We start from the raw sequence: 57671 nt of genomic DNA, 5'->3' as shown, positions 1-57671 counted from the left end.
TTAGATGGAAAAGAAATACCAATGGCTAGTATACCTTCTTCTAGCTCCTACGTCAATCCTTTTCATCATTTGTTCCGTAATCAACATTAATTAAATATAATCCACTTGCTGGAGCAGTCATTCTCGCTTGTGTCCGATCTTTAGCGGCTAAAACACGCTCTACATCATCAATTGGGCGCTGTCCAGCACCAATTTCTAATAAAAAGGCTACCATGATTCGAACTTGATTATATAAGAAACCATTACCAGTAAAGTCAAACACAACTTCATTTCTTAACTCATCACGAATAATTGTAATATTTTCAATCGTTCGAACATTGCTCTTAGCTTGACTTCCTGACGCAACAAAGCTGGTAAAATCATGGGTTCCAATTAAGCCCTTTGCAGCTTGACGCATTTTATCTAAATCGACCGGTTGCTTAAAATGGGCCGTATAATTACGCTTAAAGGGATTAACAAACTCCCCTTGATCCACGCGATAACGATAGGTTTTACGGTGGACACTGTACCGAGCATGAAAATCATTATTAACTAGTTCTGTCTTCTTAATTAGAATATCTAACGGCAAAATGCTATTTAATGCTTTACGCATCGATTCATTACTTAAGTGGTATGGAATATCAAAGTGTGCAACTTGATTGACTGCGTGAACTCCAGCATCAGTTCGTCCAGATCCAATCACTGAAATTGCCGGGTTAGGATGCTTAGCAATCTTATTCACTGCATTCTTTAATGTTTGCTCCACAGTCCGCTTATTCGGTTGAATTTGAAAACCAGAAAAATTAGTCCCATCGTAAGCAAAAGTTATTTTATAACGATACATTATTTACTTCCTTATCAAAAAAATATACGTATACTAAACAGTCCGATTACAACAATAATCAATCCAAGCCCAGCCCAGGCATCACGTGAGTGCCATGTTAGTTGCCGATAATGAGTTCGCACAGCATTAGGATCATATCCACGCGCTTCCATGGCTGTTGCTAGTTCTTCTGCCCGCTTAAATGAGTTAACAAAAAGCGGAATAAGAATTGGAACAAGATGCTTAATACGAGTCAAAATATTACCATCATTAAAATTCATACCCCGTGCTCGCTGTGCCTTCATAATCTTACTAGTCTCATCCATAATAGTTGGAACAAAGCGCAACGCTATTGAGAGCATTAAAGTAATCTGATTCACTGGGACTTTAATTATTTTGAGAGGCTTCATAATCCACGCTAAAGCATCGGCAATTTGAAACGTAGGGGTTGTTGCAGTAAGAACCGTTGATGCCGTAATAATAACAATAAAACGATAAAAGATAATTAACGAATTAATTAATCCATCATAAGTAATTGCCATAATCCCCCAGTGCCAATATGTTTTTCCACCACTACTAAATAAAATCTGAAATGCAACTGTAATCAAGATTATTAAAAAAAGTGGCTTTATCCCTTGCCAATACTGTTTAACGGCAACATTACTTAATTTAATAGCTAGCAAAAGAGCTAAAAAAAGCCATAATCCTGTTAACCAACTATTAACAAAAAAGATCAGAATGACAAAAGCAATGCACATTATCAGTTTGATTCGAGGATCAAGGCGGTGAAGAATTGATTTTACTGGTACATAACTTCCAAAAACAATTTTATTAGTCATCGTTTTCTCCCCATTACTTTAACAATTTCATCTGCTAATTCCTCTAACGACAATGGTTCTGTATTTGTTAATTTTGCTCCTTTATTATTAAGGAATTGAGCAATTTCCACAGATACCGGTAATGTTAACGATAGGTTTATTAAATCATCTGGGTGACTAAACAGCTGTTGCGGAGTTGTGTCAGCAATAATTGTCCCTTTATTCATTGCAATTACACGATTAGCATAACTAGCTACTTGCTCCATTTGGTGGGTCACCATTATGATAGTCGTTCCATTATCGTTAAGCTTTTTTATGAGTGTAAGTAACTCATTTGTTGCTTGGGTATCTAATCCAGCAGTTGGTTCATCAAGGATTAAAATACTTGGTTTCATTGCCAATACACCGGCAATAGCTACTCTCCTCATTTGACCACCGGAAAGAGCAAACGGTGACCGTGACTTCAACTCTAAAGGTAGACCAACCATCATTAACGCCCGATCTATTGCCACTTGTATTTTTTCTTCAGACCAGCCTAAATTATGCGGACCAAAAGCAATATCTTCAGCAACAGTTTCTGCAAAAAGCTGTTGCTCTGGAAATTGAAAAACAAAACCAACATGATGATGTATTTTGCTTAATTGACTTGCCTTAGCAGTAGCGTCAATAGTCATTCCTGCGATATTAAGCTGTCCACTATCTGGCTGAATTAAGCCATCAATTAAAGATACTAGTGTAGATTTCCCGCTACCGGTTTGACCAACAATTGCAACAAAATCCTGCTCTTGAATTGTGAGTGAAACCCCAGCTAGGGCCTCCGTCGTTGTATTTGGATATGTATAGTGAAGATTTGTTACTGTAACTGCTGACTTAACCAATTTTTTAACTCCTCTAAATTTAAATATCTGTTAGGAAGATTAATTCCTCGTGTAGCCAATAATAATTGTAATCGTTGACTAACTGGAATGCCTACACCGATTTCAGTTAATAATTTTTCATTTTTAAGAACATCAGCCGCTGCCCCCTGCTTTACGATCTGGGCATCGTTTATCACAATAATATTATCTGCTAATTCAATTTCATCGAGGTCATGAGTGATAGAGATAATTGAAATACCTTGTTCATCTCTTAACCTTTTAAGGAGGGTAAGAATTTCTTTGCGTGCTAACGGATCCAACATACTAGTTGCTTCATCAAGGATTATTATCTTCGGCATCAAAGCTAAAATCCCCGCAAGCGCAACACGTTGCTTTTGACCACCTGAAAGATTGATTGGCTCTACGTCTTTATATTTAAGCATTCCCACCATTTCTAAAGCATCGTTTATTTTTTTCTCCATTTTTTCTGGCAGAACTTGTCGATTTTCTAAGCCAAACGCTACATCATCAGCTACTGTTGCCCCCACAAATTGATTTTCTGGGTTTTGAAATACAAAGCCAATTTGTTGATGAATTATTCCCAATGTTGCTTCAGATACACGAATTCCATCAATTTCAATAGACCCTGCAGTAGGAATAAGTAACCCATCAATTAGACGAGCAAGGGTACTTTTACCACTACCATTATGACCAATAATTGCAGTCCAAGATGCTGGCTCAACATTAAAACTAATATTTTTTAAAACAGGTGCCTTACTATCCGGATATTTGAATGTAATATTTCGTACCTTAATCCCAGCCACAGTAGTTCCTCGCTTTTTAGATAATCAGTTAAGTATATTTTAGCAAAGTCAGTAAAATTATCTATAAAAAAATAATTTAAAATAAAAAATCACTTACCATTGAAGTGCGCGAGGGTTTCCCGCATTCAAGCTAGACTAGGGGATAACCCCACCATCATAACACTCTATACTATCAATGATAGTGATTCTTTATTACGTATTTAAAATTAGTATAAACAAATTAATTAGTCTACTAATTCAAGAATAACCATTGGTGCACCATCACCACGACGAGGCATGGTCTTTAAGATGCGTGTGTAACCACCGTTACGATCTGCATACTTTGGAGCAAGTTCTTCAAAAAGGTTTTGAAGAGCTGATTGTACACGAATGTTGTCGCCATCTTCTTTAACATCAGCAACAACATTGCGAATAAATGCAGCTGCTTTACGACGAGATGCTAAATCACCATGCTTAGCAAGTGTGATCATCTTATCAGCAGTCTTACGAACTTCCTTGGCACGTGCCTCAGTAGTCGTAATGCGACCATTAACGATTAAATCTGTTGTTAAATCACGTAATAAAGCCTTACGTTGTGAACTTGTACGTCCTAATTTACGGTAACTCATAAAGTGGTTCCCTCCTTTGCGTTTGGTATATTAATTAATCATCTTGGCGGAATGAAACACCAAGATCATTTAACTTAAGTTTAATTTCTTCTAACGACTTTTGTCCTAAGTTCCGAACTTTCATCATGTCAGACACTGTTCTATCAGTTAATTCTTTAACAGTATTGATGCCTGCTCTCTTCAAACAGTTGTAAGAACGAACAGAAAGATCCAGCTCTTCAATTGTCATTTCGAGCATTTTTTCTTTATGTGTTTCTTCCTTTTCAACCATTACTTGAGCATTTTGAGCTGTTTCAGTCAAATCAACAAACATAGCTAAGTGTTCAGTCAAAATCTTTGCACCTAGACTAACTGCTTCAGTTGGTGTCAATGAACCATCAGTCCAAACATCCAACGTTAACTTATCATAGTCGTTACGTTGACCAACCCGTGCATTTTCAACAGTGTAATTTACACGTTCGATTGGGGTATAGATGGAATCAATTGGCAAAACACCAATCGCAAGATCATCCATCCGGGCCTTATTATCGTTAGCAGAAAGGTAACCGCGACCCTTATCAGCAGTTAACTTGATGTGTAATTCTGCGCCATCAGCAACAGTTGCAATATGCAGATCAGGATTTAAAATTGTAACTTCATTATCACCCTGGATATCACTTGCAGTTACTTCAGCAGGTCCCTTAACATCTAATTCAAGATCCTTTTGATCCTCAGAATCAATCTTTAAGGAAACTTTTTTTAGATTCAAGATAATCTGCGTAACATCCTCAGTTACACCTTCAACAGTGCTAAATTCATGTAAAACACCATCAATTTGCATACTCGTAATTGCTGCACCTGGTAATGATGCAATTAATACACGTCTTAACGAGTTACCGAGAGTGGTTCCATAACCGCGCTCAAGTGGTTCTACGACAAATTTGCCATAGTTATCTGTCTCTTCAACTTTGTGAATATTTGGCTTTTCAAATTCGATCATTCTATCCTTGTACCCCTTTCAAAACGTGGTTCGTATTTGAGACGAAAAGGCAATTGATGGAAATAATTGTCTCCAGCAATGTCAATTAAACACGACGACGCTTTGGAGGACGAGAACCATTGTGAGGAACAGGTGTTACATCACGAATAGCAGTAACTTCCAACCCAGTTGCTTGAAGTGCACGAATAGCAGCTTCACGACCTGAACCTGGACCCTTAACTTCTACTTCAACAGTCTTCATACCGTGTTCCATAGCTTGCTTAGCAGCAGCTTCTGAAGCCATTTGTGCGGCAAATGGAGTAGACTTCCGACTACCTTTAAAGCCTAATACACCGGCTGATGACCATGCTACAGCATTACCTTGAACATCGGTAATCATAATTAAAGTGTTATTAAATGTTGAGTGAATGTGCGCAACACCAGTTTCAACATTCTTTTTTGCACGACGCTTACGCGTACCTTTTTTGGTTGCCATATCTAGTACTAACCTCCTTTTTTATTAAAGTAAAATTACTTCTTCTTGTTAGCGATCGCAACGGCTTTACCCTTCCGTGTACGAGCATTGTTCTTGGTATGTTGACCACGAACAGGTAAACCACGACGATGACGCATACCACGGTATGAACCAATTTCTTGAAGTCGCTTAATATTCATTGAAACTTCACGACGCAAGTCACCTTCTACTTGGATCTGGTCAACTTGTGCACGAATCTTTTCTTCTTGATCAGGAGTTAAATCGCGTACACGAATATCTTCTGATACACCAGCGTTTTCAAGAATCTTCTTAGCGGTAGAATCACCAATACCGAAAATATATGTTAAGCCGATTACGATTCGCTTGTCACGAGGTAAATCGACACCTGCAATACGAGCCATGGGCTACACCTCCATTTCTTTAAATAATAAATTACTTACCTTGACGTTGCTTATGCTTTGGGTTAGCAGAGCAAATAACCATTACGCGACCATTACGCTTAACAATCTTGCAGTGCTCACACATCTTTTTAACAGATGGTCTTACTTTCATTATATAAATCCTCCTAGAGAGTAATTGATCAATAACTACTTGAACCGGAAAGTAATACGACCTTTTGTAAGATCATATGGAGACATTTCAACCTTTACACGGTCACCTGGTAAAATCTTGATATAATGCATCCGTATTTTTCCAGAAACGTGGGCTAAAATCTCTGCACCATTTTCCAATTCAACTTTAAACATTGCATTAGGTAAAGTTTCAGTAACCTTACCTTCAACTTCTATCACATCGGCTTTTGCCACGAAATAGTACCTCCTTACCTAATCTAGATATTACGTAAAAATGGTGGAAAGTACAATACTTCCCACTATTCAGATAGATAAACCTTGCATAGTTTAGCATAACTTTATAAACTTCGCAAGATATAACTATTATCTAGTTAAGGTTAGTTAATACTTTCTTGATATCATCGTAAACTTTATCGATATCTTGTTCACCATTAATTTCGTGCAAAACACCTTGCTTTTGGTAATAGTCTACCAGTGGTGTGTTCAACTTAATATTAACATCTAGACGATTTTTAACCGTTTCAGGCTTATCATCATCACGTTGATAAAATTCATGGTGACCACAAACGTCACATGTACCTTCAACCTTAGGAGCATTGTATATCTTATGATAAGTAGCTCCACAATTGCGGCAAATAAAACGTCCACTTAAACGTTCTACCAATACGTCCGGCTCGACGTGAATATTGATCACAGCATCAAGATGCCGACCACTCTCTGCTAGCATCTTATCCAATGCATCAGCTTGGTTTAGATTACGAGGGAAACCATCGAGCATAAAGCCATCTTTAGTATCATCTTGAGCTAACCGTTCTTTCACGATACCATTGGTAACTTCATCTGGAACAAGTTCACCTTTATCAATATACTTCTTTGCTTCAATTCCCATTGGAGTTTTATTCTTCATAGCAGCTCGGAAAATATCTCCAGTAGAAATATGTGGAATTGAAAAGTCTTCTACGATTTTTTGAGCCTGTGTACCTTTACCGGCACCAGGAAGACCCATTAATACAAGGTTCATACTCATTAGTTATTTCCTCCTTTTGGTTCACGAATAAATCCAATATATTCACGCTTCATTGTTAGTCCATTTAATTGTCGAACAACATCTAAAGCAATTTGTACGATAATCAGCAAACTTGTACCACCTAAACCAATTGATTGACTTAGGTTCCATACATTACTTGCAATTAACGGAATTAGAGAAATTAACCCTAAGAATAGTGAACCAACTGTACTTAACCGCATTAACAATGAAGAAATATAATCTTGTGTACCTTTTCCGGGACGAACACCAGAAATATAACTTCCTTGCTTCTGTAGGTTTTCAGCAAGTTTCTCTGGGTTAACCTGAACAAAGGCATAGAAAAAGGTAAATACAACAATCAAAAATACATACAGTGCGATCCCAGGACCAGATTGCATGTTAAAAATGGTCGTCATGATTTGATACCAACTATCCCCACCATGATTTTGCTGGAAAGCCATCAAAATTGTTTGAGGCGTTGATATAAACGAACCGGCAAAAATAACGGGAATAACACCCGATACGTTAATCTTTAGGGGAAGATAACTGCTTGAAGGAGAAGTAGTAGTTCTTCTTGTATATTGAATTGGCAAACGACGCTCAGCTTGTTGTACCCATGTAACAAAAGCTACAATAATTAAAATAGCAACAATAACTAAAGCTACAAAGCCAATACCAATCCACAAAGCTGAACCAGATTCACCTGCAATTTGATCATCCCATAACTGGCGAATACCACCAGGCATCTGTGCAACAATACCAGCAAAAATTAACATAGAAACACCATTACCTAAACCACGTTCGGTAATCATGTCCCCCATCCAGGTAGCAAACATTGTACCTGCAGTTAAAATCAGTCCGATTGTTAGATATGTCTGAACACCTGGGTGATTAACTAAACGAATAGTACTTAATGCATTAAACCCGGCGGTAATACCAATCGACTGGATAAAGCCAAGTACAATCGTTAACCATCGGGTTGCTTGATTAAGTTTTCGCCGTCCGACTTCCCCTTGTTTACTCCATTCAACAAAACGCGGAACAATATCCATCTGTAATAGTTGAACAACAATTTGAGCAGTAATATATGGAGAAACACCCATTGCAAACAATGAATAGTTCTCCAGTCCACCACCACTAAAGGTATTGAGGATCGATGCTAAACCGGTTGAGGAGATTTCCTGCAAAGCAGCAGCGTTAACTCCAGGAACGGTAATCGCTGCCCCAATCCGATAGACAATCAATACAAACAATGTAAAGAAAATCTTTTTACGGATATCTTTTACTTTGAATGCATTTTTGACGGCTGTGAACAAACTACATCACCTCAGTTTTACCACCGGCAGCTTCAATTGCAGAAACCGCAGAAGCAGAAAACTTATTAGCCTTAACAGTTAACTTCTTTTCAAGTTTACCGCTACCAAGAACCTTAATGCCATTCTTCATGTTCTTGACTAAACCACTCTCTACTAACAATTGTGGTGTAACTTCAGTACCATCATCAAACTTGTTTAATGCGGTTAAGTTAACAATTGCGTATTCTTTACGGTTGATGTTAGTAAATCCGCGCTTTGGGATTTGCCGGTAAAGTGGCATTTGGCCCCCTTCAAATCCTAAACGGGTCTTTCCATGAGCCTTTTGTCCCTTAGTACCACGTCCTGATGTAAATCCATGACCAGATGAAAGGCCACGACCCTTACGAAGACGCTTTGAACGAGAACCAGCAGCTGGCTTCAATTCGTTTAACTTCATTTGGTAGGCACCTCCTTATTATTTAGTTTTAATTACTTAACTTCTTCAACAGAAACCAAGTGAGCGATCTTGAAAATTTGACCGCGTGTTGCCGCGTTATCTGGTAAGATAACTGAGCTGTTAATCTTACCTAAGCCCAAAGCCTTAACAGTACGGCGTTGAGTAGGTTGTCGGTGGGCAACACTGTGAATTAGGGTAACTTTTACTTGAGCCATAATTTAGTGCCCTCCTTATTCTGCTAAGTGGTCTACTGATACACCACGTAACTTTGCAACTTCTTCAGCGTTCTTTAATTGCTTCAAACCTTCAAATGTTGCACGTACAACATTTACTGGGGTATTAGAACCGAGACGTTTTGAAGTAACATCAGCAACACCGGCAAGGTCCATAACGTTACGAACCGCACCACCGGCTGCAACTCCAGAACCTTCAACAGCTGGCTTTAACATGATCTTTCCACCGCCGTATACACCAATAACTTCGTGTGGAATAGTAGTTCCTACGATTGGAACAGTAATCAAGTTCTTTTCAGCAGCTGCTTGCGCTTTACGAATAGCTTCAGGAACTTCTTGAGCCTTACCAGTACCGAAACCAACATGACCCTTGCGGTCTCCAACAATTACTAAAGCAGCAAAACGCATACGACGTCCACCCTTTACAACCTTAGTAATCCGGTTGATGGCTACAACTTGATCGTCCAAATCCAACTTTGCTGGATCAATGAATTCTGATGATGCCATTGCAGGTTATTCCTCCTTTTTTAGAATTTAAGTCCATTTTCACGAGCAGCTTCAGCTAAAGCTTGAACACGTCCATGGTAAAGGTATCCACCACGGTCAAAAACAACATTAGTAATGTTCTTTTCATTAGCGCGCTTAGCAATTAAAGCACCAACGCCACTAGCTTGTTCAGTCTTAGTCTTTCCACTTACTTCACTATCATTTGTGGAGGCACTTGCGAGCGTCACACCCTTTACGTCATCAATTAATTGAGCGTAAATGTTTTTGTTTGAACGGTAAACACTTAAGCGTGGGCGCTCCGCAGTACCAGAAATCTTACCGCGAACGCGCAAATGACGACGTTGACGGATTTTATTCTTGTCTGGTTTTGAAATCACAACAGTCACCTCTTATTATGTTATTTATTTTAGTTAAAAGATAGATAAATAATTTACGAAAATTACTTACCAGTCTTACCTTCCTTACGGATAATGTGTTCGTTTTCGTAACGAATACCCTTACCTTTGTATGGTTCTGGTGAACGAACGGCACGAACTTCTGCAGCAAAATTACCAAGGTGTTCCTTGTTAATTGAGCTTAATTCGATAGTAGTGTTATCTGGAACGTTAATATCCACATCTTCGGGCTTGTCCATTTCAACTGGGTTTGAGTAACCAACAGTTAAAATTAACTTATTTCCCTTGAACTGTGCACGGTAACCAACACCGACAAGTTTTAGAACCTTCTTGTAGCCATTAACAACACCTTCAACCATGTTATTAACGTTAGCACGTGTAGTTCCATGTAACATCTTTAATTTGTTAGTATCAGCATCACGATCAAACTTAACAACATTACCATCAACAGTCATTTTGATTAATGGTGAAATCTCACGAGATAAAGTACCTTTAGGACCTTTAACAGTAACAACATTACCATCTTGAGAAATTTCTACACCACTTGGTAAATCAATTTCTTTGTAACCAATACGACTCATGCTTGCACCTCCTATCTAATTAAAAAATTTTACCAAACGTAGGCGATAACTTCGCCACCAATTTTCTTGGCGCGAGCAACCTTGTCAGTTACAACACCTTCAGATGTTGAAATAATGGCAATACCTAATCCATTAAGAACCTTTGGTACAGCATCAGACTTAACGTATGTACGTAATCCAGGCTTGGAGATACGCTTCAAACCAGAAATAACACGTTGACCATCCTTACCGTACTTCAAGAACACACGGATGATGCCTTGCTTGTTATCGTCAACATATTCAACATCGCGAATGAAACCTTCGTTCTTTAAGATTTCAGCGATGTCCTTCTTCATCTTTGATGCAGGTGCTTCAACTGATTCGTGTTGAGCCATATTAGCATTACGAATACGAGTTAAGAAATCTGCAATTGGATCGCTCATAGACATCGATGTTTTCCTCCTTTTGTCGGTTTTTGTTTACCAGCTAGCCTTCTTCAAACCAGGAATTTGTCCTTTGTGGGCAAGTTCTCGTAAGCAAATCCGGCATAGGTGGAATTTACGGTAAACTGAGTGCGGACGTCCACAACGTGCACAACGCGTGTATTCACGACTTGAGAACTTAGCGGGACGGTTGCACTTAGCAATCATTGATTTTTTAGCCAATTTGTGGAACCTCCTTTATTTAGCAAACGGCATACCGAGTTTTGCAAGTAATTCATGTGATTCTTCATCAGTTTGTGCAGTTGTTACAATAACAACATCTAAACCACGAACCCGGTTTACTTTATCATAATCAATTTCAGGGAAAATTAATTGTTCATGGATACCAAGAGTGTAGTTCCCACGACCATCAAATGCCTTGTTACTTACACCATGGAAGTCACGAACACGTGGTAATGCCACGTTAACTAATTTGTCTAAGAAATCATACATACGTTCACCACGTAAGGTTACCTTAGCACCAATTGACATACCTTCACGAAGACGGAAACCGGCAATTGATTTCTTAGCCTTAGTAATTAAAGGCTTTTGACCAGAAATCAAACCGAGTTCTTCAACGGCTTCATCAAGATGCTTAGAGTTGGTAGTAGCATCACCAACACCCATGTTCAAAACGATCTTGTCAATCTTTGGTGCTTGCATAACTGAAGAGTAGTTAAACTTTTCAATCAATGCTGGACGAATTTCATTTTCGTATTTAGCTTTCAAACGGTTTTCCATTAGAAATTATTCCTCCTTTCCTTAAAATTTAATCAAGTGTTTTACCTGACTTCTTAGCAACACGAACCTTCTTACCATCAACGAACTTGTAACCTACACGAGTTGGTTCATTAGTTGAAGGATCAATCAGCATTACATTTGAAGCATCAATAGCTGCTTCAGTGTCAATAACGCCACCGTTAGGATTTGAGTTGCTTGGCTTTTGGTGTTTCTTAACCATATTTACGCCTTCAACGATAACACGATTCTTAGCAGCAAGAACAGTTTTTACTGTACCTTCCTTACCTTTATCTTTACCGGCGATAATGCGAACTTTGTCCCCAGTTTTAATAAACATGTTGATTGTGCACCTCCTTATTTTCGGTTAAATCTTACAGAACTTCTGGAGCTAATGAAACGATCTTCATGAAGTCGTCTCCACGAAGCTCACGAGCGATTGGGCCAAAAATACGGGTACCCTTAGGGCTCTTGTCGTTGTTAATTAAAACAGCGGCGTTTTCATCAAACTTAATGTATGAACCATCCTTACGGTGAATACCATGCTTAGTCCGTACAACTACGGCCTTAACAACGTCACCTTTTTTGACAACGCCACCTGGTGTTGCCTGTTTTACAGTAGCAACAATGATGTCACCAATATTACCTGTCTTAACTCGGGAACCACCTAAAATCTTGATAACTAAGATTTCACGTGCACCGGAGTTATCAGCGACCTTCAACCGACTTTCTTGTTGAATCACGGTTAATGTCCTCCTTCCATCTACAAATAAGAATTAGAATACGAATATTTTTAGAGTTAACTGCTAATTAAAGGGTAGCAGCTTTTTCGACAATCTTTACAAGACGGAAACGCTTCTTAGCTGATAATGGCCGAGTTTCCATAATTTGTACAGTGTCGCCGGTCTTAGCTTCGTTGTTTTCATCGTGTGCGTAATACTTCTTTGAGTACTTAACACGCTTACCATAGATAGGTGCACTCTTGTAAGTATCAATTACAACAGTGATTGTTTTATCCATTTTGTCAGAAACAACGCGGCCTTGGTAAACCTTACGTGCATTACGTTCTTCACTCATGCGCTAATCCTCCTTTTCGTATTCTTATTTATTTAATTGTTGTTGACGAAGAACTGTCTTAACCCGTGCAATGTCCTTGCGTACTTGCTTAAGACTTGCAGTATTTTCCAACTGGCCGGTTGCTAATTGGAAACGTAAGTTAAACAATTGTTCCTTCAGTTCCTTTTCACGGTCAAGTAGCTTATCAGTGGTTAATCCATTCAGTTCTTGTACGTAATCTTTACTTTTCATTAGATTGTCCACCTACTTCCTCACGTTGTACGATCTTAGTGCGAACTGGCAACTTGTGACCGGCAAGACGTAAAGCTTCACGAGCGACTTCTTCAGAAACGCCCCCCACTTCAAACATTACCTTGCCACGCTTAACTGGAGCAACCCATCCTTCAGGAGCACCTTTACCGTTACCCATCCGGACCCCAACACCTTTACTAGTGTATGAGAGTTGTGGGAAGATCTTAATCCAAACTTTCCCACCACGCTTCATGTAACGCGTCATAGCGATACGAGCAGCTTCAATTTGACGGTTGCTAATCCAATGTGAATCAAGAGCTTGTAAACCAAATTCACCAAAATTAACTGTTTTACCACCCTTGGCTTCACCGCGCATGTGACCACGCTGAACCTTACGGTGCTTTACACGTTTTGGTACTAACATGTGTTACTTCCCTCCTTGTTCATCATCGTTTGAGTTCTTCTTAGTAGGAAGGACTTCACCACGGTAAATCCAAGTCTTAACACCTAGAACACCATATGTAGTGTTAGCTTCATCCCAAGAATAATCAATATCAGCACGGAGTGTATGCAATGGAACAGTTCCATCAGAGTATGATTCAACCCGTGACATATCTGCACCATTTAAACGACCAGCAACTTGAGTCTTGATACCCTTAGCACCGGCACGCATAGCACGTTGCATAGCTCCACGCATAGCACGACGGAAGGCAATACGAGCTTCCAATTGACGTGCAATACTTTCACCAACAAGGTGAGCATCTAAATCTGGCTTCTTAATTTCAACGATGTTAATGTGAACACGCTTGCCAGTTAATTTATTAAGTTCTTTACGAAGTGCTTCAACTTCTGAACCACCTTTACCAATTACCATTCCTGGCTTGGCAGTATGAATTGATACGTTTACGCGGTTAGCGGCACGTTCAATTTCAACGGTTGATACAGAGGCATCAGCAAGTCGCTTTTCAATATACTTACGGATCCGAAGGTCTTCGTTAAGGTAATCAGCAAAGTCCTTGTCAGCGTACCACTTTGCAGTCCAATCACGAATGACCCCAACACGAAAACCATTAGGATTGATCTTTTGACCCACTATTCATTCCTCCTATCGTTCTGTAACAACCACTGTAATATGACTAGTCCGCTTATTAATTGGAGAAGCAGAACCTTTTGCACGTGGACGGAACCGCTTAAGGGTTGGTCCTTCATTAGCAAAGGCTTCACTTACAACCAATGAAGCACGATCTAAGTCGAAATTGTTTTCAGCGTTTGCAACAGCAGATTTTAATACTTTTTCAACATCTGAAGCGGCACCACGAGGGGTGAACTTCAAGATAGCAAATGCTTCGGCAACACTCTTACCACGAATAGCGTCTAATACAAGACGAACCTTACGAGCAGAAACCCGTACCATCTTAGCGGTAGCCTTAGCGGACGTGATGTTTTCAGCCATGTTTTATTTCACCCTCCTTACTTACCTGTCTTCTTGTCATCTGCAGCGTGACCATGGAAAGTCCGAGTAGGAACGAATTCACCTAACTTATGACCAACCATATCTTCTTGTACGTAGACTGGGACATGCTTCCGACCATCGTATACTGCAAATGTGTAACCAATAAAGCTTGGAAAAATGGTAGAACGACGTGACCAAGTCTTGATGACAGTCTTCTTTTCGGAACCTTCTTGCTCCTTAACCTTCTTCAGTAATGAAGCATCAGCGAAAGGTCCTTTCTTCAAACTACGACCCATTTAGTGTACCTCCTCTCGGGTATTAAGAACGTATAAAATATTAACGAGTATGTGGACCACGCTTCCGACCACGAACAATGAACTTGTTTGAACGAGCCTTGTGTGAACGGGTCTTCTTACCAACAGTCTTCTTACCCCATGGAGAAAGAGGAGATGGTAAACCAACAGGTTGCTTACCTTCACCACCACCATGTGGGTGATCGTTAGGGTTCATAACAGAACCACGAACATGAGGACGTTGACCAGCGTAACGTGTACGACCAGCCTTACCTTTGATAATTAAAGCGTGTTCGTCATTACCAACAGTACCGATAGTAGCACGGCAAGTTGCAAGCACCATACGAACTTCACCGGAAGAAAGACGAACTAATACGTACTTTTCTTCTTTACCAAGTAGTTGAGCTGAAGCACCAGCAGAACGAGCAAGTTGACCACCCTTACCTGGCTTCAATTCAATATTGTGAATAACAGTACCAACTGGAATGTTCTTTAATGGAAGAGCATTACCAACTTTAATATCAGCATCTGGACCAGATTGAACTGTCATACCAACTTTTAATCCCTTAGGAGCGATGATGTATGACTTAGTACCATCAGCATAAACTAGCAAAGCAATATTTGCAGTACGGTTTGGATCGTATTCAATTGCTTTTACAGTTGCTGGAACGTCGTCTTTAATCCGCTTAAAGTCAATGATACGGTATTGACGCTTAGTACCACCACCACGGTGACGAACAGTAATATGACCATAACTGTTACGACCAGCGGTGTGCTTTAACGGAGCTAATAATGACTTTTCAGGCGCAGTCTTCGTAATTTCTGCGAAGTCATAACCGTTCATATTACGGCGTCCGTTAGTGGTTGCTTTGTATTTACGAATTCCCACTGTTTTTTCCTCCTTTTTTTAATGATTAGTTTTCGCTGTTATCGTTGAACAGCTTAATTTCATTTGAGTCAGCAGATAAGGTAACAATAGCCTTACGACGACGTTTAGTATAACCAACGTAGCGACCTTGACGCTTTTGCTTACCCTTTACGTTCATGATGTTTACCTTTACAACCTTAACGTCGAAGATTTCTTCAACTGCATTTTTAACTTGTGTCTTGGTTGCTCGTAAATCAACATCAAACGTGTAACGCTTATCGTCCATACCGGCCATTGAAGCTTCGGTAACTACTGGACGTAAAATAATGTCACGTGCTTCCATTATGCGAGCACCTCCTCTACTTGAGAAAGAGCTGACTTAGTGATGATGATCTTTTGGTTGTCTACAACGTTTAAGATATTAACACCTGCAGGAGTAACAACTGTAGTATTAGCTAAGTTGCGTGCTGATAAAGCTGCATTCTTGTCGTCTTCAGTAACAACAACTAATGTCTTTTCAGCAACTTTTAAGTTACTCAATACATCAGCAAATTCCTTTGTCTTTGGTGCATCAAAGTTTAATGCATCAACTACTACAAAACTGTTATCAAGAACCTTTTGAGAAAGAGCTGACTTGATGGCAAGTTGACGAACCTTACGTGGAAGGCTGTACTTGTAGGAACGTGGAGTAGGTCCAAAAACAATACCACCACCACGGAATTGTGGTGAACGAATGGAACCTTGACGAGCACGACCAGTACCCTTTTGACGCCATGGCTTCTTTCCACCACCGCTAACAGCAGAACGGTTCTTAACGGCATGAGTACCTTGACGCAAAGAAGCACGTTGACGCAAAATTGCATCAAAGACAGCATTTTCGTTTGGTTCAATACCGAATACTGCTTCGTTTAAATCAACAGTACCATTTTGGCTACCATCTTGTTTGTACAAATTAACGCTAGTCATTATTTAACTTCCTCCTTTCTTATTATTTGTTGTGTTGCTTGCTAAGGCTCTTCTTTGTGTTTGCCTTAACAGAGTTCTTAATAGTTACGTAAGACTTGTTAGCACCTGGAACATTACCCTTAATGAGTAAAACGTTGTTGTCAAGGTCAACCTTAACAACTTGTAGGTGTTGCATAGTAACCGTCTTACCACCCATACGACCGGGAAGCTTCATACCCTTGAATACCCGGTTAATAATTGCACCTAATGAACCTGGACGACGGTGGTAACGAGAACCGTGCGCCATAGGTCCACGGGATTGGTTATCCTTGTGGATGTTACCTTGGTAACCATGACCCTTGGTAGTACCCGTAACGTCGACAGTTTCTCCTTCTGAGAAGACATCAGCCTTGATTTCGTCTCCAACTTTAACGTCCCCTAATTCAGCGTCGCGGATTTCACCGATGAAGCGCTTAGGGGTCGTGTTTGCTTTTGCTGCATGACCTTGTTCAGGCTTGTTGCTCAAGACTTCCCGCTTGTCATCGAAACCAAGTTGCACAGCATTGTAACCATCATTTTCAACAGTCTTAATTTGCATAACAACGTTTGGTGTTACATCAATAACAGTAACTGGAACTAATTCACCATTGTCAGTGAAAACTTGAGTCATTCCAACCTTTTTACCTAAGATTCCTTTGGTCATGAGTACACCTCCAATTTTATGTTTTATGTATATTCTATATTAATCGTTATTAAAGCTTAATTTCGATATCAACACCACTTGGTAAATCAAGTTTCATTAATGAATCAACAGTCTTTGGTGTTGGATCAACAATATCGATCAAACGCTTGTGTGTGCGCATTTCGAATTGCTCCCGTGACTTCTTAAATTTGTGTGGTGAACGGATAACAGTGTAAATAGTCCGTTCAGTTGGTAACGGGATAGGACCTGAAATTTGAGCACCTGTACGCTTAGCAGTTTCAACAATCTTGTCAGCAGATTGATCTAAAATACGGTGTTCATAAGCCTTTAACCGAATACGAATCTTTTGTTTTGCCATTATGTTCCCTCCTTCGTCAGATTTAAAATTTGACTAGCTCCGCGGAAATTACCGCCACATCCTGTGGCAAAGCGGCCGGGTGTGTCGCAACCTTCCGCATCAACGCTTCGCAGCTTGAATACTTAAGGGGTAAGGCAAATAATACCGCCAAAGCTCAAGCACCTATCCATAATACTAAAGAAACGGTTATAGTTCAAGGGAATTATTAAAATAATTTCGATTGAAATATTTTTGTAAACTTTCATCTTAGTTATTGAGAATATATTTACCATATTTTCACTACAAAATAGATAGATTCTATCTCTAGCTATAGTCTATTTTCCGTCATTTCATATCAATTAAACTACATTTGCTAAAATTCCTACTAATGTAACTCTACTTTTATAAATTGGTAACTCTTAATTAATCGTAGAAAGACGCCGTATACCGATATAAAAAACAAATCATAAAAGCTACAGAGTCAATCTGAACACCAAAGATTTTATGATCGTGAGAAGTCACAAATAAATCCTATTACGTTTCTCATCTTCTTTAGACTCTTCATTAAACAGCCTTTTACGAAAAAAAGGACTGTAGCTATTAAGCCACAATCCTTTTTGATGGATTTGAGATCTTGGTATCAATAATTAATTATTGCCACCATTTTTCTTGATAATATCTTCTTGAACTGACTTAGGAACAGCTGAGTAGTGATCAAAAGTCATAGTGAAGGTACCACGACCCTGCGTTGCAGAACGTAATGCAGTAGCATAACCAAACATTTCTGATAGTGGAACAAATGAGTGGATAAGTTGAGCATTTCCACGTTCTTCCATACCATCAATGGTACCACGACGAGCAGTTACTTGACCCATAACATCACCCATGTTGTCTTGTGGAACAACAATGTCAACCTTCATAATAGGTTCAAGGATAACAGGATCAGCCTTCTTAGCAGCGTTCTTAAGGGCTAATGACGCAGCAACTTTGAAGGCAGCTTCACTAGAATCGACTTCGTGGTAACTACCATCATAAAGCTTAGCATGCATATCAACAAGTGGGTATCCGGCAAGAACACCATTTTGCATAGCTTCTTTCAAACCTTGTTCAACAGCAGGAATGAATTCACGAGGAACAACACCACCAACGATGGCATCTTCAAATTCGAATCCTTCCCCTTCTTTAAGCGGCGTAAATTCGATCCATACATCACCGTATTGACCCTTACCACCAGATTGACGAACGAACTTACCTTGAGCACTTGCAGTCTTAGTAAATGCTTCACGGTATGAAACTTGTGGCTTACCAACAGTAACTTCGGCATGGAATTCCCGACGAAGACGTTCAACAATGATATCCAAGTGAAGTTCACCCATTCCGGCAATTAATGTTTCACCAGTTTCAGGGTTAGTTTCTGCCTTGAATGTTGGGTCTTCTTCAGCAAGCTTTTGAAGTCCCTTGTCCATCTTATCTTGGTCAGCCTTAGACTTAGGTTCAACAGAAACTTGAATAACTGGTTCTGGGAAGTCCATTGATTCAAGTTGAAGTGGGTGATCAGGATCAGTTAATGAATCACCAGTAGTAGTGTTCTTCAAACCAATAGCAGCAGCAATATCACCGGAGAATACTTCTGGAATTTCTTGTTGTTGGTTTGAGTGCATTTGAAGCAAACGACCAATACGTTCACGCTTGTCCTTAGTTGCGTTAAGAACGTATGAACCTGATTGAAGTGAACCAGTGTAAACACGTAAGAAAGTTAAACGACCAACGAATGGGTCAGTAGCAATCTTAAATGCCAAAGCAGCAAATGGCTTGTCATCACCAGCAGTCAATTCAATTTCGTTGCCATCTGCATCATGCGCAACAAAAGGCTTAACATCAAGTGGTGATGGAAGGTAATCAATAACAGCATCAAGCATCATTTGGATACCCTTATCCTTGTAAGCTGAACCAGCTAATACAGGGAAGATTTGTTCTTCTAGGGTACCCTTACGAATAGCAGCTTTAATTTCGTCAACAGAAATTTCTTCACCTTCAAGGTATTTTTCCATGATGCTATCATCAATATCTGCTAACGTTTCAATCATTTCATCATGACGCTTTTGAGCTTCTTCCTTCATATCATCAGGAATGTCAACAGTGTCCCAATTAGTACCTAACTTATCTTCATCGTAAACATAAGCAACCATCTTAACCAAGTCAATTAAACCAATGAAGTCATCTTCAGCACCAATTGGCATTTGAATAGGAAGTGGTGTTACATTCAAACGATCTTTAATAGTCTGAACTGAGTAATCAAAGTTTGCACCAATCTTATCCATCTTGTTAGCAAAAACAATTCGTGGAACATTAAATTGGTCAGCTTGACGCCAAACAGTTTCAGTTTGAGGTTCAACACCAGCTTGAGCATCAAGCACAGTTACGGCACCATCAAGCACACGTAATGCACGTTCAACTTCGACAGTAAAGTCCACGTGTCCTGGTGTATCAATAATGTTGATCCGATTATCCTTCCAAACAGCTGTAGTGGCTGCAGAAGTGATAGTGATACCACGTTCCTTTTCTTCATCCATCCAGTCCATTTGTGAAGCACCATCATGGGTTTCACCAATCTTGTGAATCTTACCAGTGTAGTAAAGAATCCGCTCAGTTGCAGTCGTCTTACCAGCATCAATGTGAGCCATGATACCGATGTTACGAGTTTTAGCAAGTGGGTATTCACGTTTATTAGCCATCTTAAAAGAGTATCTCCTTCCAAAATATGGTTATGTTTATTTTAGCATTATTTTCAAAAAGGGGTGACGTCTAAATATAAATTACGTCACCCCTTCACTGAAACTAGTTAAATAACCAGTATCAATTGACAGTGATTATTACCAGCGGTAGTGCGCGAATGCACGGTTGGCTTCGGCCATACGGTGCGTATCTTCACGCTTCTTAACTGAAGCCCCAGTGTTGTTTGAAGCATCAATGATTTCACGTGCAAGCCGTTCAACCATTGTGTGTTCTCCACGCAAACGTGCGTATTGAACAATCCAACGAAGACCTAATGTAGTACGACGGTCTGGACGAACTTCAATTGGAACTTGGTAGTTAGAACCACCAACACGACGTGCCTTAACTTCTAAGACAGGCATAACGTTTTCCATTGCTTGTTGGAATACTTCTACTGGATCATTACCAGTTTCATTCTTAATTTCATCAAAAGCTGCGTATAAAATCTTAGTAGCAGTTCCGCGCTTACCATCAATCATCAAGTGGTCGATTAAGCTAGTAACCAACTTTGAGTTGTACATTGGATCTGGTAAAATTTCACGCTTTTGTACATGTCCTTTACGTGGCATTACTTAACTCCTCCTTAAATTACTTCTTATCCTTAGGCTTCTTAGCACCGTACTTAGAACGTGATTGCATACGGCCTTCAACACCAGCAGTATCTAGAGTACCACGGATGATGTGGTAACGAACCCCAGGTAAATCCTTAACACGACCACCACGAATCAAAACAACTGAGTGTTCTTGAAGGTTGTGACCAATACCAGGAATGTAAGCAGTAACTTCGATTAAGTTTGAAAGACGTACACGGGCGTACTTACGCAAAGCTGAGTTAGGCTTCTTAGGAGTCATAGTACCCACACGAGTAGCAACCCCACGCTTTTGTGGTGATGGCGTCTTAATTTCTTCTTTCTTGAAAGTGTTGTAAACATATCCAAGGGCCGGTGACTTTGACTTACCCTTGTGGCTCTTACGGCCTTTACGTACCAATTGGTTAATGGTTGGCATAATTTTTCCCCTTCCTTATTTTAAGTCCACACATCCAGGCGGTTCTTTTTTGATTATAAAAAAATCACCGGATGTAATATTTAATTATGTGCCTTCGTTGATGCATCTGCCCAACGACAGACACTCCGTTGCTAAAAAAGCACCTTAAATAGACTATCACGCTCTCACGTGAATGTCAACGACTCCAAAATGATTTCTTTTTAAATTCATTAAGTGTATTTTCAAAAAAAATACGTATTTATATAATTAGGAGGTATTATCATGTTGCTTTTTATTCCATTTATATTTGGCGCCTGCTTAGGTTCGTTTATCGTTTCTTGTAGTCAACGTTTAGTAGTCCAGCATTCACTAATTACACCTTATAGGTCCCATTGTGATAACTGTTCTCTTATTTTACCCTGGTGGCAACTCATCCCTATTATTAGTTTTGTTTTTCTCCAAGGTCGCTGTTCTTTTTGTAATCATAAAATTACCGCATATATGCCAATGATTGAATTTATCTCTGGAACAGCTTTTGTTATTTTAATTAATTATAATTTTTTACATGATCTGATAATTTCTCTCTTTATTATTAGTCTTCTCTTTTTATCATCAACTGATTATTTTGCTAATGTCATTTATTCTTTTGCACTATTAGGTATTCTCCCCATAGCTTTTTTGTCGATTCCTCAGAATTATTTTCACAATTTTATAGCTGCTTGCATTATCGCAACCTCTTTATTACTATTCTCTGCCTTAACTAAAATGCTTGGTAATGGTGACATTGAGTATCTATTTTTTATTTGCATTATTTGGGGCTGGCAGCAAACACTTCTAATTATCCAAATAAGTTCAATAATCATGCTTTTATTCTTTCTATATACACATAAGAAAAAATTACCATTTATTCCTGCCTTAGCACTATGTACACTGCTAAGTGTTTTTTGGCAAGGATGCTAAAAAATCTTCCCACACAAAACTAAATGTCTGTGAGAAGATTTTTAACTCTACTTATTATTTTTTATCAATTGGTTTTATCTTAATTACGAAAAGATTCTGACCAAATTGGGCCAAATTTTCAATGTTTTGCAATAACAGTAATAACCAGGAAAACGCTAACCCAAATTCAAACAACTCAAATGCCGTTAATGAAAGGTAATCGGTCAGTTTAAAAACAATATATTCTGCTCCCATTACTACACCGATAACATAGGAAACCGTCAAAAATTGCTTAGTCACTTCTGGCAAAACCCATCTAACTACTATGATTAATATAAGCATAATATAAACAAGCCACATGGAAATTCGGTCATGCAATATATGAAATTGTGGATTATTAGGAAAGATACCGATAGATGCAATACAAATAGCTAACATAATTAATAGCCAACGTAAAACTTGAATCTTATAACCACGGTATCTCTTCTGAATACTAACAAATAAATAATCAACTAAAGCAATCATTAATAACCCTGTAAAAATCAAAGTAATGTTAAACTGAAAACTTGTTGAGTTTTTGGCTGTTCCAAGGAAACTAAAATTATACCGCCACCAATCACGAGAAGAATTCGTTAACATTGAAAACAGCATTCCACTAATAATCATAATAGTTAGTAAATTAGTTATTACGCCTGACGATAAGGTTAGCGCTAAATTAATCATAATGTAATTTAATGCCGCTAATATTACAAAAATAAAACATGTTGCCGTATAGATATCAAAGCGTGCCCCCTTAAACATTTGCTCAAAAAGCCAAAATATTGCTGAAAAAGAAAAAGCAATAATAAGCCCGCAAGCAATTGTAATCGTTGGCAAACTTCGCCAATAAAAGTCTTTACTTGGCCCTTTACCCAGAATTTTAGTAACAATAAATGTCACTAAAAAAGAAAGCACACCACTGCACCCCCCTAATATTAATGCTCCATTAGCAATAGAGTAATCATCCCCAGTTATTGGGATGGTGGTAATGCTCTTTAAATTAACAAATATTAAAAATGCCGCTGATAAAATAACTGCCGGTATAACGTACCAAAAAATATTAATTTTCGGTAACTGATCTCGCACTTTTATGGGTCTTATATTTATTTGTTTATGGTTCACACTAAGAGATAATTCTTCATTTGTGGAAAAGTCAGTCTTTTCAAATGCTGAATCTGGAAGCTCTATTTCATATTTCTTTGCCAAGTAATCACCTCATCTAAATAAAAAAGGCAATGGTACCAATCGGTCAACCATCGCCTTTTTTTAATTTAGTTTTGCTTATCTTCTTCTTTTAATTTTGCCTCAATGTCTTTAATTGAGTAAGCAGCAACACTAACTTCTTTTGGCTTGATATTCCGATAAGCACTCATACCAGTACCTGCAGGAATAATCTTACCAATAATAACATTTTCTTTCAATCCAACTAATGGATCATTCTTACCACGAATAGCTGCATCAGTTAATACCCGTGTAGTTTCTTGGAATGAAGCTGCTGATAAGAAACTATTAGTTTCAAGTGCAGCCTTAGTAATACCAAGAATAACTGGGCGTGCCGTTGCCGGAATGTTTCCAGCAATTAATGTATCCTTATTAGCATCACGGAATTGACTAATATCCATTAACTGACCAGGTAATAAGTCTGTATCACCAGGGTCCATTACCCGAACTTTACGCATCATTTGCCGGATCATAATTTCAACATGCTTATCCAGCAAATCAATACCCTGCATACGGTAAACACCTTGAACTTGAGCTAGGAGGTACGTTTCTGTTGAAAGCACATCACGAACTTGAATTAATTCTTTAGGATCAATTGACCCTTCATTCAATGGTGCACCTCGGTGAATAAAGTCACCCTCAGCAACTTTCATCCGTGCGGTAATTGGTAATGTGTATGTCCGCGTATCAGTTTCACCCTTAATAGTGACGTCTTTAGTCCGTTCAGCTGGATTTTCTTCAACGGATACTACCTCACCAGTAACTTCAGTGATAGTTGCGCGTCCTTTAGGATTACGTGCTTCAACAATTTCTTGAATACGAGGAAGCCCTTGAGTAATATCATCGTTCCCAGCAACCCCACCAGTGTGGAAGTTACGAAGAGTCAATTGTGTACCAGGTTCACCAATTGATTGAGCAGCCACAGTACCTACCGCTTCACCAGCTTCTACACGGTCACCGGTTGCAGCGTTACGTCCATAACAACGTTCACAAACACCATGTTCAGTGTTGCAAGTAAATGCTGAACGAATAGTTACTTTCTTAACACCGGCGTCAACGATCTTTTGTGCCATCTCTTCATCAATAAGAACATTCTTATCGACAATCTTTTCACCAGTCTTAGGATCAAAGACAGACTTCATGGTATACCGACCCATAATCCGATCGTAAAGTGGTTCAATCATTTCATTACCATTCGTAATAGCTGTAACCTCAAGACCACGGTCAGTTCCACAATCCTTTTCACGAACAACAACATCTTGTGCAACATCAACAAGACGACGGGTTAAGTAACCTGAGTTAGCAGTCTTTAGGGCGGTATCAGTCATACCTTTACGAGCACCGTGTGATGAAATAAACATTTCCAACACAGAAAGTCCTTCATAGAAGTTGGACTTAACAGGTAACTCCATAATCTTACCGTTTGGTGATGCCATCAATCCACGCATCCCAGCTAACTGAGTAAAGTTTGAAATGTTACCACGAGCACCAGAGTCAGACATCATGTTAATTGGGTTATGAATATCCATGTGTTCAATTAACTTGTTTTGAACTTCATCTTTAGCATCGTTCCAAGCACCGATTACTCGTTCATACCGTTCGTCATCTGTAATTAAACCACGACGGAACTGCTTAGTAATAAGAGCAACTTGCTTTTGCGCTTTTTCGAGAATCTCTGGCTTTTCTGGTAAATCATGAATATCAGACATTGCAGTTGTTAATCCAGAAATAGTTGACTCATAGTATCCCAAGTCTTTGATCCGGTCTAAGAACTGGGAAGTCTTTGTAACCTTATAACGCTTGTAAACTTCAGCAATTAAGTCTGATAAGAAGCCCTTCTTAAATGGTGGAACTAACGGAGCATTTTCTAAGTACTCATGAATGTCTTCACCAGGTTCCAAGAAGAAACGATCATCAACACCATTTTGAATATTTGCATCAGTAGGTTCATTGATATATGCAAAATCCTTTGGCATGATCCGGTTGAAAAGAAGTTTTCCAACAGTTGTTACCATAATCTTGTTACGTTGTTCATCAGTAAATGGTTTATCAGGGAATGCAGATACCTGAACACCTACCCGCGTCTGTAATGAAACATAGTCATTACGATATGCAAGTTCGGCTTCGTCGGTATTCTTAAAGATCATTCCTTCACCTTCACGACCCTTATCTTCAGTGGTCATGTAGTAGTTACCGATAACCATATCCTGTGATGGCGAAACAATTGGTTCACCATCACGAGGACTTAGAATATGGTGAGCAGCGAGCATTAGTAGCCGTGCTTCTGCTTGCGCTTCATCAGATAATGGAACGTGAATAGCCATCTGGTCCCCATCAAAGTCAGCATTGTATGCAGAACATACTAATGGGTGCAACCGCATTGATTTACCAGAAACTAAGATAGGTTCAAAGGCCTGAATTCCTAAACGGTGCAAAGTAGGTGCCCGGTTTAGGAGAACTGGGTGTTCCTTAATAACGTCTTCTAGTACATCGAAGACATCATCATCACTGCGGTCAATTTTACGTTTAGCTGCCTTAACATTTGCTGAGAGACCACGCTTAACTAATTCGTGCATGATGAATGGCTTGAATAATTCAAGAGCCATTGGAACAGGAAGTCCCATTTGGTTTAATTTCAATGATGGACCAACATCGATAACTGAACGACCAGAGTAGTCAACCCGCTTACCAAGTAAGTTTTGACGGAAACGTCCTTGCTTACCTTTAAGTAAGTGTGATAGAGACTTCAATGGACGATTACCAGGTCCAGCAACAGGACGACCACGCCGCCCGTTATCAATCAATGCATCAACAGCTTCTTGTAGCATCCGTTTTTCATTTTGAACGATAATACCAGGGGCTTGCAGTTTAAGAAGCCGTTTCAACCGGTTGTTACGATTGATAACCCGCCGATATAAATCATTTAAATCAGATGTTGCAAATCGTCCACCTTCAAGTTGAACCATTGGGCGCAAATCAGGTGGCATAACTGGAATTACATCCATAACCATCCACTCTGGCTTATTACCAGACTTAATAAATGCTTCAAGAATATCAAGACGACGAATAGCTCGAGTCCGCTTTTGACCGGTAGCTTCTTTTAATTCTTCCTTTAATTCAGCAGCTTCTTTATCTAAGTCAACATCTGCCAAAAGTTTTTGGATAGCAGCAGCACCCATTTCAGCTTTAAAACGGTCACCGTATTCTGCTTTCTTATCACGATATTCTGCTTCTGTTAAAAGTTGCTTCTTTTCAAGAGGTGTATCACCTGGATCAAGAACAACATATGAAGCAAAGTAAATAACTTCTTCAAGTGAACGTGGACTCATATCGAGAACAAGTCCCATCCGGCTTGGGATTCCCTTAAAATACCAAATGTGAGATACAGGAGCAGCTAACTCAATGTGTCCCATTCGTTCACGACGAACTTTTGCACTTGTAACTTCAACACCACAACGATCGCAAACACGACCTTTGTAACGGATACGTTTGTACTTTCCACAAGCACATTCGTAATCCTTGGTTGGGCCAAAGATTCTTTCGTCAAACAGACCTTGCTTTTCTGGCTTTAACGTCCGATAGTTAATCGTCTCAGGCTTCTTTACTTCACCATATGACCAACTACGGATCTTATCTGGAGATGCCAGACCGATCTGCATACTTTCAAATTTATTGACATCAATCAAAGGATGTTCCTCCTTATTTCAGTAAACCGTAGCAACCTAAATATTAATTTTGATTAGTCTTGTCATCGGTAGTTGCAGAAGTTGCTTCAGACTTACCATCTTCATTATTCTTTTCGTCTGCTTTGTGTTGCTCTGCGTACTTAGCTAAAGCATCCACATTAACAACTTCATCATCATCTTCATCCATGTTCTTCAATTGAATTTCCTTGTTATTTCCATCAAGAACCTTCATGTCAAGTCCTAATGCCTGCAATTCTTTAACAAGAACACGGAATGATTCTGGAACACCTGGCTTAGGAATTGGTTGACCGTTGATAATTGCATCGTATGTCCGCACACGACCCACTGTATCATCTGACTTATAAGTAAGGATTTCTTGAAGGGTGTAAGCTGCACCATATGCTTCAAGAGCCCAAACTTCCATTTCACCAAACCGCTGTCCACCGAACTGAGCCTTACCACCTAATGGCTGTTGAGTAACAAGAGAGTAAGGACCAGTTGAACGAGCATGAATCTTATCATCAACCATGTGGGCTAACTTAAGATAGTGCATTGAACCAACAGCAATTCGGTTTTCAAATGGTTCACCAGTACGTCCATCGTAAAGAATTGTCTTTCCATCTTCTGGGAATCCTGATTCTCTAACAGCATCCCAGACATCCTTGTCTGAGGCACCATCAAATACTGGAGTGGCCATGTGAATACCAAGACGTCGAGCAGCCATTCCTAAGTGCAATTCAAGAAGCTGACCAATATTCATACGACTAGGCACACCCATTGGACTAAGCATAATGTCAATAGGAGTACCATCTGGCATATATGGCATATCTTCTTCCGGAACAACAATTGACACGGTACCCTTGTTACCATGACGACCAGACATCTTATCCCCAACCTGGATTTTACGCTTTTGTGCGATATATACACGAACCATTGTATTTACACCAGGAGCTAATTCATCACCGTTTTCACGAGTAAACACTTTAACATCCTGGATAATACCGCCACCACCATGAGGGACACGTAAGGATGTATCACGAACTTCGCGTGACTTTTCACCAAAGATCGCATGGAGTAACCGTTCCTCAGCGGATAATTCGGTCATTCCTTTTGGTGTAACTTTACCTACCAGAATATCACCATCATGAACTTCAGCACCAACACGTACAATCCCATCTTCATCAAGGTCTTTCAACGCATCGTCACCAACATTTGGAATTTCCCGTGTCATTTCTTCAGGTCCAAGCTTGGTCTCACGTGCTTCTGACTCATATGATTCAATATGGATAGATGTATAAACATCATCTTTTACTAACCGTTCATTAATAGCAATGGCATCTTCGAAGTTATATCCTTGCCATGTCATAAATGCAATTAATGGGTTTTGTCCAAGGGCTAATTCACCTTGTTCCATTGATGGACCATCAGCTAATACATCATCTGCATCAACATGTTCACCAACTTTAACAATTGGTCGTTGGTTATAGTTTTTACCACCGTTTGACCGACGGAATTTCATTAACTTATAAGTATCTAAAGTACCGTCTTCTTCACGAATACGAACTTCACGAGCATCAACATATTCAACTGTACCAGGCTTTTTAGCAATCAAAGCAACCCCAGAGTCATGGGCAGCCTTGTAGTCAATACCGGTACTTACCAAGGGAGCATGTGGATTGATTAACGGAACTGCTTGCCGTTGCATGTTGGCACCCATTAAGGCACGATTTGAGTCATCGTTTTCAAGGAATGGAATACAAGCAGAGGCCACAGAAACAACCTGCTTAGGAGAAACATCCATGTAATCAACGTTATCTACACTAGTTTCAATGTAGTCATCCTTATCACGGGCCATAACTTGGTCGTCAACAAAGGATCCGTCATCGTTTAATGGGGTGTTAGCCTGCGCAATAATAAAGTTATCTTCTTCGTCGGCAGTTAGATAATCAATCTTGTCCGTAACTTTGTGATCTTTCCATGAAACACGGCGGTATGGAGTTTCAATAAATCCATACTTATTTACACGAGCATAGGAAGATAGGCTGTTGATCAATCCAATGTTAGGTCCTTCTGGAGTTTCAATTGGACACATCCGACCATAGTGGGTATAGTGAACATCCCGCACTTCATATCCAGCACGATCACGAGTCAAACCACCAGGTCCAAGGGCTGAAAGACGCCGTTTATGCGTTAATTCACCCAGTGGGTTAGTCTGATCCATGAACTGGGAAAGCTGAGATGAACCAAAGAATTCCTTGATAGAAGCAACTACTGGTCGAATATTAATCAATTGTTGTGGTGTAACAGTATCAGGATCTTGAATTGACATCCGTTCACGAACAACACGTTCCATTCGAGCAAGACCAATCCGGAATTGATTTTGAAGTAATTCACCAACTGAACGAATACGACGATTACCCAAGTGGTCAATATCATCTGTAGTGCCAATGCCTTCTTGCAAGTTGAAGAAGTAGTTCAAGGAAGCAAGAATATCAGCAGGTTCAATGTGCTTGTATTCTAATGGAATATGACCATTACCAATGATAGGAACAACACGATCAGGATCTACCTTTGAGTAAACTAAAATCTTTTGTAATTTAACCGGTTCAGTTACAACTGCTTCATCAGATGGAGTATAAGTAATCGTCTTGAAGTCATCACGATCCAAGTAAGGTTCAAGCTTCTTGAGCAATTCCTTAGTAACCGTATCACCTTTTTGTGCTAACACTTCACCAGTATCTGGATCAGCTAAGGTCTCAGCTAAGGTCTCCCCAAGCAACCGGTATTTAAGCATTAACTTCTTATTAGTCTTGTAACGACCAACTGGAGCCATATCATAACGCTTTGGATCAAAGAACCGTGCTGTTAAAAGACTTCTTGCAGAATCAGCCGTCTTTGGTTCGCCAGGACGAAGCCGTTCATAAATATCCTTTAATGCTTCTTCAACTCGTGAGTCTTCAGCATTCTTATGAACATCCTTGTCTAAGGTTAGTGATAATGTCTCACTATCACCGCCAAACATATCAATGATTTCATCATCAGATCCGAAACCAAGGGCACGAATTAACTCGGTCATTGGCAATTTACGAGTTCGATCAATTCGTACATATGATACATTTTTAGCATCAGTTTCATATTCTAGCCATGCACCACGGTTAGGAATAAAGGTTGCCCCATAGTTTGGCCGACCATTTTTGCCGTCCTCTTCACTATAATAAACACCTGGTGAACGAACCAATTGTGAAACAATTACTCGTTCTGCCCCATTAATAATGAAAGTACCTTGGTCAGTCATTAGTGGGAAATCACCAAAGAACACATCCTGAGACTTTATTTCCCCAGTCTCATGGTTAGTTAACCGTAATGTAACATGAAGTGGCGCTGAGTAATTAGCATCGTGTTCACGAGCTTCATCAACAGTGTACTTAGGTTCTAAAAGTTGATAGTCAACGAATTCTAGGGAAAGCTTACCTTGGAAATCGTCAATTGGCATAATATCATCAAACATTTCCCGTAAACCTTTATCCATAAACCAATTGTAAGAATCGGTTTGAATTTCAATAAGGTTAGGCAATTCGAGAACTTCTTTAATTCGCGAGTAGCTACGACGGGTACGGTGCTTACCGTATTTAACTAAATGTCCAGCCAAACTGTTCACCTCTCTAATTTATTCCGCGAGTCCATTTAAATGTTACATTTTGATTACAATTTGCATAAAAAGCAACTTTTGAGCAAAAAAAATCCAAAAACAGTTAATTAACTGTCTTTGGCTTTTATGCAGAACCTAATGGACAATAGATCACCAGGCTCAAATGAACTCACAATTACATACTACTTTAGTATAGTGGTTCTATTTAATTTTGTCAACACTTTTTATAGTTTTTTTAGCCTTTTCCACCCCAGTTTGATAGGCCGTTGATAATGCAGTCAAGAATTAATTGATCGCGTTGCTCTGGGGTAATTGAGTGACCACCGATCAATTGCGAAGTACCAAAGATTGGCGTTAGACCAGCAATAAATAATTCAGCGGCTTCTTTAGGAAGAATATCCGGACGCAATTCCACTTCCGGTTGACGGAAAAATGCCGCAATCGGCTCTAAGTAATCCATCGTAAATATCATATTAAGCTTTTGCTGTGCACTCTTTGATAGCAACCGCATTGCTTGATTATATTGATCGTAAATGCTTAACGGATGGTGTTTCTTTAGTGCCTTTGTAATTTGCCATAGTTGTTCGTTAGGCGTTAAATCATGTTTTCTCATTACCTTATTAATGTCCTGACGTACTTTACCACACAAATTAGTCATAACATCAAGGTATAGAACTTCCTTATCACTGAAGTGGTGATATAGGGCTGGCTGTGTTATTCCAATTTGCTTTGCAATATCACGAGTTGATGTTTCACCAAAACCCTTTTGTAAAAATAATTTAGTTGCGGTTTTTAAAATTGCTTGTCTTGTCTTTTCTAATTGTTCCGCACGCTTCATTTAAAGTTCATCCCCTAATTTGTTATTAATTATCTGATAAACACATTATAAGACTATAACTTATCTTTTGACAACTGTTTTAGAAAAATAATTACAAAATGTGATAAACGAATATTTACCAATATAATTTTCACGTTATCAGTAGAGAACAAATTCGAATTAATTGTATATTTAATTCACTTAAATAATACGTTTATTAGGAGAATAATTTCGGCCTAATAACACCGTGAATATAATAAAGCAGTAATCACCTTATACAGAACAGGCAATTACTGCTTTAAAATCACTTATTTAAATTTAATTCAACGGCTTTATTGTCATCTGCTTTTTTTACCTTAAAAGTAATTTTGCCGTGATGAGCTCCTACTGTTACATCATCGCCAACGTTTATCTCACCGTCAAGAAGGCCTGTACTTAGGTCATCTTCAATGTGGTCTTGGAGAGCACGGCGTAACGGTCTTGCACCATAAGAAGGGTCATAACCTAACTTGGCAATCAAGTCGATTGCTGCCGGGGTAACTTTTAAGTTGATTCCCTGCTCACTTATCCGCTTATTTAAATCAGCAACCATTAATTTCACTATTTGATGAAGCTCTTTCTTTTGTAATGAGTGGAAAATGATAGTCTCATCAATTCGGTTCAAAAATTCTGGGCGGAAATAAAGCTTCATTTGTTGTTTAATTGCCGCCGCCATCGCATTATAATCTTGCGACATATCTTTTGCACCAAAACCAACCTCTTTTTCATCTTGAAGCTGAGTGGCCCCAAGATTAGAGGTCATGATAATAATTGTGTTTCTAAAATCTACTTTTCGCCCCTTGGCATCAGTTAAATAGCCATCATCTAATACTTGTAACAAGAGATTAAAAACATCCGGATGAGCTTTTTCGGCTTCATCTAATAGCACTACAGAATACGGATGTTGACGGACTTTTTCAGTCAACTGACCACCTTCATCATAGCCAACATACCCAGGAGCAGCCCCGATTAACCGACTTGTGCTATATTTTTCCATATATTCAGACATATCAATCCGAATCATATTATCTTCTGACCCAAACATAGCTGCAGCCAGTGCCTTAGCTAATTCTGTTTTACCAACACCAGTAGGTCCTAAGAACATAAAGGAGCCAATCGGTCGCCGGGGATCTTTTAGCCCGCTCCTAGCACGGCGAATTGCTTTAGCAACTACAGATACTGCCTCATTTTGACCAATCACACGCTGGTGCAGCACCTTTTCAAGATTGACTAACCGTTCACTTTCGCTTTTCTTTAGTTGCGTTAACGGAACACCAGTCCATTCGGCAACAACTTGAGCAATATTTTCCCCATTAACTTTAAGTTTATAATCATGAGAATCTTTCTTTTGCTCACGCAGCTCTTGACGATCAAGTTTGTCTTTTACTGCCAATTCTTGTTGTCGTAAAGTTGCTGCCTTATCAAAGTCTTGATTATCAATTGCCTCTTCTTTTTGTGCCCGCAATTCTTCTAATTGGTTAGCTAATGATGGCTGCCGATTCTTTTTATCTTCAGCATCAATTCGAACCATCGCCGCCGATTCATCAATAAGATCAATTGCCTTATCAGGTAAGAATCGGTCTGAAATATAACGATCAGATAACTTTACTGCTTGTTCCAAAGCCTCATCTGTAATTTTAGCATGGTGGTGCTCTTCATATTTTGGCCGTAAACCACGTAAGATTTGAAGTGTCTGGTCGGTGGTCGGTTCGTCAACCTGAACCGTTGCAAAACGGCGCTCAAGAGCAGCATCTGATTCAATATACTTTTGATATTCATCAAGAGTAGTAGCACCAATTGTCTGCAATTCACCACGCGCCAGTGCCGGTTTTAAAATATTAGAAGCGTCAATTGCACCTTCCGCTCCTCCAGCACCAATTAATGTATGCAGCTCATCAATAAATAAAATAACGTGACCATCTGCTTGAATTTCATCAATAACTTTTTTAAGACGGTCTTCAAACTCTCCACGATATTTAGTACCGGCGACCAATGATCCCATGTCTAGCATCATTAACCGTTTATTAGCTAACTCTGCGGGAACTTTTCCTTCAACCATCCGTTGAGCCAAGCCTTCTGCAATTGCTGTTTTACCTACTCCCGGCTCACCAATCAACACTGGATTATTCTTAGTTCGGCGACTAAGGATTTGCTCAACACGTTTTACTTCCTTATCTCGTCCAATGACCGGATCTAGCCGACCGTTACGAGCAAGCTCTGTCATGTCTCGAGCAAGCTTATCCAATGTTGGCGTGCCCGTCTTTGAATTACGCCGATTTTGTTGGCGAGGATTAGAACGCTGTTGATTATCTGCTATTCCTAGCCGGCGTAAAATGACTTTTCTCATTTGACGCGGAACAATATCTAAACTATATAAAATGCGTGAGGACAAAACACTCTCGTCAGCAATTAATGCCAACAATAAATGTTCAGTTCCAATTTTTAACGCGTGCATTTGCTGAGCTTCTCGACCAGCTAATGATAAGACTTGCTTTGCTTTAGGTGAGTATGGCAAATAGTCAGAAACTCCTAAGTTTTCCATCGTACCGTAGCCAATCAACCGTTCGATCTCTTCTCTAATGTCATCACTTGTTATTGAGAATTGTTCAAAAATTTTATTTGCAATTCCATCCTTATCCATCGAAAGAGCAAGTAAAAGGTGTTCTGTACCTACAGCTTGGTGTTTGAAATATTTTGCCTGTTCTTGTGCAATTGCTAAAACATGTTTTGCACTAGGCGTGAACATATTATCCATATACATTCCCCCTTCTAACTCTCATAACGCAAACGATTTAAAAATGATATTAAAATTCGCGCACGAAGTCGATCTTCAGCCTTACTATCATCAAGTGCTAAGGTCTGCTTAGAAAGTGCGACTAACATTAAATCTCCTTCACGTCTGGTAATTACTTTTTCTTCATATAATGTCTGAACGATGTCAAAAGCGTCTCGTTCACGAACTGAATCGCCAATTGCTTGGATAAGTGAGTTTAGCACACTTACATCATCAAGTAAATTAACTCGTTCAATTCTAATATAACCGCCACCGCCACGTTTACTTTTAACTAAGTAACCATTTTGGATAGTAAATCGCGTCTTAATCACGTAGTTAATTTGAGACGGCACAACATCAAAATAATTTGCTATCTCAGAACGGCGAATCTCAATTTGCGCTGAGTCACCGAGAATTTCTTTTAAGTATGCTTCGATAATATCTGAAATACTTTTATTCTCCATTATATCACCTCGGCTTTTTTTGACTAATCTTGACCATTATTTTACCACACTTTCTACTAATCGCCTACTTTCAAGATTATCGTTTATAAAATAATGAAGAATACTGTAACATGAGTACTTTTACCAAATCGAGAGAAGAATACTACGATACATAAATGAGCTCCAGTGTCGGCAAAGCCAAACTCTGGAGCTCTATTTATACTCGTGGCGGGTGGGAAGTAAAGTCATAATTGACTACTATCACGCCCCCATTGGAGAATTAATATGAATTATTTTTATTAATCGTTATCGTTGTGAACAAAATCAACAACATTACGTCCAACAACCTTGTTATCCTTAAGTTCTTGAATCATATCATTAATTTCACTTAACTTACGAGTGTGAACAATTGGATGAACCTTACCTTCTGCACCAAATTGGAAACATTCAGCTAAGTCTTGACGGGTACCAACTAATGAACCAGCAACAATAATACCATCAAGAACCGTCTTAGCAATGTTAAGCTTCATATCACCTTGTGGAAGGGCAACGGCAACCAGCTTACCATCTGGGCGAAGTGAATCAACAGCCTGATCAAAAGCAGCAGTAGTAACGGCTGTAACAACAGCAGCGTGAACACCGCCAACCTTTTCTTGAATTTGTTGATCAACATCACCGTCATGACGGTTGATTAAAATTTCGGCACCATTTTCCTTAGCAGCTTGAAGCTTGTCAGGGTTACCATCAACGGCAATAACATGTGCACCGAATACATTGTGGGCAAATTGAATACCCAAGTTACCTAAACCACCGGCACCAACAATAGATACCCATTGACCTGGCTTGATGTCAGCAACCTTCAAAGCCTTGTACATAGTAACACCGGCACAAGTTAATGAAGTAGCCTCAACAGGATCAAGACCTTCTGGAACCTTAACAGCATAGTCAGCAGGAACAATACATTGTTCTGCCATAGCACCATCAGCGGTGTAACCAGCATTAAGAACGTTCCGACAAAGTGTTTCACGACCTGTTAAACAGTATTCACAGTGTCCACATCCCTTGAAGAACCATGCGATTGATACACGGTCGCCAACCTTCAATGAAGTAACACCTGGAGCAACTTTAGATACACGACCAACACCTTCGTGACCAATAATCCGACCTGGCTTTTTACCAAAGTCACCAGCAGCACAGTGCAAATCAGTATGACATAAACCACAATATTCCATGTCAACTAATGCTTCACCTGGCTTTAAGTCCCGGAGTTGAACATCCTTAACAGTAACGTATCCATCTACTGGATCATTAATTACAGCAGCCTTCATAAGGTAAGATCTCCTTTAATAAAACAAATTACTTTTTACAATGTTTATAGTACCAAACTACTCCTTGAATTTAAAGTGAAATTTTGCACATTTATTAATGGGAACTAATACCACTTGTTGTATTTTAGTGTTGAAGCCTAATGATATCAATAATCAAGGAAGTAAACCAATTAAAATAAATTTGTACAGTAAATCACTTATTATTTATCACTAAAATTTTACTTTTTAAACTCTTCCCCTTTGTTTCTTAGATGAATGTTATAATTAAGTTATTCATTCAAAGGAGTGATATCAATGGCTTATGGATATATCACTAAGCTAGATAAAAACGTAGAGCGTAAGCATGTTCGCTATAATAATCGTTATGGAATAGCAATTGCTGCTGATATTTACGCACCAAAAGATTTAAAAGACGACCAATTATTACCTGCGCTAATTATTGGTGCCCCTTATGGAAGCACAAAGGAGCAATCCCCTGCTGTGTATGCAAATAAATTCGCACAATTAGGTTATGTTACATTAACATTTGATCAAGTCTATATGGGAGAGTCAGCAGGTGAACCGCGGCACGTTGCTTCGCCTGATCTTTACGCAGAATCTTTCAGTGCTGCTGTTGACTATCTTGGTACAAAAGCTGCGCATGTTAACCGTGATCAAATCGGCGTTATTGGTATCAGTGGTGGCGCCGGTTTCGGACTCAGTGCTACAGCAGTCGACACTAGGATCAAGGCAATTGCTACTATTTCAATGTATGACATGACAGATATACGTGAAATGGCTAACCTAGCACCAGAGCAACTCTTTCAATTAAAAGATCAATTATCAAAGCAGCGCTGGGTAGATTTTGAAAATGGTCAGCCAGACTACCATCCTAATTTCCCAGAAACGCCATTTAATAATCTTGATGATTTGCCCGACCAGGACGAACTAACAAATGAATGGCTACGATTTTATGCTCTCAAACGTGGCTTCCACCCAAATGGTCGTGGTTCAGCAACAACAACATCTAACTTAGCAATGCTTGAATTTTCTGCGTTAGACTATATTAAAGAAATCTCACCACGGCCAATTCTATTTGTCTACGGTGACAAAGCGCATTCAAGATCATATTCTGAACGAGCATACTACCTTGCAAGCCAGCCAAAGCAAAAGTTAGTTGTCAAGGATTGCGAACACATTGACTTATACGATAACCTCGAAAAAATACCATTTGATTTAATTGACGTCTTTTTTAAAGATAGTTTTATCTAACAAAAAGCCTATTGCAGCTAATAACTGCAATAGGCTTTTTTGCAATCGGAATTACAAGATTTGAACTTGCGACCTCTGCGTCCCGAACGCAGCGCTCTACCAAGCTGAGCTAAATTCCGAAAAAAATAAGCATAACAGATAACTGTCACGCTTATTATAATTAGTGCACCCAGAAGGAGTCGAACCTTCAACCTTCTGATTCGTAGTCAGACACTCTATCCAATTGCGCTATGGGTGCATATAAGCGGAAGACGGGATTCGAACCCGCGACCCCCACCATGGCAAGGTGATGTTCTACCACTGAACTACTTCCGCATGTATCTGATAAGTTATTTCCTATCAACGATTATTAATATTACATGAAATACTTATCAATGTCAATAAGTTTTTTCAAAAATATTAAATGCGGATGAAGGGACTTGAACCCTTACATCATAAATGATACAAGATCCTAAATCTTGCGCGTCTGCCAATTCCGCCACATCCGCAAAATTAATGGAGGATACAGGGCTCGAACCTGTGACCTCCTGCTTGTAAGGCAGATGCTCTCCCAACTGAGCTAATCCTCCATAAATAGGCTTGCTAAACAAATCAGCCTATTTAATATATCATCTAATTAAATTTTTGTCAAATATTATTTGAGATTTAATTCAATTAATTTTTCATCAATCATTGATAATACTTTTTTTGCTGCGTTGGTATCTTCAACAAAATCATACTTATCCCCATCAATCATCATCTTAGGGCTTTCATTATAATCTTCATACCATTTTACATACCGTTCGTTAAGGTTCTTATAGTATGAATATAAAGATAGGTCATTAGCAATCTGTTCATATGAACGCCCACGTTTCTTAATTCGTTCAAGCATTGTATCAAACGATACCCTAATAGTAATTAATAAATTTGGTGCCTTTTGATGACGCTGCTCAGGCAATTCCTCCATCATATTCGCCAATAAAGATGAATAAATATCTGACTCTGTTTCTGTCGCCCGTCCCATATCCGCATTCAATTTAAATAGAAGTGCATCTTCAAAGATTGATCGGTCTAAAACGTTTAAGTCGTTTGCATATGAATCTTTAATCTCGTCAAGGCGCTTATTTAAGAAATATATTTGTAGCAAAAATCCGTATTTCTTAGGGTCTTTATAAAAAAGTGGCAAAATTTTGTTATCATCAACTGACTCATAAAAAGCCTGACTATTAAGGTGATCCGCTAGCAACTGCGTCAAACTAGTCTTTCCCGCACCAATCGTACCGGCTAATGCAATCATTTATTGTTCCCCCTATTTAAAATTCAAAAAAGTCACGAACACAATTTTAACATTTAAAATAAAAAGGAGCGAGTCCAAACTTAAAAACTCGGACCGCTGCTTTATAACTATTTTTCTTCCGGCTCATATGACTCACCCTTTGTCCGCCGTGATAAATCAACTTTATCAAGTGGAATGATATGAGTCTTATAACGGAGCTTGTAGTAGAAAAATAAGATTAGGAATAATGGAATTCCCATGTAGGTAATTAAGATATTTTGCCAATCCATCTTGACAAATGCATCAATGTTTTGACCGCAAATAACTATAATACATAGTATAAACGCAAAAATAGGGCCAAATGGGAATGCCGTTGCATGATATTTTAATTCAGAAATACTATGTCCTTGCTTAACAAATGCTCGCCGAAAACGGTAATGAGAGATTGCGATTCCCAACCATGCAATAAATCCACAAAGACCAGAGGCACCAATTAAGTAATTATATGCTTGAGGACCAACAAACTGAGTAGCAAATGCCGCTAACGATACAACCATTGTTCCAAGTAATGCGTAAATCGGAATACCTCGACGATTAACATACCCAAAAATTCGCCATGCATACCCCTCTCTTGCTTGAGAATATAACATCCGGGTAGAAGCGTACAGTCCGGAATTAGCAGCTGAAATAACTGCTGTAAGGATAACCGCATTCATTACACTAGCAGCAAATGCTAAACCAGCACGCTTAAAGACAATCGTAAATGGGCTCATTGTAATATTTGAAACATCTTGATTTAACAAGTTTTTATCAGTGTATGGCAAGATACATGCAATTACAAATATTGCAAAAATATAAAATAGTAAAATCCGCCAAAATGTAGAATGGATTGCTTTTGAAACTGATTTTTCAGGCGTAGCTGCTTCTCCTGCCGTAATTCCAACTAGCTCAGTTCCCTGGAAAGAGAAACCAGCAACAAGAAATACGCTAATAATTGCTGGTACACCACCAACAAAAGGTGCTTGCTTATAGTGGAAATTGCTTAGTCCAACGGGCCGTCCTCCCATAATACCGAGAATAATAGCTACCCCGACAATTAAAAAGACAACCACTGTAATAACTTTAATAAGTGCCAACCAAAATTCTGTTTCTCCATATGAGCGAACAGATAGATAATTAATCAAGAAAATCAACGCCATAACTACTACACTAAATACCCAGCCAGGGACATTAGGCAACCAGTAGTTCATTACAATTCCAGCTGTCGTAACGTCAACCGGGATTGTAATCGCCCAGTTAAACCAGTAGTTCCAGCCAAGGGCAAAACCCAACGCTGGGTCAACAAACTTTGTGGAATAAGCTGAAAATGATCCTGTTAATGGCATATACGTTGCCATTTCTCCTAAACTAGTCATTAAAAAGTAAACCATAATTCCCATGATTCCATAGGCAACTAAGGCTCCCCCTGGACCAGCTGTTGAAATTGCTGATCCACTAGCAATGAAAAGACCGGTTCCAATCGTCCCTCCGAGGGCAATCATTGACAGGTGACGGGTCTCTAATGTCCGCTCAATATGACCTGTCGACTTTTCTGTGTCCGCCATAAAATAATTCCTCCAAAATTTATATATTGCAACATCAACATTCGAAGAGGATAAATTAAAAGGGTCTTCTGATCGGTAACCCTACCAGAAGACCCAACTTGACAATTCATAATTGTTGAATCAATTTAGGAAGCGCCCCGCAATTTTTCTGCGACAGTCCATAGCCTATTATGACTATGGCCCAACAATTACCTAAAATAAGTTAAGTAATGTTTCGGCATATTTCCCTTTCAGCATTGCTCCGGCGCTTATCCACCTAACAATGACTACTAATAAAATATGCAACCTCTTCATCGAATGAAATTATACCCTTTTCAAATAAAAAAGCAAGTCTAGATATTATTTGGTTAATTGCCACCATGAATTTTGTTTATATCCAAAGCCACAGTTAATTAAAACCTGTTGTGACCGATGATTTTCTTTTTTACACCTTGCATGAATAATTGTCCCCACAGGCAACTGAGCAATAACTTTATTCAATGTGGCAGTCATTATTCTCCGTCCCCAAAAATCACGTTTTAAGAGGTAACCGAGTTCATATTGATGTGCGATTCTTTGCCCTTCACTGTCATACCAATTACTTAGTACAATCATCCCGACCACTTTTGAATTAATTTCTAATAATGCAACATGATTGTGGAGAACGAATAAATGTAACGCTTGCAATAATGATTTTTTATCGCGAGGCAGCATTAACCCTACTGATTGTACTAATTTATCATCTGTAAGCAATTCCGCTAATCCTTCTAACTTTGTTTCAGTTGCTTTGGTAATATTAATTTCATCCATATTGTCACCTATTTCCCGGGAAATAAAATAATGGAGGCCGAAGATCCGTAAAATTCGAATATTCAGCCTCCCTATTAAATTTAAAATAATTAGTTTAGTACACTCCTTAAATTTCAATACTACGGAGGAGTGGTACTTGCTGCATCCGTGGTGCCCATGCAACATAAAGCCATTCTGCTATTTGTAGCCATGCATAAGCCAATAACATTGCACCAATCGTATCAAATGGCCAATGAGCATAAAGGTATACCCGCGAAACAGCTAAAAAGAATACCGCAAAAATCAATAAGATTTGTAAAATAACCCGAACGGCTGCTCGCTGGATAAGCGGAATTACAACTAAGAATAAAATTGCTACTACTAGAAAAATCCCCAAAGTATGGCCGCTAGGAAAACTAAAGCCATCATCTGCCGGTAAGTGTTGAGCTGGTCGAACTCGTTTCACAATATGCTTAAATATTTCTCCTAAAACATCCCCACCAAAAATAGTTCCTAGGGCCCACAAGGCTGGAATCCGATATCCTTTTAACCATAAGATTGCTGCGATAATGAAGACCCACACTAAATCTAGTGCTGGCTTTGCTAAAAATGATATAAGCGTCATTAAGGCATGGAACCAACCAATTGATTCGATTCGCTGGCTAGTAAATAAAGATTGTAAAACAGCATCGATCATTGTCACTACTGATGAGTTAAACATAATCAACAGCATCAAAACGATAAAGAAACCACCGCTTAATGCAAAGCGCCACCAACGATGATTATCACGTTCAATAAACATAATTAAGGATTCTCCTAACTTAAATTAATCAATTAAAAATGAGTATACCACACTGTTAGAGGTTCCACCGCGACTTTTTGATTAAATATTGTTGAAGATAAATTAACATTCGATTTAATAATTCACCAATTCCAAAGCCAAGGGTAATCGCTCCAACAATTACTACTACTTGATAAAAATATACTGTCACTAGGTGGTAATTGCCAATTGCAAAATTACGTACTACTTTATAAGCTTGTCCTCCCGGTACAAAGGGAACCAGAGCAGGAACATTAAAAACAATAATTGGCATCCGTTTTCGCCGTGCTGCAAATTGACTAAAAATTGAAATCAAAATAGCAGCAACTAAGTTACTAAATGCTAACCCGATACCGCTATGGTAATACATAATCCAATAAACTACCCATACACTGCCACCAATAATTCCAGCAGTATTATAGGCACGTCTAGGAATATTTAAGAGGATGCCAAAACAAATCGTTGACACATAGCATAAGAAAAATTGTAATAATAAATTACCCCAATTCATTTAGCCAACCTCCTTAATTAAAATGTAAAACAATTACGATTGCACTTCCAATCGATACCGCTGTTAAAATAGCTTCAATCCCTCTTGTCGGACCGCTAATTAAATTTCCCGAAACAAGGTCACGAGCAGCGTTAGTTAATGGAACACCTGGTACAAGCGGCATTACAGCGCCAATAATAATATCATTAATATTATTAGCCCAGTGAAGTTTTACAAATATAACTGCTAGTAGACCTATTAATAGTGATGAACAAAATTCACCAAGATATTGAATCTTAAATTTGCGAAGCAGGTATGAGAAAGTGCCATATCCAATCCCACCAGCAAAAAAGCCAGCCCATGAATCAACCACATTCCCGGTAAAAACAATCATCAATGCACCACTCAAAACAGCAGCCGCAAATACTTCATACCAATTTTGCCACTTTGCCACCTCTTGTCGATCAATTTTTTTAAGTTTTGCCAGAGCTTGCGGTAAGTCAATCTTTCGCCGAGCCAATTCACGCGAAACTTCATTAACATCCGCAATTTTATTTAAATTATTTTTACGATGACGAATCGTTATCACTTGAGCGTGTGGCTCATCAATCGTCCCAACAACTATCCCTGTAACCGTCGTAAATGCTTGAAAGCCATGCAAACCCGCGCTACGAGCCATTCGCGACAAAGTATCATTAACCCGTTCCATGTTCGATCCATTTTCAATCAATAGCCGTCCTGCCAGTAAGCATGTTTTTAACGCTAAGGCTTGCCGTCTCTTCGTTAACATCTCTCCGCCTTCTTTATTCAAAGATAACTTATATTATCCACCGTTTATAGACTATCCTCAATAAAAAAAGCGGCTGGAAATCCAACCGCCGAAAATACATTATTAGTCTTTTACAACATTTGCTGCTTGAGGACCACGTTCGCCATCTTCAACATCAAATGTAACATGTTGTCCTTCGCTTAATGATTTAAATCCATCACCCTGAATAGCTGAAAAGTGAACGAACACATCGTCACCATTCTCACGGGTAATGAAGCCATAACCCTTATCATCATTAAACCATTTAACAGTTCCTTGTTCCATTTTGGAAATCCTCCTATGCATATCGCACTGATTATAATTTTGTAATTCATCTCAGGTGAAGAGATCCATTTGCAATGAAACAATCGAACCAACCGCACTTAAAAAAACTACAGAACTTATTGTACCATACAAGTTAAAAATAGCCTAATCAATCTTTGCTCATTGACGTAGTATCTGGCTCAATAAAAATATTATGAGAGGCCTTATACGACACATTAATCTCTTTATCATCGCCAGCCTTGCGAATTACAATTGGGCCTTCAAATGGCTCATGTCGGATAACTATTACTTGTTCTTGCGGACGTAATCCTAATTCCTCTAAGTAAGTCAATAATTCATGGTTGTCTAAAAATCGTTCTAATTCAACCTTTTCACCATCATCAGCATCAGCAAGCAAACGGTGAGTCACATCAGGAAATTTACCATTGGCTGATGGAATCACTCCACCGTGCGGACAATGATCTGGGTGGTGCAAAAACGTATCCAAAGCAGTTGCTAGCCGATCACTCGTCTGATGTTCAAGAATTTCAGCTTCGGAGTGGACATCCGCAAAATTATAATGCAGCTTATTTACTAAAAATGTTTCCCATAGCCGATGTTTGCGAACCAATTCTGCTGCATACTTTTGTCCCTTATCGGTTAATGAAATACCTGCATATGGTTCATGAATAACCAGTCCTTCGTCAGCCAACTTGGAAATCATCTCAGTTACTGATCCAGCGGCAATTCCTAGTCCAAGGGAAATCTCTTTATTAGAAACTTTTTTGTGACTACCACCTAATTCAAAAATAATTTTTAGGTAGTCTTCCTTCATTGGAGTCAATCTGTTTCACCTCTGGGTATAAAATTTGGCCTACGATCGGTCATTATGTGTTTTTTATATATTAACATTGAACCCAAATTGATTATAGCATATTATTAAAAGAGTAGTTTGGAAAGCCTAACTTTTTTGTTATTTACTTTTTACAAACTAGTAACTCAACTTATGGAGGAGTAATTATAATGGAAGAAAAAGTAACGGGTAAACGCTTTTTTGCAGTCACCCTCCTAAACATATTAATCACCATTGTTGAAATTATTGGGGGAGCCCTCTCAGGGAGTTTAGCCTTGTTGTCAGACGCATTTCACAATTTAGGTGATTCGCTTTCGATTGTTTTAGGCTATTTTGCACAACATATTGGTGGGCATCCCGAAAATCAACAGCGGACATATGGTTATCGGCGAGCCGAAATTCTAGCAGCTTTAACGAACGCCACACTACTAGTAATAGTCTCACTCTTCTTGATCGTTGAAGCCATTAAACGACTGCAACATCCCCAGCATATTAATGGGGGAATTATGTTAACAGTTGCTATTATCGGACTATTGGCAAATTTTGCTTCTGCTCTCTTGCTTCATGCTGGAAGTAAAGACAGTCTTAATGTTAAAGCTACTTATTTGCACGTTCTTAGTGATGCTTTATCGTCAGTAGCAGTAATCATCGGTGGGGTAATTTTAACCTTTGTCAATATACCATGGCTCGATCCAGTCTTAACAATCGGCGTTGCCCTCTATATTGCATTTGAAGCTTGGCCGATTATCCTTCAGACGGTCAAAATTTTAATGCAATCTTCACCGGACTTAGATTACAATGCAATCGAACATGATCTCAAGCAAATTGATGGCGTTACTGCTGTTCACCATATTCATGCTTGGATGATAGATGAACATCGTATTATTTTTTCCGCGCATCTTAATTGTGACGATCTTCCCCTGAGTCAGGTTGAACGAATATACAGTCAGGTTGAACAAATTCTTCATGAAAAATATGGTATTTGTCACGTTACTATTCAAGCAGAATACCACCGTGGCCGTGATGAGGAATTATTCAATACCCCAATTGATGAAAAGAACGTTATCAAAAACGACTTTCAAAAGTAATTTAAAACACAGCGATTATAAAAGCAATGACACCGAGAGTTCGAATTTTATCGGACTTTCGATGTCATTTTTATTATTACACTGTTCAATTTTTATAATCAAAATAGGGATTATGTCACTACCCTTTTACGTCTAACTTACAAAATTCATTTATTACTTATATTTTATCTTAGAATAATTTACCAACACCATAGTGAATTGTAATTGTAATTAATCCAATAATGATATTGCGAATTACCGCAATCTTTACAAGACCATTACCAAGCTTTGAACTAATGTATCCAGTTAACGCACTCGTTAGGGCAACTGCAAGAATCACCGCATACCATTTATATGCTTCTGGAGCAAATGTCATAGCCATCAATGGGAATAGCCCCCCCGCGGCTGCGGAGAAAAGTGAAGAGAATGCCGCATCCCATGGATTTAAATAGTGTCCTAATTCAATGTCATACTTAATTCGTACGACTGTTTCCAGTGGCTTTTTATTTAATAAATCTTTAGCAATTGCCATTGAGGTCTCAGGGGTAACCCCCTTATTGACATAATAATCTCTTACAGCTGCTAGCTCGCTATCATAATCCGTCTTTAATAATTTTTCTTCCTGTGCAACTGCTGACTTTTCAGTGTCCTTTTGCGTAGAAACGGACGCATATTCTCCTGAAGCCATCGAAAAGGCACACGCTAGTAGGTCAGATAAACCAGCAATAAAAATTGTAAAACGGTCACTAGTAGCTGCCGCAACAGATACTAAAACACCAACAACTGTTAAAATACCATCATTCGAACCTAGTACTCCTGCACGTAAAGTATTTAATTTTTCTTCCATCGTTTGTTTCGGACGCCGTTTTATTTTTGTAGCCATTTTCTCATCTCCCTAGTGCGCAAACAATTGACCAATGAGATAAGTAACTCCCATTGTCAATAAACCAGCCGCTGCATTTCTAAACATTGATTTAATCCGATTTGATTTGCCTAAAATAGCCGCACAGTATCCCGTGATTAATAAGGCAATTAAAACGGCAATTGCTGTCGCTAGAATCCGAGTATCAGCTGGTGAAACAGTCACCGCAACCATCGGTAAAATAGAACCTGTTGGAAATGAAATAAATGAAGCAATTGCGGCGGCATACGGACTCGTAAACTCTTTAGGATTAAAGCCGTACCGTTCCTGAACAACGGTCCCTAACGCATCCTTTTCCATCAGTTCTTTTGTTGCCTGGTTTGCAAGCTGTGGATCAATATCCTGCGCCTCATACTTTTTTTGAACATAATTAAATTCTTGCTGGTATTGATCTTGCAGCCGTTGTTTCTCACTAATCAGTGCCATTTTTTGTGAATCTTTTTGGGTAGAAACAGAAACATATTCTCCCATACACATTGAAATCATTCCGGCTAAAGTCCCCGATAGACCAGAAATCAAAATTGAATAAGAATTACTTGTCGCAGCGGCAACCCCAATAACAATCCCTGCAATCGAAATAATCCCATCGTTCGCACCCATTACACTCGCCCGTAAAACATTAACTTTCTGGGCTAAAGACATCTTTTTCTTGGGCATTTCTATCCCTTCCCTTTAATAGTTTAGAATCATTATAACATAGAGATAAAGAAACACAACAATATTTATTTTATAGATATTTTCAATTTAGAAACATTAAAAATTATATTTACATATAAAAAACGATAGCCCTCATAAAGAACTATCGCTCTAATACTAAAATTGTAGTATTGGCAACTCAATTATTCATAACGTTCTACTGCCGTTGTCCGAATTACAAATACTGATGTCCCAGCATGGCGTGTCATGTATGAAGCCTGGGAACCAACTGCCTTACGGTTACCCCACTTACCAATTGAGCCCACAACTAGTAAATCTGGTTGGAAAGCAGGAATTATATGGTTGCAAATTCGTTCAGCAGGTCGTTCTCCGCGATCCACAATACCAGTAATCTTTTCTGGCGCAACGCCATAATCAATTGCGGCTTGGACATATTCATTCACCCGTTGGCGCAATTCATCTTCGCTACTGTGAACATAATCCTTATCTAAAATTTGGTATACGTTAACGTGGTCAGTTTCTAAGATTGATACAATCCCTAATTCTGATCCGTCACGTTTTGCCTTATCAACCGCATATGAAAAAGCGGCACGGGCATCTGGCGCATCGTCAACACCAACGAGGATCTTTTTGAACTTCTTTGGCTTAATATCGAACATTAGTTATTCTCCTCCCTATGTTCTTTTAACGATGAAGCATTACTCGCTCCTCTTCGTTAAATCAATTATTCACTCACTATGTTACTACTTATCTTGATTTTGTAAATAATTATTTTGGTAATCCTAAAATAAAAGTGCTTTTTTAAATAATTAAGAATTTAAATTAACTAATTTGGCGCGATCTAAACCAGTTTTGACGGTTCATAGAACAAATTATATAATGAGAATTGCTTACTTATTGAGTTTATAAGTGAAACGGGGGTTAAATGCATATGTCAATGATTGAATTTCATGATGTTCAAAAATATTATGGAAAATTTCACGCATTAAAAGATATTAACTTAACAATTGAAGCCGGCGAGACGGTTGTTTTAATCGGGCCGTCTGGTTCCGGAAAAAGTAGTTTAATTCGCACAATTAATGGTTTAGACCCGATCAAGGATGGGCAATTAATAGTTAACGGTTTTGACTTAGCTGATAAGAAAACAAATGTTAACCTAATCAGAAAAGATGTTGGAATGGTATTCCAGCACTTTAATCTTTACAATAATAAAACCGTTCTAGAAAATATCATGCTCGCACCGCGGATCGTCCTCAAACGACCTGATGATGAGAATCGTGAATTAGCGATGAAACTGCTTGACAAAGTTGGCCTAGCAAACAAAGCAGATAGTATGCCTGCTCAATTATCCGGGGGACAAAAGCAACGAATTGCTATCGCTCGTAGTCTTGCCATGAAGCCTAAGTGTCTACTATTTGACGAGCCGACAAGTGCCCTCGATCCAGAAATGATTGATGACGTTTTGGATGTTATGAAAGATATTGCTAAAAATTCAAATATGACGATGCTCGTTGTTACCCACGAAATGGGATTTGCTCGCGCAGTTGCTGACCGCGTAATCTTTATGGCAGACGGCCGCATTTTAGAAGATGATTCAACAGAAAAGTTCTTTGGTGACCAACCATCTACCGAACGTGCCCGTGAATTTATGAGTAAAATTAGCGGACACTAAGGAGGAATTTACCATGAAAAAATACTGGCGATTATTAAGTATTAGTTTTCTCCTAATGGTTACCCTCATTACACTTTCTGCTTGTAGTGCCTCAGTTGCTAAAAAAGATGTCCTTACCGAAGATATGCACAGTCAACGAATTACCTGGGGAGTTAAAGCAGATACCCGCTTATTTGGTCTTGAAGATATTAGGACCGGCAAATTAGAAGGATTTGAAATTGATCTTGCCAAAGCCCTGACCAAAAAGATCCTCGGCCCAAACGGTAAATGTACTTTTGTTCCTGTTACTAGCGGAACCCGGGTCCCATTATTAAAAAACGGGAATATTGATGCTATTATGGCGACCATGACGATTACCCCTGAACGTGCTAAACAGGTTGATTTTACCCATTCGTATTTTGACGCAGGACAATCATTACTAGTAAAAAAGGGCAGTCCAATTAAAAATATTAACGACCTCAACAAGCATGGCGCCGTTATCCTTGGGGTTGCCGGATCAAATTCGGTAAAAAACGTTGCTAAGTTTGCACCAAAAGCACGAGTCCTTCAACTTTCTGATTACGCCCAAGCAATGACTGCTCTCAAGTCAAAACAAGGTGATGCTTTGACAACTGATAATGGAATTCTTTACGGAATGGCAGCTGAGAACCCTGGGTATGAAGTTGTTGGTGGTAATTTTACCAAAGAACCTTATGGAATTGCAGTTAATAAAAACCAAGCCCGCTTCCGTAACAAACTTAACTGGGCATTAAAAGAAGTCGAAAAAGATGGAACCTATAATCGGTTATTGCTTAAATGGTTTGGTGATGTTAAAGGATTTAATTATCAGGAGATGAAACGCTAATGTTAAATATAATTGCAAATGAGTGGCATCCCCTTTTGACCGGACTATGGAATACAATTCTATGCAGTCTAATCGCACTTGTTGGGAGCCTAGTTATTGGGACTTTCTTTGCCCTCTTAGAAATATCGCAACACCGAATTGTCAAAATTATTGGTCATATTTATGTTGAAGTCTTTCGTAATATTCCGCTACTAGTTATTACGATGGCCTTCTTCTTGATTATTCCAATGTATATTGTCAAAATTAATGGTTTTACCGCTGGGACAATTGGTCTTACCCTTTATACTTCAGCTTTTATTGCCGAAACTGTTCGAGCCGGAATTAACTCCATTGATCACGGACAAATGGAGGGAGCGCTGGCTAATGGTCTTACATACACCCAGGCGATGCGGTATATTATTTTGCCCCAAGCATTCCGCGTCGTCATCCCCCCTTTAGGAAACCAATTCATTAACTTGGTCAAGAATTCCTCTGTCTTAGCTTTTGTGGCCGGCTTTGACTTAATGTACCAAGGAAACCTGATTGCAAATGACACTCTAGAAACAATGCCAACATACTTTATTGTTGGGGTAATGTACTTAATTATTACCCTACCGTTAAGTTACTATATGCGGCACCTTGAAAAGAAATTGGCATAGGGGGGATGAATAATGCAAAATTTTATTGATGCTTACTCGTGGATTAACATCCGTTTCCTCCTTGAGGGACTTGGAATCACCATCGAAGTTTCGGTCTTTTCTATCGTGATCAGCTTTATCCTCGGAACATTCTTAGGAATTATTCGTTATGCTAAGATTAAGTATTTATCCGCAATTATTGGTTTTATCATTGATATTATCCGTAATCTACCGCTACTGTTAATCATCTTCTTTACTTACTTTGGATTACCAAATATTGGGATTAAACCGGAAATAATTCCCGCCGCCATCATGGCCCTATCAATTTTTGAATCCTCAATGGTCGCTGAGATTGTCCGCTCAGGAATTAACTCGATTGATTATGGTCAGACCGAGGGCGCACTAGCAAATGGTCTCACTAAATGGCAAGCTTTAAGAATTATTGTTCTTCCTCAAGCAATTAAGAATATGATGCCCGCTTTGGTTAGTCAGTTTATTTCACTAGTCAAAGATACATCTTTAGCGACAATCATTGTCTTACCTGAGTTAATGTATCATGCCCAAATTATTTATGGGCAGAATACAAACTATATCATTCCAATGTTTGTTGCCCTCGCTGTCCTTTACTTTATCGTCTGTTACTCACTATCATTATTTGCTAACTACCTGCATAAACATATTGCCTAGAAAATACGAATCCCCCTTGTAATCGACAACCATGTTGATTTACAAGGGGGATTTTTATTCGCTTAATATTGAATCATAAAATCAAAGCGTTGGTGCTCACCAGTTAAACGATCCACATGACGCTCCATTACTTGACGGCGCTGCCCATACATCATCCATATAGTGATGCCGATAAAGACAGCTAACTCGATGCCTGTACCAATCCAATCTTGATAAGTGACCTTACCTGTCATCAATGTAGAATCAGATGCAATAAACGCTGTCCAATCAAGCAAAAAGTGCATTAACATTGCTAACCACAACTGACCGGTATAAACATATACCGTTGCAAAAAATAGACCAATTCCAGCAGCACTAATGGCTTGCAAAACAGTCATTGACCATTCTTGAGGGCCGTAGTTAGCCAAATGAACAATTCCAAATAAGATTGAGCTAGTAGCAAGCGCTAATGGCAACCGTTGTTTTAAATTACGCCAAGCATAAAATAAAATTCCTAAAATAGCAAAGCGGAATAGCGTCTCTTCCATAACCGCGGCTTCAAATGCTGAAAAAGTAAAGTTCCAGGTAGCTTTATGAAAATTGGGCAGTTCACCAATATTAAATGCCATAAAAATAATATCTACCAATACTAATCCGGCAAAAATCCACCAATTAAAATCCCCGCTCCAATGGGGCTTTAACCCTGGCCAGGATAAGCGCCAAGTCCGCATTACAGTTGTCGTTAAAACAAAAAAGGCAACCGCCCCAACAGCACCAGTTGATAATGTCAATAGCAAGAAATTATTATCCACTAAGTCTGTTGGGAGGGCAATTAAGGGAGTAAAAACAACCTGTGCTAGCCATGCAATAAATAATAATCGTTCAATACTCCAATGCATTAACTCACCAACCACACTGGCAAATGGAGCAAACATAATAATATAGTAAAAAATCATCATCGTCACAACGCCACGCGACGGTAAGTGAAGTAATACAATAATCTCACGAACCATAACATCCCAGGCAAAAACTAAAATCAATGGTTGGGTAATTACTTGCAGCCATGCATTTAGCTTCTTCACTAACATAGGAATATTAGGAAGCAATTCAAATGTTAAGCCAATTGCTAAAACCGCAACCATGATTAACAAGGCTAATGCCATCGTGGGGCGATTCAATTCGTAATTACGAATCATCATCATTGCTAAAATGACTAGGGTCGCCCCAATTTGTACCCGGTACCAGATTCTTAAATAATCGTTTCCGGTCATTCATCCTCATCCTCTCTGAGAAATATAAAATAATTGCTAAATATGATGATACCAAACAATCTCCTTACTTTTAAGTAATAATTATTCAATTTCTAGTTTAAAACACAAAAGAACTTGCACGCAAAAAATCTGCAAGTTCTTTTAAACTATTACTTATTTTCACTAGCTGTTACTAGTTGTTTTTCTTTTGTCGTAACTTTCTTTTTAGGGTGATGCTGAGTTTTCCGGTGACTATGATTTTTTTGGTGTTCATTTTTATAAGATTGGTTCTTCTTATTATTTGGACGACGATAGTGTTGATTTTCTGAACGGTTATTACCATTTAAAATCGTTACCATTGGAATGATTACTGGACGACGACCGGTCCGATCATATAAAAGCTTTTGCAGCCTGCTAATAATCGTCCGGTTTAAAACGCGTTGATCAACATGCTTATGATTCTTAAATGTATTAAGGATAGCCCAGAATACTTCATGGTTAGCAGCTTTAATTAACTCTTGCGACTCATGCATATAAACAAAGCCACGCGAAACAATGTCAGGTCCCGCAACGATTTGATAGTCTTTCAAGTCAACTACCGCAATAGCCGTAACAACCCCTTCTTCTGAAAGAAGGCGACGTTCACGAATTTCAGGATTACCAACCGTATCACCAGCATCACGACCATCAATATAAACATCACAAACACTATCGATATGATCGGCTACTCGACAGGAATCCTTTGTTAAAGCTAAAACATCCCCGTTAGCTAATACAAAACTATTTTCCTTTGGTACACCAGTCATCTCTGCCAACTTAGTATGAATTTTTTGCATCCGGTATTCACCATGGACTGGCGCAAAGAATTTAGGCTTCATTAATCGAAGCATAAACTCTTCATCTACTTGTCCACCATGTCCAGATGTATGGATATTATTAACATATCCATGAATAACGTTAGCACCACTCTCTTCAAGCTTATTAATCAACGCATTTACACTCGTTGTATTACCTGGAATTGGATTACTTGAAAAGACAACCGTATCATCAGGTTGAATAGTGATCTGGCGGTGAGTACCATTAGCGATCCGACTCAAAGCCGCCATCGGTTCACCTTGCGACCCCGTACACATAATCATAACTTTTTCCGGTGGATAGTTATTAATTTCATTTTGATCGATCAATGAGTCTTTAGGGATATTAAGGTACTTTAATTCTTGACCGGCAGTAATTGCATTTTCCATGCTCCGCCCAAACACCGCAATCTTGCGTCCTTGTGCGATTGCTGCATCAGATGCTTCCCGTAAACGATAGACATTTGAAGCAAATGAAGCAAAAATAATTCGTCCCTTAATACGCTCAAATATCCGTCGAATGTGAATATCAACCCAGCGCTCAGACTTAGTAAATTCTGGCCGCTCTGCATTTGTACTATCAGAAGTCAAGAGTAGCACCCCGTCATCTCCTAACTTAGCCATCTGTTGGAGATTAGGTCCCGGTAAATTACCGACAGGAGTCAAGTCAAACTTAAAGTCACCGGTCTGAACAATCGTCCCTTGTGGTGTATGAACAGCAACCCCTAACGTATCAGGAATAGAGTGGGTCGTTCTGAAGAAACTTACCCATAATTTTTTAAAATGAACCTCATCGAATTCATTAATCTCATGCAATTCTGCATTCCGAAGAAGGTGTTTTTCTTCTAACTTACCCTTAATCAAAGACATCGCAAACGGTCCTGCATAAATTGGTGCATTAACCTTTTGCAGGAAGAAAGGCAATCCCCCAATGTGGTCTTCATGACCGTGAGTAATAAAAATTCCCTTAATTTTATCTTTGTTTTCAATCAAGTAGTCATAATTTTGGATAACATAATCAACACCAAGAAGTTCATCCTCGGGGAACAAAACTCCACAATCGATAACGATAATTTCATCTTGGAATTGAACACAGTACATATTTTTACCAATTTCGCCAAGACCACCCATGGCGTAAAAGGCAACTTCATTATTCTTAATCTTTAATTTTGTCATAATACCTTTCCTTTTATAGATTTTGATAACGTTAATTAACGGAATTTTAAGTAAGCCAAAAGAACCGCTTTGTAGTCGCAAGGTCGGTCTTTTTATTATTTATCATTAACTTTGGCACTTAAAATATCTATTTAATCCGTACGTAAAACTACTATTATTTTACCACATCTATAAATATGAAGGTAGTAATAAAGGAATGAAAAATAACCTTCTTAGCAAGCTATTATTCATACCTCCAGATTGGAATTTAATCTTCTTCCGGCAATTTTTCTTCTTGTTCTTGCCATGCAACCTTCCAGTCAACTACTGGTTCCCCATCTTCCATAAATTTTACGTCAGCTAACTGTGCTAATATTTCCTGATAAGCCGGCTTACTTAAACGATAACTAACATCAACCAATTCATGGTGTCCCATAAAATTATTCTCGCGTAAGACCTCGTTAATTGTTGCCATTACCTGATTAGAAACATGCGAACTAAGAATTTCTAAACTCTCTTTTTCGTATTGACTAACGTAAAAATTAATAAATGACTCTAATGCCGTCTCTTTTGCGGCAGAACTTAATTCACTGTAATTTAAACCCATGGTAGCCACTTCTAATCGTCCCTTTCTAATTGCTTTCCTTTATCTACCTTTAATTCAACCATACCACAAAGCTGGCAAGACGTTAATCATTCCTTATTAACTGAACGTAAATGAAGACTTGTACTATGGTCATCAATTAACGCATAGACCTCTTTTGTCGGATCATCGGCAAGCGGTCCGAGATTAACTTCGCCCTTTTTTTCGCCAGTTTGCCTAATTTCTAGTATACAATCAGTAATAAATCGTTCAAATATGCGATGAAGTTCACGACGTTCCTGTTCTTTTTTTACTGCTGTCGCCAAAGTATATCCCTGGTCAAGAAAAAGCTTGATAGTAAATGCCTGAAAGATGGTTGTAAGGTTAAAATAGTGGTTTTTATTCTGCTCATCTTGTTCAGACCGGATGTACCCCTTCTTTTCCCAGTATCGTAATTGGCTAGTGGAAACACCAGTTACTCGTGACACCTCAGTCATACTAACCTTAAGCTGTTTACTAGTAATCATTTTTCTAACCTGATTTGAAAGCCGATCCATTTTTATCCTCCAAACTAAATTCTATTCTATAAATTATAAGAAAACCGATATCTTTGTCAAATAATTTGACAAAGATATCAGATAGTATTATATTCTTCACATTGTTAAAAAATTAAAAGGGGGATTCTAATAGTGAATCAAGAGCAACAGCCTGTTGATATTAACGGTAATTCATACAATCGTTCCTTAATGATCTTTGTTTTATTAATCGGAGCTTTCTGTACTATTTTAAACCAAACAATTTTATCAACAGCATTTCCATCATTAATGGATGCATTCAATATTAGTACTTCGACTGTTCAATGGTTAACAACCGGCTTTTTAATGGTCAACGGAATTATGATTCCTGTCAGTGCTTATCTTACAAGCCGTTTTAACACCAAGAGTCTTTTTATTATTGCAATGTCAATTTTTGAACTTGGTACTATCATGGCATGGTTAGCACCTTCATTCGCAATTTTGTTAATGGGACGACTGGTCCAAGCAGTTGGTGTCGGAATTAACATGCCGCTTATGCAAAATATCATGTTAACTGTCTATCCACCGGAAAAACGGGGAGCAGCCATGGGGATTAACGGATTAGTTATTGGATTAGCCCCCGCAATTGGTCCTGCGTTATCTGGATGGGTTATTGACAATTTTAGCTGGCGATGGTTATTCGGAATGATCGTGCCAATTGCAGCAGTAGTTATTATTGTAAGTATTTTTACAGTCAAAAATGTTATTCCTAATGCTAAACCACATCTTGACTGGCTCTCTGTTATCATTTCAACATTAGGTTTTGGGAGCATGCTTTACGGCTTCTCGAGCGTTGGTGACAAAGGTTGGACTAACCCGATTGTTATTACAACGATTATTGTTGGAGCAATCCTCGTTGCCCTCTTAGTAAGACGTCAAAACAAATTAGATGATCCATTCCTTGAATTTAAGGTTTTTGAGAGCAAAGAATTTTCACTTGCTACAATTTTAAGTTCGATTGTTATGATGGCAATGGTTGGTGTCGAATTCGTTATTCCACTTTACTTACAGATTATTCACGGTATGTCCGCATTCCATTCTGGACTTACCCTCCTATTTGGTGCCCTGTTTATGGGATTCATGAGTCCAATTACTGGGAACCTATTCGACCGCCACGGTGCTAAGCGGTTAGCCTTTACTGGAATGTTTATTCTGAGCGTCGGGACCTTACCATTCGCATTCGTTACTCGGGATACACCCACAATTTACATTATCTTTTTGTATGCCGTCCGAATGTTTGGTATTTCAATGGTTATGATGCCCGTTACAACTGCTGGAATGAATTCTCTACCTTATAAACTTATTTCACACGGAACAGCAGTTAACAATACCGTCCGTCAAGTTGCTACCTCTGTCGGAACTGCAATTATGATCTCAGTATTAACTAATGTCACAAATAGTAATAAGCCAGCTCACTCTCTCCTTGTCCAAGCACCATTACAATATAAATCCAAGATGTTTGATGCTACTTTAATGGGATATCACGCTGCATTTTGGTTTGCTGTCGTCTTTTCATTAATTGGTCTCTTCTTAACGTTGTTCGTTACAAGTGGTAATGGGATCCATGTACGAATTGATAGTGATGAGATTGTTGGCTCTTCAAATAAAGGAGGTGCTAAGTAATGGTCATTATTCTAACTTTTCTTGGCGCACTATGCTTTTTTGCGTGCATGATGTTTATCCACCAAAAACAGCTTCGAATAACTTTAGCAACTATTACTGGCATAATTTTTATTGGTTCAACAACCCTGATGACGTTAAATTATAGTCATCACTTTGGAATGCACCAAGTAACGACTACGACAAGCAAACGAATCTACTCTGCCTCTAATTCATCAATGCCGCTTGCACTCTACCAGCCAGTTGGTAAAAGCGGTCAAGATAATGTATACATTTATAATACAAAGCAACGGCAAAAAACACCTGACCATACGCAAGCTAATGAATACACTAGCAGTAAAATCAAGTGGACCAAAAATACTACTCCGCGGTTAATTACAACTGAGACTCGTTGGCAGTATAAAAATAATTTCTATAAAGTTCTATATGCCTGGTCTGGCATGCAAAACACCCTTGTCAAGCGGACAAACGTTCTTGAATATCCACAGTCATACGTAAAGCTAACAACTAATCAGGCTAAGAAGCTTAGTGAGTTTGCTAAGTCGCCTGCTGGTAAACAAGCGCAAGGGCAAGCATTAGCTCAAGGTCGTGCTTTTGTCACTTCCAAAGTTCAGGCAGCAATGGCTAAGAACCCACAAATGACGGCCAAACAAATCCAAGAAGTTTCCACACAAGCAGAACAAGAATTTCAAGCACAAAGCGTAAAACAGATTTTAAAGCAAATCAAAATCGAGTAGGAGATAATTGATTAATTCAATTATCGACCTCTCACACCACCGTACGTACGGTTCCGTATACGGCGGTTCGACAACTTAATCACTTTGAATTAACTGGAGCGTCTTGG

General features: G+C 38.9%; 67 protein-coding genes, 5 tRNA genes and 1 riboswitch. Of the genes, 9 read left to right on the top strand and 63 right to left on the bottom strand.

Annotation, left to right across the window (positions count from 1 at the left end; all coding sequences use genetic code 11):
* Window positions 1-52 precede the first annotated feature (52 nt).
* The 36 genes from truA to rpsL all read right to left on the bottom strand — a co-directional run bounded on the left by truA (window position 53) and on the right by rpsL (window position 21319).
* Entirely contained in the window at window positions 53-823 is a 771-nt protein-coding gene (gene truA / locus H5S39_RS07640) for a tRNA pseudouridine(38-40) synthase TruA (RefSeq protein WP_182596545.1), read from the bottom strand.
* Window positions 824-837: 14 nt separating this feature from the next.
* Window positions 838-1641: an energy-coupling factor transporter transmembrane component T family protein gene (locus H5S39_RS07635; protein WP_182596546.1), complete on the bottom strand. Its 804-nt coding sequence runs from the start codon at window positions 1639-1641 to the stop codon at window positions 838-840.
* The gene (locus tag H5S39_RS07630) at window positions 1638-2498 is read right to left on the bottom strand and encodes an energy-coupling factor transporter ATPase (RefSeq protein ID WP_182596547.1); all 861 of its coding nucleotides are present in this window, start codon (window positions 2496-2498) and stop codon (window positions 1638-1640) included. Before H5S39_RS07630 ends, H5S39_RS07635 begins: the two co-directional genes overlap by 4 nt.
* The gene (locus tag H5S39_RS07625; protein ID WP_182596548.1) at window positions 2474-3301 is read right to left on the bottom strand and encodes an energy-coupling factor transporter ATPase; all 828 of its coding nucleotides are present in this window, start codon (window positions 3299-3301) and stop codon (window positions 2474-2476) included. The genes H5S39_RS07630 and H5S39_RS07625 overlap by 25 nt, the downstream gene beginning before the upstream one ends.
* Before the next feature lie 224 nt (window positions 3302-3525).
* Window positions 3526-3909 (bottom strand): 50S ribosomal protein L17, encoded by a 384-nt coding sequence (rplQ, locus tag H5S39_RS07620; protein ID WP_182596549.1) that lies wholly within the window; start codon window positions 3907-3909, stop codon window positions 3526-3528.
* 34 nt (window positions 3910-3943) lie between these two features.
* Window positions 3944-4888, bottom strand: a complete 945-nt coding sequence (locus H5S39_RS07615; protein WP_153930157.1) for a DNA-directed RNA polymerase subunit alpha — start codon at window positions 4886-4888, stop codon at window positions 3944-3946.
* Window positions 4889-4973: 85 nt separating this feature from the next.
* Window positions 4974-5363 (bottom strand): 30S ribosomal protein S11, encoded by a 390-nt coding sequence (gene rpsK / locus H5S39_RS07610; RefSeq protein WP_003664532.1) that lies wholly within the window; start codon window positions 5361-5363, stop codon window positions 4974-4976.
* 35 nt (window positions 5364-5398) lie between these two features.
* Window positions 5399-5764, bottom strand: coding sequence for a 30S ribosomal protein S13 (gene rpsM, locus H5S39_RS07605; protein WP_003668778.1), 366 nt, complete (start codon window positions 5762-5764; stop codon window positions 5399-5401).
* A gap of 31 nt (window positions 5765-5795) precedes the next feature.
* On the bottom strand, window positions 5796-5915 hold the full coding sequence (gene rpmJ / locus H5S39_RS07600) for a 50S ribosomal protein L36 (RefSeq protein ID WP_003664535.1): 120 nt from the start codon (window positions 5913-5915) through the stop codon (window positions 5796-5798).
* Window positions 5916-5950: 35 nt separating this feature from the next.
* Window positions 5951-6169 (bottom strand): translation initiation factor IF-1, encoded by a 219-nt coding sequence (infA, locus tag H5S39_RS07595; protein WP_003664537.1) that lies wholly within the window; start codon window positions 6167-6169, stop codon window positions 5951-5953.
* A gap of 133 nt (window positions 6170-6302) precedes the next feature.
* Entirely contained in the window at window positions 6303-6962 is a 660-nt protein-coding gene (locus tag H5S39_RS07590; RefSeq protein WP_182596550.1) for an adenylate kinase, read from the bottom strand.
* A complete protein-coding gene (gene secY / locus H5S39_RS07585) occupies window positions 6962-8278 on the bottom strand; it encodes a preprotein translocase subunit SecY (RefSeq protein ID WP_182596551.1) in 1317 nt (438 codons plus the stop codon). Before secY ends, H5S39_RS07590 begins: the two co-directional genes overlap by 1 nt.
* A 1-nt stretch (window position 8279) precedes the next feature.
* Complete coding sequence (gene rplO / locus H5S39_RS07580) at window positions 8280-8714, bottom strand: 50S ribosomal protein L15 (protein ID WP_182596552.1); 435 nt, start codon at window positions 8712-8714, stop codon at window positions 8280-8282.
* 32 nt (window positions 8715-8746) lie between these two features.
* Complete coding sequence (gene rpmD, locus H5S39_RS07575; RefSeq protein WP_003664541.1) at window positions 8747-8929, bottom strand: 50S ribosomal protein L30; 183 nt, start codon at window positions 8927-8929, stop codon at window positions 8747-8749.
* A gap of 15 nt (window positions 8930-8944) precedes the next feature.
* The gene (rpsE, locus tag H5S39_RS07570; RefSeq protein ID WP_003664542.1) at window positions 8945-9454 is read right to left on the bottom strand and encodes a 30S ribosomal protein S5; all 510 of its coding nucleotides are present in this window, start codon (window positions 9452-9454) and stop codon (window positions 8945-8947) included.
* Window positions 9455-9474: 20 nt separating this feature from the next.
* Window positions 9475-9831: a 50S ribosomal protein L18 gene (gene rplR, locus H5S39_RS07565; RefSeq protein WP_182596553.1), complete on the bottom strand. Its 357-nt coding sequence runs from the start codon at window positions 9829-9831 to the stop codon at window positions 9475-9477.
* Between the two features lie 62 nt (window positions 9832-9893).
* On the bottom strand, window positions 9894-10430 hold the full coding sequence (rplF, locus tag H5S39_RS07560) for a 50S ribosomal protein L6 (protein ID WP_182596554.1): 537 nt from the start codon (window positions 10428-10430) through the stop codon (window positions 9894-9896).
* A gap of 29 nt (window positions 10431-10459) precedes the next feature.
* Window positions 10460-10858 carry a 30S ribosomal protein S8 gene (gene rpsH / locus H5S39_RS07555; RefSeq protein ID WP_182596555.1) on the bottom strand — a complete coding sequence of 133 codons (399 nt, stop codon included), beginning with the start codon at window positions 10856-10858 and terminating at the stop codon, window positions 10460-10462.
* Between the two features lie 30 nt (window positions 10859-10888).
* Window positions 10889-11074 carry a type Z 30S ribosomal protein S14 gene (locus H5S39_RS07550; protein ID WP_003664547.1) on the bottom strand — a complete coding sequence of 62 codons (186 nt, stop codon included), beginning with the start codon at window positions 11072-11074 and terminating at the stop codon, window positions 10889-10891.
* A 15-nt stretch (window positions 11075-11089) separates the two neighbouring features.
* Window positions 11090-11632, bottom strand: coding sequence for a 50S ribosomal protein L5 (gene rplE / locus H5S39_RS07545; RefSeq protein WP_182596556.1), 543 nt, complete (start codon window positions 11630-11632; stop codon window positions 11090-11092).
* 28 nt (window positions 11633-11660) lie between these two features.
* Window positions 11661-11969, bottom strand: coding sequence for a 50S ribosomal protein L24 (gene rplX, locus H5S39_RS07540; RefSeq protein ID WP_182596557.1), 309 nt, complete (start codon window positions 11967-11969; stop codon window positions 11661-11663).
* Between the two features lie 34 nt (window positions 11970-12003).
* On the bottom strand, window positions 12004-12372 hold the full coding sequence (rplN, locus tag H5S39_RS07535; protein ID WP_003664550.1) for a 50S ribosomal protein L14: 369 nt from the start codon (window positions 12370-12372) through the stop codon (window positions 12004-12006).
* Window positions 12373-12439: 67 nt separating this feature from the next.
* Complete coding sequence (gene rpsQ, locus H5S39_RS07530; RefSeq protein ID WP_003716661.1) at window positions 12440-12706, bottom strand: 30S ribosomal protein S17; 267 nt, start codon at window positions 12704-12706, stop codon at window positions 12440-12442.
* A gap of 24 nt (window positions 12707-12730) precedes the next feature.
* Window positions 12731-12937 carry a 50S ribosomal protein L29 gene (gene rpmC, locus H5S39_RS07525; protein WP_057805829.1) on the bottom strand — a complete coding sequence of 69 codons (207 nt, stop codon included), beginning with the start codon at window positions 12935-12937 and terminating at the stop codon, window positions 12731-12733.
* The gene (gene rplP / locus H5S39_RS07520) at window positions 12927-13361 is read right to left on the bottom strand and encodes a 50S ribosomal protein L16 (protein ID WP_007124134.1); all 435 of its coding nucleotides are present in this window, start codon (window positions 13359-13361) and stop codon (window positions 12927-12929) included. Before rplP ends, rpmC begins: the two co-directional genes overlap by 11 nt.
* Window positions 13362-13364: 3 nt before the next feature.
* Complete coding sequence (gene rpsC / locus H5S39_RS07515) at window positions 13365-14030, bottom strand: 30S ribosomal protein S3 (RefSeq protein WP_182596558.1); 666 nt, start codon at window positions 14028-14030, stop codon at window positions 13365-13367.
* Window positions 14031-14042: 12 nt separating this feature from the next.
* Window positions 14043-14390 (bottom strand): 50S ribosomal protein L22, encoded by a 348-nt coding sequence (gene rplV / locus H5S39_RS07510; RefSeq protein ID WP_003664558.1) that lies wholly within the window; start codon window positions 14388-14390, stop codon window positions 14043-14045.
* 17 nt (window positions 14391-14407) lie between these two features.
* Window positions 14408-14686, bottom strand: a complete 279-nt coding sequence (rpsS, locus tag H5S39_RS07505) for a 30S ribosomal protein S19 (protein WP_003716091.1) — start codon at window positions 14684-14686, stop codon at window positions 14408-14410.
* Between the two features lie 40 nt (window positions 14687-14726).
* A complete protein-coding gene (gene rplB / locus H5S39_RS07500) occupies window positions 14727-15572 on the bottom strand; it encodes a 50S ribosomal protein L2 (RefSeq protein WP_182596559.1) in 846 nt (281 codons plus the stop codon).
* 25 nt (window positions 15573-15597) lie between these two features.
* Window positions 15598-15894 (bottom strand): 50S ribosomal protein L23, encoded by a 297-nt coding sequence (gene rplW / locus H5S39_RS07495; protein WP_182596560.1) that lies wholly within the window; start codon window positions 15892-15894, stop codon window positions 15598-15600.
* Window positions 15894-16517, bottom strand: coding sequence for a 50S ribosomal protein L4 (gene rplD / locus H5S39_RS07490; RefSeq protein ID WP_182596561.1), 624 nt, complete (start codon window positions 16515-16517; stop codon window positions 15894-15896). Before rplD ends, rplW begins: the two co-directional genes overlap by 1 nt.
* A 22-nt stretch (window positions 16518-16539) precedes the next feature.
* On the bottom strand, window positions 16540-17199 hold the full coding sequence (gene rplC, locus H5S39_RS07485) for a 50S ribosomal protein L3 (RefSeq protein ID WP_182596562.1): 660 nt from the start codon (window positions 17197-17199) through the stop codon (window positions 16540-16542).
* 49 nt (window positions 17200-17248) lie between these two features.
* Complete coding sequence (rpsJ, locus tag H5S39_RS07480) at window positions 17249-17557, bottom strand: 30S ribosomal protein S10 (RefSeq protein WP_003664569.1); 309 nt, start codon at window positions 17555-17557, stop codon at window positions 17249-17251.
* A gap of 626 nt (window positions 17558-18183) precedes the next feature.
* Complete coding sequence (fusA, locus tag H5S39_RS07475; RefSeq protein ID WP_182596563.1) at window positions 18184-20271, bottom strand: elongation factor G; 2088 nt, start codon at window positions 20269-20271, stop codon at window positions 18184-18186.
* A gap of 138 nt (window positions 20272-20409) precedes the next feature.
* The gene (rpsG, locus tag H5S39_RS07470; RefSeq protein ID WP_003668788.1) at window positions 20410-20880 is read right to left on the bottom strand and encodes a 30S ribosomal protein S7; all 471 of its coding nucleotides are present in this window, start codon (window positions 20878-20880) and stop codon (window positions 20410-20412) included.
* Window positions 20881-20899: 19 nt separating this feature from the next.
* A complete protein-coding gene (rpsL, locus tag H5S39_RS07465; protein WP_003664576.1) occupies window positions 20900-21319 on the bottom strand; it encodes a 30S ribosomal protein S12 in 420 nt (139 codons plus the stop codon).
* Between the two features lie 261 nt (window positions 21320-21580).
* Here rpsL and H5S39_RS07460 point away from each other — a divergent pair, with 261 nt between their 5' ends.
* Window positions 21581-22258: a prepilin peptidase gene (locus tag H5S39_RS07460; protein WP_231832873.1), complete on the top strand. Its 678-nt coding sequence runs from the start codon at window positions 21581-21583 to the stop codon at window positions 22256-22258.
* A 54-nt stretch (window positions 22259-22312) separates the two neighbouring features.
* On the opposite strand, the gene H5S39_RS07455 is transcribed toward H5S39_RS07460, so the two are convergent.
* The 7 genes from H5S39_RS07455 to adhP form a co-directional block, all read right to left on the bottom strand.
* Window positions 22313-23482 (bottom strand): DUF998 domain-containing protein, encoded by a 1170-nt coding sequence (locus H5S39_RS07455; protein ID WP_182596564.1) that lies wholly within the window; start codon window positions 23480-23482, stop codon window positions 22313-22315.
* 65 nt (window positions 23483-23547) lie between these two features.
* Window positions 23548-27183, bottom strand: a complete 3636-nt coding sequence (gene rpoC / locus H5S39_RS07450; protein WP_182596565.1) for a DNA-directed RNA polymerase subunit beta' — start codon at window positions 27181-27183, stop codon at window positions 23548-23550.
* Window positions 27184-27226: 43 nt separating this feature from the next.
* A complete protein-coding gene (gene rpoB, locus H5S39_RS07445; RefSeq protein ID WP_182596566.1) occupies window positions 27227-30841 on the bottom strand; it encodes a DNA-directed RNA polymerase subunit beta in 3615 nt (1204 codons plus the stop codon).
* 226 nt (window positions 30842-31067) lie between these two features.
* A complete protein-coding gene (locus H5S39_RS07440) occupies window positions 31068-31670 on the bottom strand; it encodes a TetR/AcrR family transcriptional regulator (RefSeq protein WP_182596567.1) in 603 nt (200 codons plus the stop codon).
* A 283-nt stretch (window positions 31671-31953) separates the two neighbouring features.
* Complete coding sequence (locus tag H5S39_RS07435; RefSeq protein WP_182596568.1) at window positions 31954-34443, bottom strand: ATP-dependent Clp protease ATP-binding subunit; 2490 nt, start codon at window positions 34441-34443, stop codon at window positions 31954-31956.
* 14 nt (window positions 34444-34457) lie between these two features.
* Window positions 34458-34925, bottom strand: a complete 468-nt coding sequence (locus H5S39_RS07430; RefSeq protein WP_182596569.1) for a CtsR family transcriptional regulator — start codon at window positions 34923-34925, stop codon at window positions 34458-34460.
* A 278-nt stretch (window positions 34926-35203) separates the two neighbouring features.
* Window positions 35204-36232, bottom strand: coding sequence for an alcohol dehydrogenase AdhP (gene adhP, locus H5S39_RS07425; protein ID WP_153930140.1), 1029 nt, complete (start codon window positions 36230-36232; stop codon window positions 35204-35206).
* A 294-nt stretch (window positions 36233-36526) separates the two neighbouring features.
* Between adhP and H5S39_RS07420 the strand changes: the two genes are divergently transcribed.
* The gene (locus H5S39_RS07420) at window positions 36527-37483 is read left to right on the top strand and encodes an alpha/beta hydrolase (RefSeq protein WP_182596570.1); all 957 of its coding nucleotides are present in this window, start codon (window positions 36527-36529) and stop codon (window positions 37481-37483) included.
* 45 nt (window positions 37484-37528) lie between these two features.
* Here H5S39_RS07420 and H5S39_RS07415 read toward each other — a convergent pair.
* From H5S39_RS07415 to H5S39_RS07355, 13 genes are all read right to left on the bottom strand, one after another.
* Window positions 37529-37602: transfer RNA gene (locus tag H5S39_RS07415), tRNA-Pro, on the bottom strand.
* A 45-nt stretch (window positions 37603-37647) separates the two neighbouring features.
* Window positions 37648-37721, bottom strand: a tRNA-Arg gene (locus H5S39_RS07410).
* Between the two features lie 5 nt (window positions 37722-37726).
* Window positions 37727-37798, bottom strand: a tRNA-Gly gene (locus tag H5S39_RS07405).
* An 89-nt stretch (window positions 37799-37887) separates the two neighbouring features.
* Window positions 37888-37971, bottom strand: a tRNA-Leu gene (locus H5S39_RS07400).
* Between the two features lie 8 nt (window positions 37972-37979).
* A tRNA-Val gene (locus H5S39_RS07395) sits at window positions 37980-38052 on the bottom strand.
* Window positions 38053-38117: 65 nt separating this feature from the next.
* Window positions 38118-38759: a deoxynucleoside kinase gene (locus H5S39_RS07390; RefSeq protein ID WP_182596571.1), complete on the bottom strand. Its 642-nt coding sequence runs from the start codon at window positions 38757-38759 to the stop codon at window positions 38118-38120.
* Between the two features lie 107 nt (window positions 38760-38866).
* Complete coding sequence (locus H5S39_RS07385; RefSeq protein WP_182596572.1) at window positions 38867-40342, bottom strand: amino acid permease; 1476 nt, start codon at window positions 40340-40342, stop codon at window positions 38867-38869.
* A gap of 122 nt (window positions 40343-40464) precedes the next feature.
* Window positions 40465-40641, bottom strand: a riboswitch (Lysine riboswitch).
* 40 nt (window positions 40642-40681) lie between these two features.
* Window positions 40682-41131: a GNAT family N-acetyltransferase gene (locus tag H5S39_RS07380; RefSeq protein ID WP_182596573.1), complete on the bottom strand. Its 450-nt coding sequence runs from the start codon at window positions 41129-41131 to the stop codon at window positions 40682-40684.
* A gap of 106 nt (window positions 41132-41237) precedes the next feature.
* A complete protein-coding gene (locus H5S39_RS07375; protein WP_182596574.1) occupies window positions 41238-41912 on the bottom strand; it encodes a phosphatase PAP2 family protein in 675 nt (224 codons plus the stop codon).
* Window positions 41913-41967: 55 nt separating this feature from the next.
* Window positions 41968-42441, bottom strand: a complete 474-nt coding sequence (locus H5S39_RS07370; protein ID WP_182596575.1) for a threonine/serine exporter family protein — start codon at window positions 42439-42441, stop codon at window positions 41968-41970.
* A 13-nt stretch (window positions 42442-42454) separates the two neighbouring features.
* A complete protein-coding gene (locus tag H5S39_RS07365; RefSeq protein WP_182596576.1) occupies window positions 42455-43210 on the bottom strand; it encodes a threonine/serine exporter family protein in 756 nt (251 codons plus the stop codon).
* Between the two features lie 102 nt (window positions 43211-43312).
* On the bottom strand, window positions 43313-43513 hold the full coding sequence (locus H5S39_RS07360) for a cold-shock protein (protein WP_182596577.1): 201 nt from the start codon (window positions 43511-43513) through the stop codon (window positions 43313-43315).
* 148 nt (window positions 43514-43661) lie between these two features.
* Window positions 43662-44336: a metal-dependent transcriptional regulator gene (locus tag H5S39_RS07355; RefSeq protein WP_182596578.1), complete on the bottom strand. Its 675-nt coding sequence runs from the start codon at window positions 44334-44336 to the stop codon at window positions 43662-43664.
* Window positions 44337-44515: 179 nt separating this feature from the next.
* Here H5S39_RS07355 and H5S39_RS07350 point away from each other — a divergent pair, with 179 nt between their 5' ends.
* Window positions 44516-45433 (top strand): cation diffusion facilitator family transporter, encoded by a 918-nt coding sequence (locus H5S39_RS07350; RefSeq protein WP_182596579.1) that lies wholly within the window; start codon window positions 44516-44518, stop codon window positions 45431-45433.
* Between the two features lie 169 nt (window positions 45434-45602).
* Here H5S39_RS07350 and H5S39_RS07345 read toward each other — a convergent pair whose 3' ends face one another.
* From H5S39_RS07345 to H5S39_RS07335, 3 genes are all read right to left on the bottom strand, one after another.
* Window positions 45603-46295 carry a VIT1/CCC1 transporter family protein gene (locus H5S39_RS07345; RefSeq protein ID WP_182596580.1) on the bottom strand — a complete coding sequence of 231 codons (693 nt, stop codon included), beginning with the start codon at window positions 46293-46295 and terminating at the stop codon, window positions 45603-45605.
* A 12-nt stretch (window positions 46296-46307) separates the two neighbouring features.
* Entirely contained in the window at window positions 46308-46991 is a 684-nt protein-coding gene (locus H5S39_RS07340) for a VIT1/CCC1 transporter family protein (protein ID WP_182596581.1), read from the bottom strand.
* Window positions 46992-47173: 182 nt separating this feature from the next.
* Entirely contained in the window at window positions 47174-47650 is a 477-nt protein-coding gene (locus H5S39_RS07335; RefSeq protein WP_182596582.1) for a universal stress protein, read from the bottom strand.
* Window positions 47651-47922: 272 nt separating this feature from the next.
* Between H5S39_RS07335 and H5S39_RS07330 the strand changes: the two genes are divergently transcribed.
* Genes H5S39_RS07330 through H5S39_RS07315 form a run of 4 tightly spaced genes read left to right on the top strand, consistent with a single transcriptional unit; the run spans window position 47923 to window position 50811 of the window.
* Window positions 47923-48663, top strand: a complete 741-nt coding sequence (locus H5S39_RS07330; RefSeq protein ID WP_269448407.1) for an amino acid ABC transporter ATP-binding protein — start codon at window positions 47923-47925, stop codon at window positions 48661-48663.
* Window positions 48664-48676: 13 nt separating this feature from the next.
* A complete protein-coding gene (locus tag H5S39_RS07325; protein ID WP_182596583.1) occupies window positions 48677-49507 on the top strand; it encodes a transporter substrate-binding domain-containing protein in 831 nt (276 codons plus the stop codon).
* A complete protein-coding gene (locus tag H5S39_RS07320) occupies window positions 49507-50145 on the top strand; it encodes an amino acid ABC transporter permease (protein WP_182596584.1) in 639 nt (212 codons plus the stop codon). Before H5S39_RS07325 ends, H5S39_RS07320 begins: the two co-directional genes overlap by 1 nt.
* 12 nt (window positions 50146-50157) lie before the next feature.
* Window positions 50158-50811: an amino acid ABC transporter permease gene (locus H5S39_RS07315; protein ID WP_182596585.1), complete on the top strand. Its 654-nt coding sequence runs from the start codon at window positions 50158-50160 to the stop codon at window positions 50809-50811.
* A 62-nt stretch (window positions 50812-50873) separates the two neighbouring features.
* On the opposite strand, the gene H5S39_RS07310 is transcribed toward H5S39_RS07315, so the two are convergent.
* From H5S39_RS07310 to H5S39_RS07295, 4 genes are all read right to left on the bottom strand, one after another.
* Window positions 50874-52061 (bottom strand): CPBP family intramembrane glutamic endopeptidase, encoded by a 1188-nt coding sequence (locus H5S39_RS07310; protein ID WP_182596586.1) that lies wholly within the window; start codon window positions 52059-52061, stop codon window positions 50874-50876.
* Between the two features lie 149 nt (window positions 52062-52210).
* Window positions 52211-54070 (bottom strand): ribonuclease J1, encoded by a 1860-nt coding sequence (gene rnjA / locus H5S39_RS07305; protein ID WP_182596587.1) that lies wholly within the window; start codon window positions 54068-54070, stop codon window positions 52211-52213.
* Between the two features lie 247 nt (window positions 54071-54317).
* Complete coding sequence (locus tag H5S39_RS07300) at window positions 54318-54665, bottom strand: DUF3368 domain-containing protein (RefSeq protein WP_182596588.1); 348 nt, start codon at window positions 54663-54665, stop codon at window positions 54318-54320.
* Between the two features lie 77 nt (window positions 54666-54742).
* On the bottom strand, window positions 54743-55189 hold the full coding sequence (locus tag H5S39_RS07295; protein WP_182596589.1) for a MerR family transcriptional regulator: 447 nt from the start codon (window positions 55187-55189) through the stop codon (window positions 54743-54745).
* 132 nt (window positions 55190-55321) lie between these two features.
* Here H5S39_RS07295 and H5S39_RS07290 point away from each other — a divergent pair, with 132 nt between their 5' ends.
* Both H5S39_RS07290 and H5S39_RS07285 read left to right on the top strand, forming a co-directional pair.
* Complete coding sequence (locus tag H5S39_RS07290) at window positions 55322-56830, top strand: MDR family MFS transporter (protein ID WP_182596590.1); 1509 nt, start codon at window positions 55322-55324, stop codon at window positions 56828-56830.
* Window positions 56830-57564: a DUF4811 domain-containing protein gene (locus tag H5S39_RS07285; protein WP_182596591.1), complete on the top strand. Its 735-nt coding sequence runs from the start codon at window positions 56830-56832 to the stop codon at window positions 57562-57564. Before H5S39_RS07290 ends, H5S39_RS07285 begins: the two co-directional genes overlap by 1 nt.
* Window positions 57565-57671: the final 107 nt, after the last annotated feature.

The organism is Limosilactobacillus rudii (assembly GCF_014145455.1).
GTDB lineage: Bacteria > Bacillota > Bacilli > Lactobacillales > Lactobacillaceae > Limosilactobacillus > Limosilactobacillus rudii.
This window is presented reverse-complemented; position numbering and strand designations above follow the sequence as displayed.

Coding starts and splice junctions, on each gene's coding strand:
- H5S39_RS07385 (WP_182596572.1), bottom strand. CDS start 40,342: ATGGCGGACACAGAAAAGTCGACAGGTCATATTGAGCGGACATTAGAG.
- rpsH (WP_182596555.1), bottom strand. CDS start 10,858: ATGTCTATGAGCGATCCAATTGCAGATTTCTTAACTCGTATTCGTAAT.
- rpsL (WP_003664576.1), bottom strand. CDS start 21,319: ATGCCAACCATTAACCAATTGGTACGTAAAGGCCGTAAGAGCCACAAG.
- H5S39_RS07390 (WP_182596571.1), bottom strand. CDS start 38,759: ATGATTGCATTAGCCGGTACGATTGGTGCGGGAAAGACTAGTTTGACG.
- H5S39_RS07435 (WP_182596568.1), bottom strand. CDS start 34,443: ATGGATAATATGTTCACGCCTAGTGCAAAACATGTTTTAGCAATTGCA.
- rplO (WP_182596552.1), bottom strand. CDS start 8,714: ATGAAGTTAAACGAATTGAAGCCAGCTGCTGGTTCTCGTTCAAAGCGT.
- rpmJ (WP_003664535.1), bottom strand. CDS start 5,915: ATGAAAGTAAGACCATCTGTTAAAAAGATGTGTGAGCACTGCAAGATT.
- H5S39_RS07370 (WP_182596575.1), bottom strand. CDS start 42,441: ATGAATTGGGGTAATTTATTATTACAATTTTTCTTATGCTATGTGTCA.
- rplV (WP_003664558.1), bottom strand. CDS start 14,390: ATGGCTGAAAACATCACGTCCGCTAAGGCTACCGCTAAGATGGTACGG.
- rpsG (WP_003668788.1), bottom strand. CDS start 20,880: ATGCCACGTAAAGGACATGTACAAAAGCGTGAAATTTTACCAGATCCA.
- rplP (WP_007124134.1), bottom strand. CDS start 13,361: ATGTTAGTACCAAAACGTGTAAAGCACCGTAAGGTTCAGCGTGGTCAC.
- rpmD (WP_003664541.1), bottom strand. CDS start 8,929: ATGGCTCAAGTAAAAGTTACCCTAATTCACAGTGTTGCCCACCGACAA.
- fusA (WP_182596563.1), bottom strand. CDS start 20,271: ATGGCTAATAAACGTGAATACCCACTTGCTAAAACTCGTAACATCGGT.
- H5S39_RS07345 (WP_182596580.1), bottom strand. CDS start 46,295: ATGGCTACAAAAATAAAACGGCGTCCGAAACAAACGATGGAAGAAAAA.
- adhP (WP_153930140.1), bottom strand. CDS start 36,232: ATGAAGGCTGCTGTAATTAATGATCCAGTAGATGGATACGTTACTGTT.
- H5S39_RS07295 (WP_182596589.1), bottom strand. CDS start 55,189: ATGGATCGGCTTTCAAATCAGGTTAGAAAAATGATTACTAGTAAACAG.
- H5S39_RS07380 (WP_182596573.1), bottom strand. CDS start 41,131: ATGGATGAAATTAATATTACCAAAGCAACTGAAACAAAGTTAGAAGGA.
- rplX (WP_182596557.1), bottom strand. CDS start 11,969: ATGTTTATTAAAACTGGGGACAAAGTTCGCATTATCGCCGGTAAAGAT.
- rpsJ (WP_003664569.1), bottom strand. CDS start 17,557: ATGGCAAAACAAAAGATTCGTATTCGGTTAAAGGCTTATGAACACCGT.
- rpsE (WP_003664542.1), bottom strand. CDS start 9,454: ATGGCATCATCAGAATTCATTGATCCAGCAAAGTTGGATTTGGACGAT.
- H5S39_RS07365 (WP_182596576.1), bottom strand. CDS start 43,210: ATGTTAACGAAGAGACGGCAAGCCTTAGCGTTAAAAACATGCTTACTG.
- H5S39_RS07430 (WP_182596569.1), bottom strand. CDS start 34,925: ATGGAGAATAAAAGTATTTCAGATATTATCGAAGCATACTTAAAAGAA.
- rpsK (WP_003664532.1), bottom strand. CDS start 5,363: ATGGCAACCAAAAAAGGTACGCGTAAGCGTCGTGCAAAAAAGAATGTT.
- rplD (WP_182596561.1), bottom strand. CDS start 16,517: ATGACTAGCGTTAATTTGTACAAACAAGATGGTAGCCAAAATGGTACT.
- rplF (WP_182596554.1), bottom strand. CDS start 10,430: ATGAGTCGTATTGGTTACAAAGAAATTGATTTACCAAGTGGTGTAGAA.
- H5S39_RS07320 (WP_182596584.1), top strand. CDS start 49,507: ATGTTAAATATAATTGCAAATGAGTGGCATCCCCTTTTGACCGGACTA.
- rpsQ (WP_003716661.1), bottom strand. CDS start 12,706: ATGAGTGAAGAACGTAATGCACGTAAGGTTTACCAAGGCCGCGTTGTT.
- H5S39_RS07350 (WP_182596579.1), top strand. CDS start 44,516: ATGGAAGAAAAAGTAACGGGTAAACGCTTTTTTGCAGTCACCCTCCTA.
- rpsS (WP_003716091.1), bottom strand. CDS start 14,686: ATGGGTCGTAGTTTGAAGAAAGGACCTTTCGCTGATGCTTCATTACTG.
- rplW (WP_182596560.1), bottom strand. CDS start 15,894: ATGGAAGCACGTGACATTATTTTACGTCCAGTAGTTACCGAAGCTTCA.
- H5S39_RS07615 (WP_153930157.1), bottom strand. CDS start 4,888: ATGATCGAATTTGAAAAGCCAAATATTCACAAAGTTGAAGAGACAGAT.
- rplQ (WP_182596549.1), bottom strand. CDS start 3,909: ATGAGTTACCGTAAATTAGGACGTACAAGTTCACAACGTAAGGCTTTA.
- H5S39_RS07285 (WP_182596591.1), top strand. CDS start 56,830: ATGGTCATTATTCTAACTTTTCTTGGCGCACTATGCTTTTTTGCGTGC.
- rpsM (WP_003668778.1), bottom strand. CDS start 5,764: ATGGCTCGTATTGCAGGTGTCGATTTACCTCGTGACAAGCGAATCGTA.
- H5S39_RS07325 (WP_182596583.1), top strand. CDS start 48,677: ATGAAAAAATACTGGCGATTATTAAGTATTAGTTTTCTCCTAATGGTT.
- H5S39_RS07440 (WP_182596567.1), bottom strand. CDS start 31,670: ATGAAGCGTGCGGAACAATTAGAAAAGACAAGACAAGCAATTTTAAAA.
- H5S39_RS07635 (WP_182596546.1), bottom strand. CDS start 1,641: ATGACTAATAAAATTGTTTTTGGAAGTTATGTACCAGTAAAATCAATT.
- H5S39_RS07310 (WP_182596586.1), bottom strand. CDS start 52,061: ATGACCGGAAACGATTATTTAAGAATCTGGTACCGGGTACAAATTGGG.
- H5S39_RS07330 (WP_269448407.1), top strand. CDS start 47,923: ATGTCAATGATTGAATTTCATGATGTTCAAAAATATTATGGAAAATTT.
- rnjA (WP_182596587.1), bottom strand. CDS start 54,070: ATGACAAAATTAAAGATTAAGAATAATGAAGTTGCCTTTTACGCCATG.
- H5S39_RS07340 (WP_182596581.1), bottom strand. CDS start 46,991: ATGCCCAAGAAAAAGATGTCTTTAGCCCAGAAAGTTAATGTTTTACGG.
- H5S39_RS07590 (WP_182596550.1), bottom strand. CDS start 6,962: ATGAGTATGAACCTTGTATTAATGGGTCTTCCTGGTGCCGGTAAAGGT.
- H5S39_RS07420 (WP_182596570.1), top strand. CDS start 36,527: ATGGCTTATGGATATATCACTAAGCTAGATAAAAACGTAGAGCGTAAG.
- truA (WP_182596545.1), bottom strand. CDS start 823: ATGTATCGTTATAAAATAACTTTTGCTTACGATGGGACTAATTTTTCT.
- rplC (WP_182596562.1), bottom strand. CDS start 17,199: ATGACCAAAGGAATCTTAGGTAAAAAGGTTGGAATGACTCAAGTTTTC.
- H5S39_RS07335 (WP_182596582.1), bottom strand. CDS start 47,650: ATGTTCGATATTAAGCCAAAGAAGTTCAAAAAGATCCTCGTTGGTGTT.
- H5S39_RS07315 (WP_182596585.1), top strand. CDS start 50,158: ATGCAAAATTTTATTGATGCTTACTCGTGGATTAACATCCGTTTCCTC.
- H5S39_RS07360 (WP_182596577.1), bottom strand. CDS start 43,513: ATGGAACAAGGAACTGTTAAATGGTTTAATGATGATAAGGGTTATGGC.
- rplE (WP_182596556.1), bottom strand. CDS start 11,632: ATGGAAAACCGTTTGAAAGCTAAATACGAAAATGAAATTCGTCCAGCA.
- H5S39_RS07375 (WP_182596574.1), bottom strand. CDS start 41,912: ATGTTTATTGAACGTGATAATCATCGTTGGTGGCGCTTTGCATTAAGC.
- rpmC (WP_057805829.1), bottom strand. CDS start 12,937: ATGAAAAGTAAAGATTACGTACAAGAACTGAATGGATTAACCACTGAT.
- H5S39_RS07460 (WP_231832873.1), top strand. CDS start 21,581: ATGTTGCTTTTTATTCCATTTATATTTGGCGCCTGCTTAGGTTCGTTT.